Genomic DNA, 55,425 nt, shown 5'->3' with positions numbered 1-55,425 from the left:
GACGATCTTGCCGTCGGGGCGATGGATGCGGACCTGCTGGAAGGCGTCGCCCAGGCTGCCGGGGGCGGACTCGCGCAACCTGCGGTCCACCGCCCGCTCCGCGAAACGGCTGACCGCCTTCTGGACCGCGGGGATCAGCAGGAGCAGACCCGCCGCGTCCGAGATCAGGCCGGGAATCATCAGGAGCAGGCCACCCAGCATCATCAGGCCGTTGCCGCCGCCGCGCGACGGAGTGCCGCCCCGTCGCAGTGCCTCGTTGAGGTTCTGGAAGGCGCGCCGCCCGGCCCGCTTGATCACCACCGCGCCGAGCACGAACCCGGCGAGCAGCATCAGGAACACGGTGAAGCCGCCGGCCGCGCCCGCGACCACCGTGAGCAGCCAGATCTCCAGCACGAGCCACGCGGCGACACCCAGCGGCAGGTACCTGCGCAGTCGCGAGCGCCGGGGCCGGGTGGGGTACCGAGGGGTCGAGGTCGGAGCGCCTGTCGTCATGCTCCCAGTGTGCCCGGACGCGGCTCAGCACGGGATAAGCGGGCGATGAGCCCGGCCTGTGCGCTCCGCCACTAGCGGCCGGTCCGCCTCCCGGCCCGGCCGGTGACCTTCGCGACCCGCTCGCGCACTCCCCAGGACGTGACCCGCCACAGGGCCTCCACCAGGATGTCGCGGCTCATCTTGGAGTCGCCGAGTTCCCGCTCGACGAAGGTGATGGGCACCTCGACGACGTGGTAGCCGGCCTTGACCGCGCGGCGGGCGAGGTCGACCTGGAAGCAGTAGCCCTGGGAGGCGACCTCCTTGAGACCGAGGCCCTCCAGGGTCTCCCGGCGGAAGGCCCGGTAGCCACCGGTGATGTCGCGCAGCGGCAGGTCCAGGGCGAGGCGCGAGTAGAGACTGCCGCCGCGGGAGATGAACTCGCGGGACTTCGGCCAGTTCACCACGCGTCCGCCCGGCACCCAGCGGGAGCCGAGCACCAGGTCCGCGTTCTTCAGGGCGGTCAGCAGGCGCGGCAGCTCCTCCGGCTGGTGGGAGCCGTCGGCGTCCATCTCGACCAGCACGCCGTAGTCCCGTTCCAGGCCCCAGCGGAAACCCGCGAGGTAGGCGGCGCCCAGGCCCTCCTTGCCCTTGCGGTGCAGCACATGGACCTGCCCGTCCTCGGCGGCCAGCTCGTCGGCGAGCTTGCCCGTGCCGTCCGGGCTGTTGTCGTCGGCCACGAGGACGTGCGCCTCGGGGACCGCCCTGCGCACCCGGCCCACGATCGTCTTGATGTTCTCCGCCTCGTTGTAGGTCGGGATGATCACCAAGGCGGTGCCCAGCGGGCCGAGCCGCCTCTCCTGGGCGTGTGCCGCGAGGGTGCGGTCGCCGTCGTTCACTGCTGCCCCTTTGCCCCTTCATGTCCGTACGCAGGGACCACCATAGTGGTGACGGCCTGCGGGGACGTGACGGCATGTTCGTATCGTGGTGTCGATTCAACAAGAGCGGAGTAAGGACGCTCTTTCGGGATCTTCCCGTCCTGCGGATGGGGGCCCGGCGCCCTTCGGGCCGACCTGGGACCCGCTGGCTGCGGATCGACCGACAGGCCGTTGTCTACTGAGCGCCCGGGCCCCACCCTGGTCGCACCTGTCCCCCAAGCTCTCGGCTGCCCTCGAGCAGGGAGGGACCCCCATCCGTCCGGCACTCCCCCGTCGGCGCGGGCGCTGAGCCTGGCTCCCAGTGACGGTGACCCGGTGCGGCACACCGTCCCTGACCCAGCGGCGCTGCGACGGGTTCGTGGAAGCTCCCCGGTCGGGCATCCGGTGGTGGACCCGGCCGAACCTACCGGCCCTCGGGCGCCGCCTGTCAAACGCCACCTGAACTGCCCAGACATCCGTCATCACCCCGGCCGGTGCGGAGGATGCGCAGGTCGCGCGACGGAGCGGTGGGCGGTGATCGCCGCCGCGCCACCCCGCGAGATCACTCGCCCGGCCCTACGAAGACCGTCCGTCCGCCCACCACGGTGCGCAGGCAGACGGGCAGGTCGCGGCCCGGCGTCAGGTCGGGCAGTCCGGGGGTGCCGGAGCGCGGGTCGGTCGACCAGCGCGCCACCCGGTCGTCGGGGGCCTGGACGACCAGCTCGCCGGTGCGCCACACGGCGTAGTCCGCGGGCGCGCCGGGCACCAGGACACCCGCGTCGTCCCTCCCGGTCGCCCGCCAGCCGCCGCGGGTGTGCGCGGTGAACGCGGCGCGTACGGAGACGCGGTGCTCGGGGGTGCGGTGGAAGGCCGCAGCGCGGACCGTGCCCCACGGGTCCAGGGGTGTGACCGGGCTGTCCGAGCCGAAGGCCAGGGGCACGCCGGCGCGAAGCAGGGCCGCGAACGGGTTCAGTGTGCGGGCCCGGTCGGCGCCCAGGCGCTGGGCGTACATGCCGTCCTCGCCGCCCCACAGCGCGTCGAAGGCGGGCTGCACGGAAGCGGTCAGGCCCAGTTCGGCGAAGGCCTCGACGGTCTGGGGGGTGAGCATCTCGGCGTGCTCGACGCGGTGGCGGGCGGCGCGGACGCGGGCCGGGCCCACCTTGTCCGCGGCGGCGCGCACGCCCTCGACGACGGCGGTGACCGCGGCGTCGCCGATGGCGTGGAAGCCCGCCTGGAGACCTGTCTCGGTGCAGGCCACGACATGGGCGGCGACGGCGTCCGCGTCCAGGTAGGCGATGCCGGTGTGGCCGGCGTCGGCGTAGGGGTGGTGCAGGCAGGCGGTGTGCGAACCGATGGAACCGTCGACGAAGAGGTCGCCGGCCGCCCCGGCCGCGCCCAGCGCCCGCGCCCTGGTGATGCCCTCGTCGGACGGTTCGGCCCAGTAACCCACGACCCGCGGGCCGGGCTCCTCGGCGGCGAGCTTCAGCAGTCCGGCGAAGTCGTCCTCCGAGGAGATGTTCGGGCCGGCGCACTCGTGCACGGATCCGATGCCGAGGGAGGCGGCGTGGGCCAGGGCGGCGCGCTGCGCCTCGGTGCGCTGGGCGGCGGTGACGGCGGCGAAGGCCGCGGCGCGCACGGCGTGGTGCGAGTCGGAGGTGAGCGGACCGTCCACCGGGCCGAGGCCGGGGACGAGGTCGAGCAGCGCCGTCGTGGCGACGGCCGAGTGGACGTCGATACGGCTGAGGTAGAGGGGACGGCCGGCGGTGGCCTCGTCGAGCTCCGCCCGCGTCGGGGGACGGCCGCCGGGCCAGCGCGCGGCGTCCCAGCCGTGACCCAGCAGGACGCGGTCGTCGGGGCGGTCGGCGGCGAAGTCGCGTACGAGGGCGAGGGCCGCCTCCAGAGAGGGGGCGGCGGACAGGTCGAGGCCGGTCAGGGCGAGGCCCGTGGCGGTGGTGTGCACATGGGCGTCGGTGAACGCCGGGGTGACCAGGGCGCCGTCCAGGTCGACCACCTCGTCGACGCCGTCCGCGAAGGCGTCGGCGGCGCCCTCGGAGCCGACCCAGGCGACCTGTCCCGCCTCGACGACCATCGCCGTGGCGAACGGGTCCGCGGGGCTGTGGACCTCACCGCGGCGGAGGAGGACGGTCTTCTGGTCGGCGCTGCGCTCACTCATGGAGAACAGTCTCGCCCCTCGCCCGCCCCGCCCGGCACCCAGGTACGCGCAGACGACACGCCGCCGCACACCGCCGGTCGCACACGCCGCGGCGCCCCCACGGATACGCGGCGATCGCGCAGGAGGTTCGTCACACGCGGTTCCTCACACGCGGTTCCTCACACGCGTGGTGGTCGCGCTTCGTACGGTGTCGACAGCACGACCGTCGTCCGGGTCGACACGCCTGCCAGGGTGCGCACCCGGGCCAGCAGTTCCTCCAGTTCGTGCGGGGTGGCCACGCGCACCTTGAGGATGTAGTTCTCCTCGCCCGCGACACTGTGGCAGGCCTCGATCTCGGGGACGCCCGCGAGGCGGTCGGCAATGTCGTCGGGGGCGCTCGGGTCGAAGGGTTTGACCGAGATGAAGGCGGTCATGGGCAGGCCCACCGCCTCCGGGTCGACGACCGCGGCGTAGCCGCGGATGACGCCACGCTGCTCCAGCCGCCGCACCCGCTGGTGCACGGCCGAGGTGGACAGGCCCGTGGCCTTGCCCAGGTCGGTGTAGCTCATCCGCCCGTCCTTGACGAGCAGCTGCACGATCTGTCGGTCCAGCTCCTCCATGGCGCAAGAACCTACAGGGCGGGTGATCTCCGCGGATACCTCGGCAGCGCAGCTCATGCCCGGTTCGTGATGTGCCCGAGAGCGGTCCGTGAGCCAGGCGGGGGACGCCGGGAGGCACCACCCCGCCGCCGGACCGTGCAATTGCATGTGACGAACGCCACAGGACTGGAACCGGCTCCGTGATGTTCTCGTGATTACCCCGGAGAACGGACGGGAAGTGCTTGCTGTGGTCGAGGCCGCAGCGCCTTCACGGCCCAGCCTTAGGGGGAGAATCCCATGCAGAGTCTTAAGCGCCCTGGTCGCTCCGTGCCCAAGCGGCAGCAGCCGCTCGTCGAGCCCGAGCCGGAGGGCGTCGAACCCGACGCCCTCGACGACATGGACGGCGAGGAACTCGACGCCTACGACACCTTCGAGATGTACCGGGTGATCTGCCCGGAGTGCGCGCAGCCCATCGCCCTGCTCGCGGACGAGGAGGTCCTGCCGGAGCACGCGCTGTGCGCCTCGCCGTGGAACCCGTTCGGGCTCACGGTCTGTCCCGGTACGGGCCGCAGGGCGTCCGACGCCCGGCCCGCCGACGAGTCCTTCGAGCCCCAGGAGCAGGACACCGCCCTGCTGTTGACGCTCCCTCAGGGCCTCGACTGGCGGACGCAGCCCTTCTCGCACGTCGGCGGACCGGGCTCGCGCCCGATGCGCGTACCGGCGATGCGCCGCGACGCCGCCTGAGCGGCCTTCCGAGCGGCTTTCCGAGCGGCTTTCCGCGCAGCCTTCCGAGCGGCTTCGGTCAACCCCAGTAACTGCCCTGCACCATGGCGCGCAGGCTGCCGTGGTGCAGGATCAGTGTGTCCGGGTCCGCCGGAAGGACCGCCTCACCGAAGTGCACCTGCCGGTGGCCGACACGCAGCATCACGATCGCGTGCCGCAGGGCGGCGTACAGCGTGTGGAACTCCGTGTCCCGCGGGGTGTGGCCGGTGAGTTCCGCGTACCGCGCCTCCACCCGGTCGCGACGCAGGAAGTCCGGCAGTCCGCGCTGTCCGGTGGCGACCGTGAGGTCGTGGAAGAAGCGGTGCAGGTAGACGGTCCAGCCGAGGTCCACTTCGCGTGGGGCCAGGGCGGCCATCTCCCAGTCGAGCACCGCTGTGGGCTCGAAGCCGTCGTAGACGATGTTGCCGATGCGGGCGTCGCCCCAGCTGAGCACCGGCTCACCCGGCTCCGGCGGCCAGAGTTCCTCCAGCCGGTCGAATGCGGTCTCGATCAGCGGTGAACGCGCGGTGCCCTCCGTCACCCATGCGTAGTAGGCGCGTTGGGCCGCGACGTGGCGCCGCAGTGCGTCGCCGTCGCCCGGAAGGGCGAGGAACGCCGCCTCCCGGGGCGGCACTTGGTCGTGGAGCCGGGCGAGGACGGCGACCGTGGCCGCCTCCAGACGGTCGCGCCGCGCGTCGCTCGCCGCGTACAGCCAGTTGCTCTCGTACGTGTAGGGCAGGACGTCCGGCGGCACGCGTCCCTCGACGCGCTCCATGACGAAGAACGGCGCACCGAGCGGGCCCGGGTCCTCCTCCAGCCACAGCACACGCGGCACGGGCACGTCCGAGTGTTCGGCCACCAGACGCATGGTGCGGTACTGGCGCGCCATGTCGTACACCGGGGCGGTCGCGGGTCCCGGTCCATCGGGCGGCGTCCCGTCACGGCAACCCCCCCTGACGGCAGTCCGGCTGACGGTACGTCAGACAGCTGCTGGAGGCCAGACGGGGAACCGGACGTCCGTGAACTCACGCTCGATTCCGCTCGCCGGTGACCTGTCCGTCCGGCCCGGCGTTCCCCGGATATGACCCCCTCCCCCACGGCGGCCGGGCGGCGGCTCCGTGTCTTCGTGCCGCCGCCCGCGGTATCGGTTCCGCCGGCGCAGCCGCGGTTCCCGGACCCGCCGATCTACCGCGACCCGGTGCGCGCCTGGGCCGACCGGGGGCGCACCCTGCCGGGACGCCACGATCCGGAGTGGGTCCGGCCGGCGGCGCCCCCGGTGGGTCTGGTGCGGCTCAGCGGGCCTCGGGACCCGCGACGTGACGGGCGATGACCATCCGCTGGATCTGGTTGGTGCCCTCGACGATCTGCAGCACCTTGGCCTCGCGCATGTAGCGCTCGACCGGGAAGTCCGCGGTGTAGCCGTATCCGCCGAGTATCTGCACGGCGTCCGTGGTCACCTTCATTGCGGTGTCCGTGCAGTACAGCTTGGCCATGGCGGCCTGCCGCGCGAACGGCCGGCCCGCGTCGCGCAGCCGTGCCGCCGCCAGGTACAGGGCGCGCCCTGCCTCGATCTGGGTCGCCATGTCGGCGAGCATGAAGCGCAGCCCCTGGAAGTCGGCGATGGGCCGTCCGAACTGCTGCCGTCCGGTGGCGTAGGCGACCGCCTCGTCCAGCGCGGCCTGGGCCAGGCCGATCGCGCAGGCCGCGATGCCGAGCCGTCCGGAGTCGAGCGCGGACAGGGCGATGGCGAAGCCCTGCCCCTCCTCGCCCATGCGACGCTCGTCGCCGACGCGGACGCCGTCGAGGTGGATCTGCGCGGTCGGCGAGCCCTTCAGGCCCATCTTCCTCTCCGGCGCCGCGGCGCTCAGGCCCTCGGCGTCGCCCGGGACCAGGAACGCGGTGATCCCGCGCGGCCCCTCCTCGCCGGTGCGCGCCATGACCGTGTAGAAGTCGGCGACCCCGCCGTGGGTGATCCAGGCCTTGGTGCCCGTGATCATCCAGTGATCACCGTCCCGGACGGCCCTGGTGCGCAGCGAGGCGGCGTCCGAGCCGGACGAGGGCTCCGACAGGGCGTACCCGCCGAGGAGGCCGCCGCCGAGCATCGCGGGCAGGTACTCGACCTGCTGCTGCTTGGTGCCGTAGGTGGCGACCGCGTAGGAGGCGAGGGTGTGGACGCTGAGACCGAGGCCGACGGTGAGCCGGGCCGCGGCGAGCTCCTCGAGGACCTGCAGGTAGACCTCGTAGGGCTGGTCGCCGCCGCCGTGCTCGACGTCGTAGGGCAGGCCGAGCAGGCCGGACTGCGACAACAGGGTGAAGACCTCGCGCGGGAAGCGTCCGGCGTCCTCCTCCTCGGCCGCCTTCGGGGCGATCTCACGCTGGGCGATGTCTCGGACGAGCGAGATCAGGTCCCGGGCCTCGTCCGTGGGCAGTTGCCGGTCCACCGGCTGCGGGGCGCGGTCGGGCATGGCGACGCTCTCCTCCCTGTCGGGCACATGGGCGGACGTGCGCCTTGGGTGGGGGCGGCTCCGCCAGGTCTTCCTCCGGCCCAGCCGATGCTCGCACTCCCGGGTCACGGAAGCTGCTGACCAGCGGCTGTGCGCTGTGAGTATGCCCGATCGGAGGCATGGAGTCACCGGTTAACGACCGCTTACTTCAAGAAAGGGCAGCCCACCTCCGGATTGGTCCGAACCATTGACCCGAGCGGTCCAGAGCCTCAAGGCTCAGTGGCCCCGGCGGGCGGGTGCGGGAGCCGGGTAGGACGGGTCCAGTTCCTCGATGGCCCGCAGCGCACCACCCAGTGTCTTCACCAGCAGCTCGCGCATGGTCTCGCGGGACAGTTCCGGGCGGTCGATCCAGTCGAGGATGGCGCCCTCGACACCGCACACCCAAGTGAGCAGGCCGATGCGGGCGAGTGGTGCGATCGTGGCGCGGCCGTAGGCGCCCTCGGCAATGGTCGCCACGATGGCCTCGCGTACGCCGTCGCGGATGGCGTGCACCTCGGTGTCGAAGCCGACACCGCCACTGACGATGGTGCGATAGGCGGCGTGGTTGTGCTCCGCGTAACGGAGGAGGCCGTCAATGGTGCGCTGCACCCGGTCCACGGCCGCTAGTTCACGGCCGCCGCCCGCGAAGGTGACCAGGTCGGCGACCGAGTCCTCGACGATCGCCAGGTAGTAGCCGCGCTTGGACTGGAAGTAGTAGTAGATCAGCCCCTTGGCCACGTGGGCCTGCTGGGCGATGTCGTCCATCGAGAGCGCGTCGTAGGAAGTGTCGGCGAACAACTTCCGCCCGATGGCGATGAGTTCGGCGCGACGTGCCACGGAGCGCTCGGTGCCGCGCACCCGTGGGCGGACGGCGTCGCGCTGTTGCCTGGTATTCAATTTCGGCCCTGGTCTGCAACTGGCGGCGGGATCTCCGCAGTATGGCAGGTCGGGTACGCGTCAGGTCACAGCAGGCCGAGCCGGGTGACGAGCATCGCGACCACCACGACGAGAAGCCAGCCCAGGACGTGCTCGAGGGTCTTCGGGCCGTCGTCCCCGGGGCCGCCGGTGCGGGCGCGGGCGGCAGGGGCTGACTGTGCGGTCATGGTGTCTCGCAGTGGTCGGTCGTGCTCGGTGGACTTCCCCCGCCCTTGTGTCCACCTTGCCACCCATGGCGGCTTTCGCGGCAGAGAGGTTGGTCACAGGCAGGGCCCGGGCCGGCGGGGACCTCCCGGACGGCGGTCAGCCCACGCCCACCGCCTCCAGCGCCGTGCGCTGGCGCGCCGTGGGGTGCGCCGGGAAGTACAGGTAGCAGACCCCGCCGGTGCCGGAGACGACCTGACCGGAGGCGTTGTACCGCTTGGTCCGCAGCCAGATGTTCTCGAACTCCCGGCGCCGGTAGACGCGCCGCACCGCCGCGTCGCTCGGCGAGAAGGGGTCGTTGGCGATGACGTCGCCGGCGGCGGTGAAGCCGATGACCGTCATCAGGTGGCCCGCGGTGCCGTAACCGGCGCCGGTCAGTTCCGTCTTCAGGAACGACTGGGACGTCATGGCCGGGATCCCGGCCGCGATCAGCGTCTCCAGGTCGGTGAGTGAACCCAGCCGGGTGACGACCCCTTGCAGGTCCGTGAAGGTGGCCGCGTAGGCGGCGTTGAAGGGCCAGTTGCCGCAGCCCGTGTACTGGTAGTCGTACGTGTACCGGGCCGCGTGACAGACCTGGGGGTCGGCGTATGCCGGGTTCACCCAGGCCAGTTGCCCGGGGGTGAGCCGGCCGCCCCAGTACTCGATGATCATCTGCGAGGAGGTGGGGCTGCACCAGGCCTCCCCGCCGTTGTCGTACTCGGGGTACTGGCCCGCGTGGATCTCCTGCGAATAGCGCGGGACGGTCAGTTCCTTGGTGAGGCCGGGGGTGGAGGCCGGGACGGTGAAGCGGTCGGGCACGTCGGAGCCCATCGCGCCGATCCGCCACACGGTGGGCGTGAGCGTCGTACCGGGCCGCCGGTAGAGGGTGAGCCGCAGCCGGTACGCGGCGAGGCGCAGCCCGGAGGCCGGGTCGTCCACCGACCAGGTGTCCGTCCAGATGGTGCTCCTGCCGTCGCCCTGGTTGTCGACGGAGGTCCGCCTGATGTCCTGGTCCCCGGCCGCCCAGCGGCCCATCACGTACCAGGGGGTTTCGGAGCCGTCGGAGTAGGTGCCCCTCAGCTCCACCTGGAGCCAGGTGCCTGCCGGGGTGTGCGCGTTCCAGGACGCGATCGCCTCGGTGGCGGGAACGGAGAGCCGGTGCACCGGGGAGGTCCAGGTGGCGTACTCCCAGGTGGCGGTCGTGCCGGTGTGCGGGTCGGTGTAGTCGGTGCGGCCCGCGGGGGTGGCGATCTCGACGCCCGGGCGAGTGCCCGCGCACGCCCGGGTGCCGTCGGCGGTGCCGGCGCGCCAGTCGGTGTACGTGGTCCAGGCGCGGTTGTCGACCGGGCGGGCCGGGGCCTTCGTGACCCGGGAGGCGTGCGCGGTGTCGGCGTCGGGGCCGCCCGTGCCCTCGCCGGATCCGGTGGCCGGACCGGTCGCGGTGGCGGCCACCGCCGGGGCCGCGCCGCCCGCCATGGTGGCGACGACGGCGGCGGCCAGGACGGTTCTGCGGGACGGCTGTTCGGATCTGCTCATGGGTGGGAGACCCCCAGGTGTCCGAGTATCGGGGCGGGTCCGTGCACGGCTGTGCGCCCACTATGACCGTGGCGAACCGTTCCTTCCAGCACTTAGGCGCACGCCACGCCCAGCAATATTGGTCTCCACCACTGGCATGACCTGGGGCGGGTCGGCCCCGGTGCCCCGCGAGCGGGTGCGCCGGGGCCGACCGGGCTGCGCCGACATCGCCCCGGTGGGCAGCGGGATCAGACGAGGTCCATCGCCGCCACCTCGTCGGGCCGGCCGTAGCTGACCGGACCCTGGAAGCGCCGCCGGGCGGTGGCGAACCACCACACCGTCGCCACCACGAGGACGACGGCCAGCGCGATCGGCGCGTAGTTGAAGGAGTCCACGGTGATCGGCGACGCCTGCGGCAGCATGAACAGCACGCTGCTGAGCAGGATCCACGTCACGGCCACGACGCCGATGGGCCGGCCCCAGCGGCCCAGGTGCCAGGGCCCCGGCTGGAACGCCTCGCCGAGCCGCAGCCTGAGCAGGATCGGCACGGCATAGGCGAGGAACAGCCCGACGACGTTGACGCTGACGATGGCGGTGAACGCCGTGTGCGACCACCAGCCGGGCAGCACCAGCGCCAGCGAGCAGGCCACCGCCAGCCAGACCGCCTTGACGGGGGTCCGGGTGCGCGGCGAGACGGAGTGCCACCAGCGGGAACCGGGCATGGCACCGTCCCGGGAGAAGGCGAAGATCTGCCGGGTGTTGCTGGTCAGGTTGGCCAGGCCGCAGAAGAGCATGGCCCCGACGACGATCAGCAGCAGCGCCTTCGCGGTGCCGACGCCGAGCGCGTCGATGAGGATCTCGACCGGCGGCGCGGTGGCGCCCGCCACCTGGTCGTAGTCACGAATGCTGTAGACCAGGGCGAGCATCAGGACCAGTCCGGTGAGCGCGGACCACCCGATCGCGCGGGTGATCCCCCTGGGCGCGTTCACGGTCGCCCGGACCGTTTCCTCGGACATGTGGAAGCTGCCGTCGAAGCCCGTGAAGGTCCAACTGGTGACCAGAAGGCCGAGCATGCCGCCGTAAAGTCCGCTCGTGAAACCGGTGTTGTTCGCGAAATGCGTGACGAAGGAGGCCGGACGGTGGTGATCGGGCACGGCGGCCAGGGCCGTCACGATCACCACGAGGCCGATCAGCAGCCACCACACGGAGATCCGGTTGAGCACGGCGACCAAGTGCACGGTGTAGGTGTTGGCGAGCCCCTGCAGCACGATGATCAGCGCCGTGATCAGCACGGTCTGGTGCGCGGTCGGCCGGTACGAAGGCCACTGGAGGGCGAGCAGCGCCTGGATGAAGGTGGCGGCGGCGTAGCCGGTGGCGGCCGTGCCGCCCACCTGGCCGACGAAGTTCAGCCAGCCCGTGTACCAGGACCAGGCGCCCTTGTGCCGTTTGGCGAGTTTTCCGGCCGAGAAATACAACGCCCCGCTCGTCGGATAGGCGGAGGCCACTTCGGCCATCGCCGCGCCGACGAACAGCACCATGACGGACACGCCGATCCAGCCGAAGACGAGAATGCGGGGGCCGCCCGCATTCATTCCGAAGCCGAAGGACGAGAAAATCCCCGAGATGATGTTGATGATGGTGAAGGAGATCGCGAAATTGTCGAATGCCTGGAAGCGGCGGGTGAGTTTTCGCGGATAGCCCATGGCGTGCAGGGTGGCGTCGTCGTCGAGCGCGGCCGGGTCCGCCTTGCCGTGTGCTCCGCGGCGTGGGACCGGTATCGGTTCTGACACGGGTCGACCTTTCTCTCGGTGGGGGGCGGGCGAGGAGGGTCAGGAGGTGCCGGGCACGGGCAGGCCGCAGGCGCGCCGGGCCCGGGACAGTTGCTCCACGGGATCGCCGAAGACGGACCACGGCATCCGTGAGGCGTAGGGGCCCATCGCGGTGAGCACCGCCCGGGCCTCGAACTCGCGCCTTCCCATGACCAGCGCGTGGCCGAGGTAGGCGAGGTCGAGCACCGGGGTGAAGCGGTAACCGGCGACCGTCGGCAGCCAGTTCTGGTAGTTGGCCAGCGCGGTGGCGCGCCACTGGGGCTGCTCCCAGACGCGGTCGGCGAGCAGCTGGCCGGGGTTGTAGCTCTCCACCAGGGCGACCAGCGGCAGCAGCCGCAGGGCGGAGTCGGCGGGCGCGCGTTGGCTGAGGAAGGCGGCGACGTCCCAGGCCGCGTTGACCGAGCCGCCGTACCGGGTGAAGAAGAACGCCAGGAAGCGGTGGTGGGCCTCGCGGTGCCAGGGGTCCAGTGAGAGCACGTGGGCGAACAGCCGCCATGGGCCCGGCGGGGCGGTGAGCAGCCCCTGGGGGGCGGGGTCGCGCAGCTGGTGCAGCCGGGCCATGGCCAGCTTGGCGGCCCAGGGGGTGGGGTCGGCGGGGTCGAGGGCCGTGGCCCGCTCGCAGGCCGACAGGGCGATCCGCTCCAGCAGCTCGGCCCGCTCGTCGCGCGCGTCGGCCGCGCGCAGTGCCCTGAGCACGGCCACGCGGGCCCACATCAGCGCCGCCTCCGGTGTCGGTTCCTCGGCCACCCAGCGCTCCGTGAGGTCGGAGTCGGCGGCCTCCGAGGCCAGCACCAGGGAGCGGTGGGCCCGCAGCCCGAAGTCGCCGCGCGTCTCGGCGAGCGCGTCCCGGGCGCTCACCCAGCGGCCGGCCCGCACGTCGACGCACACGCTCGCCAGCACGCGGTCGTCGGCCGCCGGGTGCCACACGTACTGCCCCTCGAATAACCCGGCGGCCATCTTCCCCCTGCCATCCCCGTACGACGCCTCACAGTTGCGCACCAGGCACTTTACTCAGCACCGAGCACAAGCGGAACGCTGATTTCGATCTACCGCCCGTGGATGCGCGGCGAAAATGGTGTGGGGTTGACGGACACTCATCCGGTAGTTCAATACGACACCATTCCCGGCCCCGTCGGCGCCGCCGTGCCCGGCCGCCACTAGAATGTTCCCGCGAAATATGCCAGCCGCTCCGCAGCCCCGGGATGTGCCATTCACGCGCTCGCCGCCACCCTCCTCCGCCTGCCCCCTTCGTGCGGTCCCGTCCGCCTGATCGGCGTCGACGGGCACGCGGGCTCCGGGAAGTCCACGTTCGCCGGCCGGCTGGCCACGGCCCTGGGGGACGCGCCCGTCCTCCACCTCGACGACGTCGCCAGTCACGACCGGCTGTTCTCCTGGGACCGGCGGCTGCTGACCGAGGTGATCGAACCGCTCCGCCGCGGCGAGACGGCGCACTATGCGCCCTACGACTGGGAGGCACGGCGCTTCGGACCCGTCCGCGCCCTGCCTCCGGCACCCGCGGTCCTCGTCGAGGGCGTGGGCGCCGGCCGCCGGGCGCTGCGCCCGCATCTGGCCCGGCTGCTGTGGATGGAACTGCCGCGCCGGGAGTCCTGGACGCGCGGGCGGTCGCGGGACGGAGAGGAGCAGCGGGAGTTCTGGGCCGGATGGGTGAAGGCGGAGCACCGGCACTTCACCGAGGACCCCTCCCGGCCCTTCGCGGATCTCCTGGTACGGCAGTTGACTGAGGGGTATGAGGTGCTGCCGGGGCCGAATGAGACCATTGGACCGGACCACAGCGTCACGCAGGGTGACGACCCGTCGGCGATGTGCTGAACTCGCGAAGATCCCTGCCGGGACAACTTCCTCAAGTGCCCCAACTCGGCTTGACCCGGGGGCCGTACAGGTCTTACGTTCTCAATGTGTGGTCAAACGCGACCACCCACATACGCGAAGCCCCCGGTTGTTCCCCCGTGATCGGGGGCTTCGTTCTGCTCCGACCCCGTTTTCCGGCCGCCAAGTGGCGTGATCTGCTCACCCTCGGTCACCGCGCCCCGTGCGCCCCGTCTGCTCCCACCTCGCCAAACGGCCTGTGCGGCACCCTTCGGCGGGCGACGGCCCCGCAGGTACGATGCCCTCGGTGCGACCTTCGAACGGCTGCTTCGCGCACCTGCAACTCCGGTCCGCGGCACAGCGGTTCGACCAAAGGCAGCCGCCGGACGACGGTCCGGGGGCGAACCTACGGGGGCACGGTTTGTGGGGGACGTGATGGACTTCGGCACGCAGGGCCTCGAGGCCCCCGCCGACCTCGCGTGGCTGCGAGGCGTGGACGCCTACACGATGGGCGCCTATCCGCAGGCGGAGGAGGAGTTCCGGAACGCGGTGCGGATGGATCCCGGGATGGCCGACGGCTGGCTCGGGCTGCACGCGCTGCGCGTGGACACGACGACCGCGCTGCTGAGGATGTTCCGGCACCGGGACCGCTTCGGCGAACAGCGCGCCCGGCACCGCCGCACCCTCAACTCCTGGTACTGGCTGGGCTGGTGGGTGCAGCCGGTGCTGGAGAGCCCGAGGGACCTGCTCCTCGCTCACGCCTCCCACTGGCTGGACGGCCGCCACGTCCCGGAGCTGGACCGTGCACTGGCCGGCCTGCCGCCCGTGGACGCCGACCCGCAGGTGCGCTTCCTGCACGCCTGCCGCGCCTACCTCGTCAAGGACTGGGAGCAACTGGTCCGCAACACCGACCCGCTGCTCGACGACCCCATGCTCGGCATCGAGGCGGGCCTGTTCGGCGGCATGGCACGGGTCCGCCTGGAGATGTACGGGCAGGCCGAGCCGCTGCTGTCGGCCGCGCTGATGCGGTGCCGCAGCGAGCAGCCGCAGCGCAAGGAACTGCGCTACTGGCTGGCGCGCGCCCACGAGGGCACCGGCCGCAGCGCCGCGGCGCTCCCCCTGTACCGTGCGGTCCACCGGGTCGACCCCGCCTTCATGGACACCTCGGCCCGGCTCGCGGCGATCGCCGAGGGCGACGGCTACGACGACACGGCCGACCTCGCGGCGATCACCCTCACCGGCCTCGGGCAGGACGCGGTGGACGGCCCGGACACCCTGGACCCGCTCTTCGGCACGGAGGGCCGGGACCTGAAGCTCACCGAGCCCGATCTGCCGCCGACCGGCCCGCTCCCCTCGGTGCCGGACCCGGCGGTGCGCCATCGGACAGCCGTCCCCACGGGGCCGCTGCCCACCGGGCCCACCGACCCCGCGTTACTTGAGGAGGCGCTCGCCGAACTGGAGCGCATGGTGGGCCTGGAACCGGTGAAACGGCAGGTCAAGGCCCTGTCCGCACAGCTGAACATGGCCCGGCTACGAGCCGGGCAGGGGCTGCCCGTCCAGCCGCCCAAACGCCACTTCGTCTTCTCCGGTCCTCCGGGCACCGGCAAGACCACGGTCGCCCGCATTCTGGGCCGCGTCTTCTACGCGCTCGGGCTGCTCGGCGGCGACCACCTGGTGGAGGCCCAGCGGGCCGACCTGGTGGGCGAGTACCTGGGCCAGACGGCCGTGAAGGCCAACGAACTCATCGACTCCGCCATCGGCGGCGTCCTCTTCGTCGACGAGGCCCACGCCCTGTCCAACTCCGGATACGGCAAGGGCGACGCGTACGGCGACGAGGCGCTGCAGGTCCTGCTGAAGCGGGCGGAGGACAACCGCGACCACCTCGTGGTCATCCTGGCCGGCCACCCCGAGGGCATGGACCGCCTGCTCGCCGCCAACCCCGGCCTGTCGTCCCGCTTCACCACCCGCGTGGACTTCCCCTCCTACCGTCCACCGGAACTCACCGAGATCGGCAAGGTGCTCGCCGCGGAGAACGGTGACCTGTGGGACGAGGAGGCCCTGGACGAGTTGAGGTCGATCGCCGGGCACGTGGTGGACCAGGGGTGGATCGACGAGCTCGGCAACGGGCGGTTCCTGCGGACGCTGTACGAGAAGAGCTGCGCCTACCGGGATCTGCGGCTGTCCACCTATCCGGGGACCCTGACCCGCGAGGACCTGGCGACGCTGCGCCTGCCGGACCTGATGCAGGCGTACGGGGAGGTCCTGTCGGGGCGGGGACCGCAGGATCCGTCGGCCATGTGACGGATCCCGGGCCCTGCGCGGCCCGGCCGGGCAGGCCTGGGGCCCGATGCCCGGACAGACCCTAGGTGGCCAGCACCTCCTCCGGCTCCCCGCTCCCCCGCGGCTCGGTCAGCCTGATCTCCGTCGCCACCCGGTGCGCGGGGTCCCGCACCTCGCCGACCAGCAGTTCCAGCACGTCCTCGAGCGTCACCAGTCCGAGCACCCGGCCGCTCGCGTCGGCCACCTGCGCCAGGTGCGTGGCCGCCCGCCGCATGACGGTCAGCGCGTCGTCCAGCGGCAGCTCGGGCCGAAGGGTGGTCATCGGCCGCCATATCCGCTGCGGCACGGCCCGCTCGGATTCCTCCAGGTCGAGGACGTCCTTCACATGCAGGTAGCCCGTGAAGGAGCCGTTCTCCGCGGCCACCGGGAAGCGGGAGTACCCGGTGCGGGCGGTGAGGGCGACGATCTCGCCCGGGGTGACCGAAGGGCTCACGGTCACCAGTGCCTCCCGCTTCAGCAGCACGTCGGTCACCGGGCGCGAGCCCAGCTCCAGCGCGTCCTCCAGCCGCTCCTGCTCCTCGGGGTCGAGCAGCCCGGCCTGGCCGGAGTCCTCCACCAGCCGGTTGAGCTGCTCACTGGTGAAGGCGGCTTCCACTTCGTCCTTGGGCTCGACCCGGAAGAGCCGCAGGATGCCGTGGGCGCAGGCGCCGAGCGCGACGGTGACGGGCCGGCACAGGCGGGCGAAGGCGACCAGGCCGGGGCTCAGCCACAGCGCGGCCTTCTCCGGGGCGGCCATCGCGAGGTTCTTCGGCACCATCTCGCCGATGACGAGGTGGAAGAAGACCACGGCCGCGAGCGCGATGACGTAGCCGAGCGGGTGCACCATGCCGTCGGGCAGGTGGATCCACTCGAAGACCGGCTCCAGCAGATGCGCCACCGTCGGCTCGGCGACCGCGCCCAGGGTCAGCGAGCAGACGGTGATGCCGAACTGGGCGGCGGCCATCATCTGCGGCAGCCGCTCCAAGCCGTAGATCACCTGGCGGGCCCGCGCGGTCCCGAGCGGCTCGATCTGGCTGCGGCGCACGGACACGAGTGCGAATTCGGCACCGACGAAGAAGCCGTTGGCCAGCACCAGCAGCGCGGCGAAGAACAGTTGCAGCAGGCTCATCGGACGGCCTCCGCCACGGTCACGGCGGCGTCGGGGGCCGGGGCCGTGCGGAGCAGGCGGACCCGCTCGGCGCGGTAGTGCCCGACCTGGCGCACGGACAGCCGCCATCCCGGAAGCTCGACCCGGTCGCCGGGCACCGGGATGCGGCCGAGCAGGTCGGCGACCAGGCCGGCGACGGTCTCGTACGGGCCCTCGGGCGCGTCGAGGCCGATGCGCTTCAGCAGGTCGACACGGACACCGCCGTCGACGTCCCAGGCGGGCCTGCCGTCCTCCGGTGGGGCGGGGGCGAGCTCGGGCACGTCCTTGGCGTCGTGCTCGTCGCGGACCTCGCCGACCAGTTCCTCGACGATGTCCTCCAGTGTGACCACGCCGGCCGTGCCGCCGTACTCGTCGACGACGACCGCGATGGGCTGCTCACTGCGCAGCTGCGCGAGCAGCGGCTGCACGGGAAGCGTCTCGGGGACGAGCAGCGCCGGGCGGGCGATGCGGCCGACGGGAGTGCGCAGCCGGTCGTGGGCCGGGACCGCCAGCGCGTCCTTGAGGTGGACCAGGCCGACGACCTCGTCGATCTTCTCGTGGTAGACGGGGAAGCGGGACAGGCCGGTGGCACGGGTCAGGTTGACCACATCCTCGGCGGTGGCCGACGACTGCAGGGCGCTCACCTTCACGCGCGGTGTCATGACGTGCTGCGCGGTGAGCTCGCCCAGGGAGAGGGTCCGCACGAACAGGTCGGCCGTGTCCTGCTCCAGGGCACCGGCCCGCGCCGAGTGCCGGGCCAGCGACACCAGTTCGCCGGGGGTCCGGGCGGAGGCCAGCCCCTCGGCCGGTTCGACGCCCAGGGCCCGGACGAGCCGGTTGGCGACCGCGTTCAGCGCGGCGATGACCGGGCGGAACAGGCGCGAGAAGACGTGCTGCGGGCCGGCGACGAACCGCGCGACCTGCAGCGGCCTGGACACCGCCCAGTTCTTGGGCACGAGCTCGCCGATCACCATCTGGACGGCCGAGGCGAGCAGCATGCCGACGACCACGGCGACCCCGGACACGGCGCCCGAGGGGACACCGACCGCGGTGACCGGGCCGCGCAGCAGCCGGGCCAGGGCCGGCTCGGCGAGCATGCCCACGACGAGCGAGGTGATGGTGATCCCGAGCTGGGTGCCGGAGAGCTGGAAGGACAGCTCCTTGAGCGACTCGACGACCGTACCGGCTCGTCGGTCGCCGTCGGCGGCGGCCTTCTCGGCCTCCGGGCGCTCGACGGTGACGAGGCCGAACTCGGCCGCGACGAAGAAGCCGTTGGCGAGAATCAGCAGGAACGCCGCTCCCAGGAGCAGCAGGGGGATGGTCATGATGCCGCCGCCTCCGCATGGGCGCGTACCGCGTGGAGGCGGTCCGCGCTATGTCGGCAGGGGGCGGCGCAGGTACTACAGGACGATCCGTCCATCGCCGGAGGGAGTCACTCCTCGGGTAGCAGGAATCCCCGCGCGCCGGTCGGAGCACAGGGGCGGAGGCGCAGCGAAAACGCCTCCGCCACCAGATTAATCAAGACACCCGCCCGTGCGGCAGGGCGGACGTCACCGAGTCAGCCCTCGGACTCCCCCGTGGACCGCTCGGCGTCCTTGATGGAGCGGGCCTCGGCGAGCGCCCGGAGCGTCCGCGCGTCCTCGATCGCCCGCTGCCTGGCGATGCCCGGCTGGATGCCGAGCGCGGGCAGGCTGGTGCCGTCGCTGAGGTTGAGGAACACCCAGGGGTCGCCGGGGCGCAGGTTCACCTGGAGGATCTCCGCCCAGTCCAGGCGTCGCCTGCTGGCGATGTTGACGACGGTCACACCGGACTCGTCCGCGACGACCTTGGGGCGGGAGAGCAGCAGCAGTACGCCGAAGAGGACGGCCGCCGTGAAGACGAAGCTCAGGCGCTCTCCGGGGGTGAGCTGCTCCAGCAGCATCGCGACCGCGGTGATGACCACGAAGATCGCGACTCCGGCGGTCAGCAGGACCGCGCGGGTGCGGCCGGGCCGGAAGGTGACGGGAAGTGCCGGCAGATCGGACATCTCTTCGTGCCTCTTCGCCTCTGGTGCCTGTCGGTGTCCGTGCGCGCCCTCAGAGGCGGCAGGCGTGGATGGCCGTGGTCAGGATGGCCCGGGCACCGATCGCGTACAGGTCGTCCATGATCCGCTGTGCCTCCTTGGCCGGGACCATGGCGCGCACGGCGACCCAGCCCTCGTTGTGCAGCGGGGAGACGGTCGGGGACTCCAGGCCAGGGGTCAGCGCGACGGCCTTGTCCAGCTGCTCGACCCGGCAGTCGTAGTCCATCATCACGTACGTCCGGGCCACCAGAACGCCCTGGAGGCGGCGCAGGAACTGCTGCACCTTGGGCTCCTCGGCGTCGGCGCCGGTGCGCCGGACCACGATCGCCTCGGACGTCATGATCGGCTCGCCGATGACCTCCAGGCCCGCGTTGCGCAGCGAGGTGCCGGTCTCGACGACGTCGGCGATGACCTCGGCGACGCCGAGCTGGATGGCGGTCTCGACGGCGCCGTCGAGGTGGACGACGGAGGCGTCGATGCCGTTGTCGGCGAGGTGCTTGGCGACGATGCCCTCGTAGGAGGTGGCGACCGTCCTGCCGTTCAGGTCCTCGACGCCGCCTGCCGTGCCGGGCTTGGTGGCGTAGCGGAAGGTGGAGCGGGCGAAGCCGAGCGGCAGGATCTCCTCGGCGTTGGCGCCGGAGTCGATGAGCAGGTCGCGGCCCGTGATGCCGATGTCGAGGCGGCCGGAGGAGACGTAGATCGCGATGTCGCGGGGGCGGAGGTAGAAGAACTCGACCTCGTTCTCCGGGTCGACGATCCGCAGTTCCTTGGACTCGCGACGCTGCTGGTAGCCGGCCTCATGCAGCATGTCCGCCGCAGGGCCGGAGAGTGAACCCTTGTTGGGGACGGCGATGCGCAGCATGAGGTCGGCTTCCTTTGCTCGTTCGGTGCTCGTTCGGTACGGAAGTGCGTGCGGGACGGCTCAGAGGTGGGCGTAGACGTCGTCGAGGGAGATGCCGCGGGCGACCATCATCACCTGGACGTGGTACAGCAGCTGGGAGATCTCCTCGGCCGCCGCCTCCTTGCCCTCGTACTCGGCGGCCATCCAGACCTCGGCGGCTTCCTCGACGACCTTCTTGCCGATGGCATGGACGCCCTTGCCGACCAGTTCGGCGGTGCGGGAGGTGGCGGGGTCGCCGTGGGCGGCCTTGTGCTGGAGCTCGGTGAAGAGCCCCTCGAACGTCTTCTTGGACATGGTGGTCCCCACCCTACGCGCTCGGGGCGGTGCCTCAGTGCCAGGGTTCGGATACTGAGCGGAGCGTTGCCGCCGTCGCCACCGCGGCGGTCACGGCCTCGTGCCCCTTGTCCTCGTTGGAGCCCTCCAGACCGGCCCGGTCCAGGGCCTGCTCCTCGGTGTCGCACGTCAGCACGCCGAAGCCGACCGGAACGCCGGTCTCGACCGACACCTGCGTCAGGCCCTGGGTGACGCCCTGGCACACGAAGTCGAAGTGGGGCGTGCCGCCGCGGATGACGACGCCGAGGGCGACGACCGCGTCGTAGCCGCGGCCGGCCAGCGCCTTGGCGACCACCGGGAGCTCCCAGCTGCCGGGGACCCGCAGCAGGGTCGGCTCGTCGATTCCCAGGTCGTGCAGGGCGCGCAGAGCGCCGTCCACCAGACCGTCCATCACCTTCTCGTGCCACTGCGCCGCGATGACGGCGACCCTGAGGTCCCCGACGTTCCGGACGGACAGTTCCGGTGCACCCTTGCCGCTCACGTGTCTCCTCAGTGCTCTCTCTTACTGGTTGCCGCAGGTGGACACGGCGGTCGTGTCCAGCCAGGGCAGGTCGTGCCCCATCCGGTCCCGCTTGGTGCGCAGGTAGCGGAGGTTGTGCTCACCCGCCTGGACCGGCATCGGCTCCCGGCCGGTGACCTTGAGGCCGTGGCGCACGAGCGCATCGGTCTTGTCGGGGTTGTTGGTCATCAGGCGCACGCTGCGCACGCCGAGGTCCTGGAGGATCTGCGCGCCGGCGCCGTAGTCGCGGGCGTCGGCGGGCAGGCCCAGTTCGAGGTTGGCGTCGAGGGTGTCGCGGCCGCGCTCCTGGAGTTCGTAGGCGCGCAGCTTGGACATCAGGCCGATGCCGCGTCCCTCGTGGCCGCGCAGGTAGACCACCACTCCCCTGCCCTCGGTCTGGATGCGCTCCAGGGAGGCGTCCAGCTGGGGTCCGCAGTCGCAGCGGTGGGAGCCGAAGACGTCGCCGGTGAGGCACTCGGAGTGGACCCGGACCAGGACGTCCTCGCCGTCGCCGATCTCGCCGTGCACCAGGGCGACGTGCTCGACGCCGTCGACGGCGGAGCGGTAGCCGAAGGCGGTGAAGACGCCGTGGGCGGTGGGCAGGTGGACCTCGGCCTCGCGGCGGACGGTGGGCTCCGAGCCGCGCCGGTAGGCGATCAGGTCCTCGATGGAGATGATCGTCAGGCCGTGCTTGCGGGCGAAGGGGATCAGCTCGGGCAGGCGCAGCATCCGGCCGTCCTCGCCGGCGATCTCGACGATGGCGCCGGCCGGGCGCAGTCCGGCGAGCCGGGCCAGGTCGACGGCGGCCTCGGTGTGGCCGTTGCGGACCAGCACGCCGCCGGGTCGGGCGCGCAGCGGGAAGACGTGGCCGGGGCGGACGAGGTCCGAGGGCTCGGCCGTGCCGCTCGCGAGCAGTTGGAGCGTGGTGGCGCGGTCGCCGGCGGAGATGCCGGTGGTGACGCCGTGCGCGGCGGTGGCGTCGACGGAGACCGTGAACGCGGTCTTCATCGACTCGGTGTTCTCCTCGACCATCTGCGGCAGCCTCAGCCGGTCCAGTTCCTCGCCCTCCATGGGCGCGCAGATCAGGCCGCGGCACTCGCTCATCATGAAGGCGACGATCTCCTCGGTCGCCTTCTCCGCGGCGATGACGAGGTCGCCCTCGTTCTCGCGGTCCTCGTCGTCGACGACCACGACCGGACGGCCGGCCGCGATGTCGGCGATGGCCTGCTCGACCGGGTCGAGCGTGAAGTCCTCGATGTTGTCGGTGCTGTACAGGATCGGTGCCGCCGTCATGCCGGCGCTCCTTCCAGGACGGGCCGCGCGGCCTTGCGGGAGCGCAGCCACCAGTCGCGCATGCCCCACAGGACGAGTGCGCCGTAGATGACGTAGACGAATCCGGAGAAGGCGAAGCCGCCTGCGAAGTTGAGCGGGACGCCGACGACGTCGACGAGCAGCCAGGCGAACCAGAACTCGACCATGCCGCGGGCCTGGGCGTACATGGCGACGATGGTGCCGACGAAGATGTAGGCGTCGGGCCAGGGGTCCCAGGACAGGGACGGGTACGCCTTGAAGAGCACGGCCACCGCGACCGTGCCGACGGCGGCGGCGCCGAGCAGGGCCGCCCGCTCCCGCCAGGTGGCGAACCGTACGGCGATGTGACCGTCCTCCGCCCGCCCCTTGCCGCGGTTCCACTGCCACCAGCCGTAGACGGCGACGGCCATCACGACGATCTGCTTGCCCGCGCTGCCGGAGAGGTGGGCGGTGGCGAAGGCCGCGAAGAGGATCAGTCCGGAGAGGAACTGGGTGGGCCAGGTCCAGATGGACCGGCGCCAGCCGAACGCCAGGGCGATCAGCCCCACGACGTTGCCGGTCATGTCCGACCACTTGATGTGCTGGCCGAAGACGACGAAGGCCTCCGAGTCGAGCCAGTTCACCGGTCGGCCCCCCGACCGGCCGCCAGCAGCCGCTCGACGTACTTGGCGACGACGTCCACCTCGAGGTTGACCGGGTCACCGGGCTGCTTCAGGCCGAGGGTGGTGAGGGCGAGGGTGGTCGGGATGAGGCTGACGGTGAAGTGGTCGGTACCCGCCTCGACGACGGTCAGGCTGATGCCGTCGACGGTGATGGAGCCCTTCTCCACGACATAGCGGGTGAGCTCGGCGGGGAGCGAGATCTTCACGATCTCCCAGTGCTCGGAGGGCGTGCGGTCCAGGACCGTGCCGGTGCCGTCGACATGCCCCTGGACGATGTGCCCGCCGAGGCGTGCGCCCACTGCGGTGGGACGTTCGAGGTTGACGCGGGAGCCGACGGTGAGGACACCGAGGCTGGAGCGCTTCAGGGTCTCGGCCATGACGTCGGCGGTGAACTCGTCGCCCTCGTGCTCGACGACGGTGAGACAGACCCCGTTCACGGCGATGGAGTCGCCGTGCTGCGCGCCCTCGGTCACGACGGGGCCGCGGAGCCGGAAGCGGGCTGCGTCGCCGAGGCTCTCGACGGCGGTGACCTGACCCAGCTCTTCGACGATTCCGGTGAACACTTCCCGGGTCCTCCTGCCTCATTCGGGCACGGACTCCGGGGCTGTCGATGACGACAGAAGTACGAGCGAGAACACCGGGGGCGACGCCGGACGGGACCCGTCCGCACGGACGAGTCCAGACGGCGGCGCGCACGGATGCCCGCTCGCCGCGCACTGCCTCCCATCCGGACTTTAACCGTCGGTCCAGGAATTTCACCTGGTCAACCGGCCGCTGGAAGCGACCGGGTCGCGGACTGTAACCGCCGGTTCGGACTTTCACCGACCCCGGAGTGCGCTGCTACTGGTACAGGGCCAGTGTGCCACGCCCGGTTGACGTCCATACCGGCGGCCGGTGTGGAGTGGCTCACAGACCGCGCGACTGGACTTCTCGGCCGGTGGAGGTCCGGCGGCGGGCAAGGGCCGTCGTCACCGCCGCCGGACCGGTCTGCACAGGACTCAGTCACCACTCAGACAGTAAGAGGACTAGACCACAGTGGTCAACAGGTACGTACCAACTGCCCTGTTCACCTCTGACAGGCTGAACGCATGACGTACGACGAGGAGTTCGAACAGCACCGTCCCCGTCTGTTCGGGCTGGCCTACCGCATGCTCGGTTCCGCCGAGGAGGCCGAGGACACGGTCCAGGACGCCTATCTGCGCTACCGCGGCGCCGACCGCTCGGCCGTCGAGCACCCGGCCGCCTGGCTGGCCAAGGTCGTCACCAACCTCTGCCTCAACCGGCTGACCTCGGCCAGGGCCCGGCGCGAGAGCTACGTGGGCGCCTGGCTCCCCGAGCCGGTGGTCACCTCGGACGGCACGCTCGGCCCCCTGGAGTCGGCCGAGCAGCGGGACGCCGTGTCGATGGCCGTGCTGGTGCTGCTGGAGCGGCTCACGCCGACCGAGCGCGCGGTGTACGTGCTGCGTGAGGCCTTCGCGTACGGACATCGGGAGATCGCCGAGGTGCTGGACCTGAGCGAGGCCAACTGCCGTCAGCTGTACCGGCGGGCGGCGTCGCGGGTGGGTGATCCGCGCGCCCGGTTCCAGCCCGCTCCCGAGCGGCAGGAGGCGTTGGTCACCTCGTTCGTCGCGGCGGCCCGCGAGGGTGATCTGGCCGGGCTGGAGAGGCTGCTCGCGGCCGACGTGACCTGGTGGAGCGACGGCGGCGGCAAGGTCACCTCGGCCCGGCGGCCGGTCGGCGGACGCGAGAAGGTCGCGCGCCTCGTGGCGGGCGGCGGCGGGCGGTTCGCGGCGGGCCTGGACTTCACGGTGATCGAGGTCAACGGCGGCCGGGCGCTGGCCGCGTGGGCCGGCGACACACTGGCCGGGGTCGCCTGCTTCGAGCTGAGGGACGACCTGATCGCGCAGGTGCACGTCGTGGTGAACCCCGACAAGCTGGACTTCGTACGGGGTCAGGTGACGCGTCCGCGGAGCCACTGTCACATTGCACGGGGGCTGCCCGGTCTCAGCTGACAGGGGGCGCTCCATCCGGGAGCGCCGGGTCCGAAGGGACTGAACAGCATGACCACGATCCTGGTGACCGGCGGCACCGGAACGCTCGGCCGACTCGTCGTCGAGCGGCTGCGCGCGGACGGACACGAGGTACGGGTGCTCAGCCGGCGCGCCACGCAGTACGCCGTCGATCTGCGCGAGGGCGGACCCGGGCTGGACGCGGCCGTCGCCGGCGTGGACACGATCGTGCACTGCGCGAGCACGCCCCGGGGAGGCGACGAGGAGGCGGCCGCACACCTGCTCGCGGCGGCGCGGCGGGCGGGTGTGGGGCACCTGGTGTACATCTCGATCGTGGGCGTGGACCGGGTGCCGCTCGGCTACTACGCGAGCAAGCTCGCCGTGGAGAAGCTGATCGCGGAGTCGGGGCTGGGCTGGACCGTGCTGCGGACCACCCAGTTCCACGATCTGCTGGTGACGCTGCTGCGGTCACTGGCCAAGCCGCCGGTGCTGCTGCTGCCGGCCGGGGTGCGGGACCAGCCGATCGAGGCGGCGGAAGTCGCGGACCGGCTGGCCGAGTTGGCGGTGGGCGCACCGGCCGGGCGGGTGCCGGACATGGGTGGTCCCCAGGTGCGCACCTTCGAGTCCCTGGCCCGGGCATATCTGAAGGCCACGGGCCGCCGGCGTGCGCTGCTCGGCGTGCCCCTGGCGGGCAGGGCGTACCGGGGCCTGCGGGACGGCGGCCACCTCACCCCGCAGCTGGCCGTGGGGAAGCGGACGTTCGAGGAGTACCTGGCGGAACGGTTCGGCAACGGGCGACGGGGCTGAGGCGGCCGGTCGCGGCCGGTCCGCCGCCCGGCTATCGCTCCGGCGGCTTGAACAGTTCGTCCTGCGCGCGGTCTCGCGCGGTCAGCAGCGCCCCGCGCAGGACGGCGGCGCCTCCGAGCGTGCTCGGCCGCACTTCCGTGGGCAGGGGGGACATCCGCCCGATCCGCTCCGCCACGCGCGCGGCGAGCGCGTCCCCGCCGGCCTGCCCGATCTCGCCGGCCAGCACCACACAGCCGGGGTCGAGAACGGCCACGACCGACGCGACGCCGATGGCCAGCCGGTCGGCGAGGGCGTCGAGGAACCGCGCCGGCCCACCAGCATCGCCGTCACCACTGCCTCCGCCGCCCCCACCGCCGTCGGCAGCACCAGCACCAGCACCAGCACCAGCACCAGCACCAGCACCAGCACCAGCACCAGCACCAGCACCAGCAGCGTCCTCCGCGACCGCCCGGCGCACCAGTTCGGCGGCCACCGGCCCGGTGGACCCCGCCTCCCGTGACGCCGAATCCGTGGGCCCGGGCTCCGCGGACTCCGAGTCCGCGGACTCAGGCCCGCCCCCCACCAGCCCGTGCTCCTCCGCTAGCGCCACGACCGCCGCCGCCCCGGCCAGGGAGTGGAAGCCGCCGGCGCAGTCCGTCGCCGAGGGCAGCGCGCCCGTGCCCGGTACCGGCAGGAACCCGATCTCGCCGGTGCCTCCGGAGGCACCACGGCGGAGGGTGCCGTCCAGGACGACGGCCGCGCCCGTGCCGTGGCCGAGCCAGAGCAGGACGAACGTGTCCCGGTCCCGGGCGGCCCCGTCGCGCTGTTCCGCCAGGGCGGCGAGGTTGGTCTCGTTCTCCACGATGACCCGCGCATCCGGCAGCCTCTCCTGCAACGCGGCCACCAGCCGGCGGTGCCACTCGGGCAGCCCCGTCGAGTCGCGGAGCTCGCCCGTGACCGGGTCGATCAGGCCGGGCGCGCCGATGCCGACCGTGTGCAGCCTCCCCCGCGCCCTCCCGGGCTCCCGCCGGGACACCTCTTCCACCCCGGCCTCCTTCGCCACCCGCTCCACCAGCGCGACCGCCTGCTCCACCGCCGGCCCGGTGCCGGTGTCGTCGCCGATCGGCACGGCTGCCTCGGCCAGCACCCGCCCCAGCAGGTCGGACACGGTCACGGAGACGCCCTCGGTGCGTACGTCGAGGGCGGCCAGGTGGGCGCGGTCGGCGACGATCCCGTACAGCCGGGCGTTGGGGCCCCGCCGCTGCTCCCCGGACTCCCCGACCACCGTGATCAGGCCGGAGACCGTCAGGCGTTCGACGAGGTCCGCGACCGTGGGCCGGGACAGGCCGGTGAGCTGCTTCAGCTGCCCTGCCGTCAGCGGCCCTTCCTGCTGCAGCAGCCGCAGGGCGAGCCGGTCGTTGATGGCCCGGGCGGTGCTCGGGGATGCGGGCATGCCGGGAATCCTCCCAGATCTGCGGGGCCGCGCCGGGGCGGCCGGGTATCCCCTATCTATCAGGCAGGGTTCCTGATAGTTTACGGCGGCGCACCGGGGAGATACACAGCCGGGGAGGGACCCGAGAATGAGTGAAGTGGTCGGGAGGGTCTGCGAGCAGCGCGAGGGGAGGCGCGCCCGGTACGCCGTGGCGGCCGTCTTCGCCGTGCACGGCGCCGTCACCGGCTCGTTCGCGACCCGGGTGCCGTGGATCCAGGACCACGCCTCGATCGGGGCGGGGCAGTTGGGGCTGGCGCTGGCGTTCCCGGCGCTCGGCGCGTCGGTCGCCATGCCGCTCGCCGGCGGCATCAGCCACCGGTTCGGTGCCCGCGACGCCCTTCGGGGCCTGATGGCCCTGTGGACGCTGTCCCTCGTCCTGCCGTCCCTCGCGCCGAACCTCCTCACGCTCTGCCTGGCCCTGTTCGTCTACGGCGCCTCGGCGGGCATGGCGGACGTGGCGATGAACGCCCTCGGTGTGGAGGTGGAGAACCGCCTCGGCCGGTCGATCATGTCCGGCCTGCACGGCATGTGGAGCGCGGGAGCGCTGGTCGGCTCGGCGGCCGGCACCCTTGCGGCGCGTCTGGGCGCGGACGCCCGGCTGCACCACGTCCTTGCGGCCGCCGTCCTGACCGTGCTGGGCCTGGTCGCGTGCACCTGGGTGCTCGACCTGCAGCCCGCGCAGGACGAGGAGCCGCCGCCCCGGTTCGCGCTGCCGCCCAAGTCCACCCTGCTGATCGGCGCGATCGGTTTCTGCGCGGTGTTCGCGGAGGGCGCGAGCCTGGACTGGTCGGCGGTGTATCTGCGGCACCAGCTGGGCACCTCCGCCGCGCTCGCCGCCGCGTGCACGACGGGATTCACGCTCACCATGGCCGTTGCCCGGATCGCGGGCGACAAGGTCGTGGACCGGTTCGGCTCCGTGCGCACCGTGCGGGCGAGCGGCGTCCTCGCCGTCCTCGGCGGCCTGCTCATCGTCGGTGCCGGGCATCCGCTGGTGGCGATGGCGGGATTCGCCCTGATGGGCGTCGGTATCGCGGTCGTCGTACCGCTGTGCTTCGCGGCGGCGGGCCGCAGCGGACCGAACCCGAGCCAGGCCATAGCGGGCGTCGCGACGATCACGTACACCTCGGGGCTGGTCGCGCCGGGCGCGATCGGCGGTCTGGCCCAGGCGACCAGCCTCGTCGTGTCGTTCGGCCTGGTGACGGTGCTGGCGTGCGGGCTCGCGGGGTTCGCGGGGGTGCTGCGGGCGGGCGACCGACGGGTTGCCGTACGGGCCACCGCGCCGGTACCCGACCCCCGGCCGTGAGCACGCCGGGGTTGAGGCGACCTGCTTCGAACACTCCCTCCGATCAGGCCGATCAGGTACGTGAGTATCGTTCATGAATAAGACCGTGCGAGCGTAGAGCCGCCAGGTACCCGTGACAATGGTCCCGGACAGTCTTCACGTACAAGGAAAGAGAAACCCCACCATGGACCTCGGCGTCCGCTGGAAACTGCACGGCGACGGGCACACGCCCGCCCCCGGCGCGGTGGTCCGGCCCGACGAACGGCTCTCCTGGCCCCGCACGGTCGGCCTCGGCGCCCAGCACGTGGTCGCGATGTTCGGCGCATCCTTCGTGGCACCGGTTCTGATGGGCCTGAACCCCAATCTGGCGATCATGATGTCCGGCGTCGCGACGATGATCTTCCTGCTCGCCACGCGCGGCCGGGTGCCCAGCTACCTCGGCTGTTCGCTCTCCTTCGTGGGCGTGGCCGCGGTCATCCGGGCGCAGGGCGGCACGAGCGCGACCGTGACCGGCGCGGTCTTCGTCGTCGGCGTCGCGCTGTTCATGGCGGGAGTGGCGGTACAGCGATTCGGCGCGCGGATCATCCATGCCGTGATGCCGCCGATCGTCACCGGCGCGGTCGTGATGCTGATCGGTTTCAACCTCGCCCCGGTCACCGCTTCCACCTACTGGCCCCAGGACCAGTGGACCGCCCTGCTGGTGATGCTGTTCACCGGCCTGGCCATCGTCTGTCTGCGTGGTTTCTGGTCCCGCATCGCGATCTTTCTGGGGCTCGTGTTCGGCTACGGGCTCTCCTGGGCCTCCGACCGGATCTTCGGCATGATCCACTCGGTGGACGCGAGCGGCAGGCTCACCGACCACTGGCGGCTGGACCTCTCCGGCGTCGGCAAAGCCGGCTGGATCGGGCTGCCGACCTTCCACGGGCCGTCCTTCCAGGGGTCGGCGATCCTGGTCGCGCTCCCCGTGGTCATCGCGCTGGTCGCGGAGAACGCCGGGCACGTCAAGGCGGTGGGTGAGATGACCGGCGATCCCCTGGACGACAAGCTCGGCACGGCCATCTCGGCGGACGGGGTGGCGTCCATGCTGTCGACGGCCGTGGGCGGCCCGCCCAACACCACGTACTCGGAGAACATCGGCGTGATGGCCGCGACCCGCGTCTACTCGACCGCCGCGTACTGGGCCGCCGCCGGCTTCGCGCTGCTGTTCGGTGTCTGCCCGAAGTTCGGCGCGATCGTCGCCGCGATCCCGGGCGGGGTCCTCGGCGGCATCACCGTCATCCTGTACGGCATGATCGGGCTGCTGGGCGCGCAGATCTGGATCAACGCCAAGGTGGATCTGCGCAACCCGCTGAACCTGGTGCCGGCCGCGGCGGGCATCATCATCGGCGTCGGCAACGTCAGCATGAAGTTCAGCAACACCTTCTCCCTCAGCGGTATCGCGCTGGGCACGCTGGTCGTCATCACCGGCTACCACACACTGGGCGCGTTCGCGCCCGCCCACCTCAAGGGGCAGGAACCGCTGCTGGACGAGGGCACCTCCTCCTACGACGAGGCCGCCGAGGCCCCCGAGGCCGACGCCCAGCGCACCCAGCCGTAGCGTGCCCGCGGCTCACCCTCCCGCGTGACGTTCCCCCGTTCCGGGGAAGCGCCGGGCCGGTCGGCACCTGGGCCGGCCCGGGCCTGGGACTCTGCCCTCATGGCGCAATCGGTACAACTCACCCACCGCCCGGAGACCGTGGACACGGTCCTCGCCCGCATGCGCGTCCTGGGCGCCACCCTGCCGGAGCAGGACGGGATCGCGGTCTTCAACCGGGTCTACCTGGCTGTCACCGAGGAGGTCGACCGGCTCGTGGACGCGGGGCGGTTCACGGACCCACGGGCCGTGGCGACGCTGGACGTCCGGTTCGCCGAGCGGTACCTGTCCGCCGTGGACGCGGTCGCCGGGGGCCGGCGCCCGCCGGCCTGCTGGCGGCCGCTGTTCCAGTTCCGCCGGCACCCCGGCGTACGGCCGCTGCAGTTCGCGCTGGCCGGCATCAATGCGCACATCGGCCACGACCTCGCCCTCGCCGTGGTGGACACCTGCCGTGCACTGGAGTGCGAACCGACCGAGCTGGAGGACGAGTTCGACCGCGTGGGCGACCTCCTCGTGTCGCTGGAGGAGCGCATCCGCGAGGACCTGATGCCGGGTCCCGACCTGCTCCAGATCGCCGACCCGCTCACCCATCTGCTCGGCTCGTGGAGCCTGGAGCGGGCCCGGGACGCCACCTGGACGGCGGCGCGGGCGCTGTGGGCGCTGCGCCGACTGCCCGACGTGGCCGGGGAGTTCACCCAGCGGCTGGACGCGGCCGTCGGCTTCGCCGGACGCATGCTGCTCACTCCCCTGCCGGACTGATCCGGACAGCCGGGGCGATCTCCTGGGAACTCCCCATGCGTCGCTGTACGTTGATCGACGGACACCGACGATCACGAAGGAGCACATGCCATGGCGATCCGTCTGGGGCTCGGTCTTCCGCAGAACCGGCAGTACGACCTCGGCAGGGACGTGCCCGAGGTGGCGCGCACCGCCGAACGGATCGGGTACGACAGCCTCTGGGTGTACGAGCGGGCCCTGTTCCCGGAGCCCGCCACCCAGGGGCTGTACGGCATCGAGGGCCTCCCCTGGCCGGACTCGTACCGCCATGTCGCCGACCCGCTGATCACGCTCACCCTCGCCGCGGCGGCCACCGAGCGGGTCCGGCTCGGCAGCAGTGTGCTGGTCGCGCCGCTGCACCAGCCGTTCCAGCTCGCCAAGTCCCTCGCCTCGCTCGACGCGGCGAGCGGTGGCCGGGTGATCGCGGGCTTCGGCACCGGCTGGTCCCTCGACGAGTACGCGGCCGCGGGAATCCGGCCGATCAAGGAGCGCGGCCGGGTGCTGGACGAGGTCATCGACGTGTGCCGGGCGGTGTGGGGTCCCGACCCGGTGCGCTACGACGGCTCGATCACCAGGATCGACTCGGCCGTGGTCGGTCCCAAGCCCGCCCGGCCGATCCCGATCCTGCTGGCGGCGAGCAGCCGGAAGGCCCAGGAGCGCCTCGTCGACCACGCCGACGGCTGGCTGCCGGTCGGCATGGGCGTCGAGCAGATCGCGACCCAGTGGCAGGAACTGCAGGACCTCGCGGCCGAGCGCGGCCGCCAGCAGCCGATCCAGACGGTCCTCAGGGCGAACGCCGAGTACTCGGCCAAGGCCTACGACGGCGCCGACCGGCGGCCCTTCCACGGCAGCGCCGACCAGATCGCCGAGGATCTGCTCGCGCACGCCGAGATCGGCCTGGAGGAGATCCTGGTCGATCTGCAGAGCAGTGCGCGGGACGCCCGGGAACTCGGGGACATCGCCGCGGAGGTGTACGAGAAGGCGCGGGCGGCCGGGGTGTGACCGCCCGCGCGGACCGTCAGTCCTCGGGGAGTTCCACGGGGGCGATCTCGTCGTAGACGTCGCCCGGGCCGGGGTTGGCCGCGTCGGTGGTCCCACCGAAGTGGTGCATGACGCCCCATACCGCGTTCAGCGCGGTCTGCACGGCGCCCTCGGCCCAGCCCGCCGTCCAGGAGATGTCGTCGCCTGCGAGGAAGATGCCCCGCTTGTCCTCGGGCAGCCGGTCCTGCATGAAGTGCGTGAACAGGCGCCGCTGGTAGCGGTAGTGGCCGGGCAGGTTGGCCTTGAACGCGCCCATGAAGTAGGGCTCGTTCTCCCAGGAGACGGTCACCGGGTTGCCGATGATGTGCCTGCGGATGTCGACGTTCGGATAGATCTCCGACAGCGACTTCAGCATGACCTCCATCCGCTCGCCCGCGGACAGCGGCAGCCACTTCAGGCTGTCGTCGCACCAGGTGTACGACAGGCAGATCACGGCCGGCTTGTCCGGGCCGTCGTCCAGCAGGTAGGTGCCGCGGGTCATGCGGTCGGTGAGGGTCATCGACATGACGTCCCGGCCCGTCGGGTTTCCCTGGTCGTCGACGGCCTTGTCCAGCCAGAACGGCCGGTCGACGGGGACGAACAGCTTCGAGGACTCCATGTAGTGGGTGCGCTCGATCGCGGTCCAGTGGTCGATCGGGAACAGCGAGTCGTCGCAGGCGATCTTGGACAGCAGCATCCAGGACTGGGCGGTGAAGATGGCCGCCTGGTAGGTGCGGATGTCGCCGTCGGCGTCGGTCACGGTGATCTGGTTGCCCGCGGTGCGGTGCAGCCGGGTCACCGCCGGGCGCGGCTCGCCGTCCACGTGCAGGGACTTCAGCGAGGTGCCGTACGGCCAGTGGACGATCTTCTCCGGCTCGCGCTCCCACAGGCGCAGCGGCAGCTGCTGGGAGCCGCCGACGATGCCTCGGTGGTGGTCGTCGGCCTCGGTGTAGACGACGCGCAGGATCTCCAGGATGGAGTTCGGGAAGTCGGTGTCCCAGCCGCCGGTGCCGAAGCCGACCTGGCCGAAGATCTCGCGGTGCCGGAAGGACTTGAAGGCGTCGGAGTCGCAGAGGAAGCCGTAGAAGGTCTGGTTGTCGAGCTTCTCGACGAGCCTGGCCCAGATCTCACGGATGCGCGGCACGTCCCGCTCGCGCATGGCGCGGTTCATGTCGGAGAAGTCGGCGCCCTCTTCGAGACACTTGTTCCAGGCCTCGGCCACGTCCCGGTAGACCTGCGGAAGGTCGTCGATCGTCTCGGCGTAGTGCGACTCGCCCTTGAGGTCGACGACGGTCGAGGGCGTCGCCTCGGCGAGCGGGTTGGGGAAGGGACGCGTCTGAAGCCCGACCAGGTCGATGTAGTGCTGCAGCGCCGTGGAGGACGGCGGGAAGCGCATGGCGCCCATTTCGGCGGTCAGCGACTCGTCGCAGCCCTCGAAGCCGACGGTGCGCAGCCGGCCGCCGATCCGGTCGGCCTCGTAGACGACGGGCTTGAGGCCCATCTTCATCAGCTCGTAGGCGGCGACGATGCCGGACAGGCCGCCGCCGATGACGGCGACCTCCGTGCCGTGCTCGGTCGCGGGTATCTGGCCGAGCCCCGCCGGGTGGGCGAGGAAGTCGTCGTACGCGTACGGGAAGTCCGGGCCGAACATGGTGATCGGCGGCTGCTGCTCGTCTGCGTGCTCGACGGCGTTGGGCACCGTGGACGTCATGGGGTACGGACTCCTAGCGCGAAAGGTCTGAAGGGGGAGGGCTGGGGGGCGGTGACTCAGAGGAGGGACCCGTAGAGGCCGGGGCGGCGGTCCTTCAGATACGGGTTGGCCTCGCGGGAGGCGGCGAGGAAGGCCGGGTCGACATCGGCGAGGACCAGTTCCTCGGCGCGGCCCGCGCGGGCGCGGGCGATCCCGTCGGGTCCGGCCAGAGTGGACAGGCCGACGAACTCGAACTCGCCCTCCTGACCGACCCGGTTGACGTACGCGACGTACATCTGGTTCTCCCAGGCGCGCACCGGCACGAGGGACTCCGCGACGAACTGGAACGGGTGCATCTGCGCCGTCGGGACGACGAGGAGGTCGGTACCGGCGAGGGCGTGGGCGCGCACGTTCTCCGGGAACTCCACGTCGTAGCAGATCATGATGCCGACCGTCAGGCCGTTCAGCTCGGCCTGGACGACCGGCTGGTCGCCCGGCGTGAAGTGGTCGCGCTCGAAGCAGCCGAAGAGGTGGGTCTTGCGGTAGTTCGCCAGACGCGTGCCGTCGGCGGAGATCAGCTGGGCGGAGTTGAAGACGCTCTCGCCGTCCCGCTCCGGGTAGCCGTAGGCGATGGCCAGGCCGTGCCGGGCGGCGAGCCACGCGATCGCGTCGGCCGACTCGCCGTCGGCGGGCTCGGCGAGGCGGCCGATGTCGTCGCCGATCGCGTAACCGGTCAGGAACATCTCCGGGGCCAGGAGGAGCCCGGCGCCGGCAGCCGAGGCCCTGCCCGCGGCGGCGTCGAGGACCTTCAGGTTCTCGGCGACGGAGCCGGGGCGGCCAGAGCTCTGGAGCAGGGCGGTGCGCATGCGTGGTCCTCGAAGGTACGGAGGGGTTCGGGGGTCACTTAGAAGGTACGGTCGGCGCGCTCGCCCGGACAAGCGGGAGCCGTTGCGCGCCGGTGCGCGGTTCATTGCGTCCACGACTGCTCGCACGGCGATTCGTTGCGCGCCCTGGGACGCCTGCACAGGCCCATTGGGAAGGCCCTCCGGGGGGGGCGCAGGTCGCGGCCGGGTCCCGCCGCCGGTCGGGCGGAAGGCAGCACAGAAGCGCCAAGGGGATACAGAAGGTGCGGCGGGGCAGGGACGACCTCACGGTCCTCTCCGGGCACCCGCTCCTCTCCTCTACAGCTCCCGAAGCCGCTCCACGATCTCCCGCAGCAGCTCCGGGTCGGCCGCGGGGCCGTCGGCGAGCACACGCCGGGGCGCGTCGATGCGGACCAGCCCGGCCTCGGCCAGATCGCCGAGCAGCACGCGTACGACCGTCAGCGGCAGGTCGGCGTCCGCGGCAAGCTCGGCGACCGGCCGGGGGCCGCGGCGCACGAGGCCGAGCAGGGACGCGCGGGCGTGATCGACAGCCGACTGTCCTTCGTCCACGTGCAGGGCGGTGACCTGGGACATCAGGTCGATGCTGTGCCGGTCCGAGGGACGGGTGCGGCCCCGGGTCACCATGTAGGGGCGCACCATCGCCCCGGTCTCGTCCTCGTACCAGTGGTCGTCGGTCACAGCCGGATCAGGAAGCGGTGGGGCCCGCGGCCGAGCGCACGGCGGCGTCAATGTGGCGGCCGAGCCGGCGCACGAGCAGGGCCATTTCGTGGGCCAACTGCCCGACGTCGGTCTGCACCTCGCTGAGCACGGCCAGCCGGCTGCCGTTTCCGGCCGGGGTGATGAAGAGGTAGGCGTCGTCGAGCATCACCATGGTCTGCCGCACCTCTCCGGCCGCGAACCGCTCCCCCGCCGAGCGGGCCAGGCTGTGGAATCCGGAGCAGACGGCGGCGAGGTGCTCGATGTCGCGTCTGCGCATGCCCTCCGAGAAGCTCAGCGGGAGGCCGTCCGCGGTCAGCAGCACGGCCTGGCGGACGTGGTCGGTTCTGGCCACGAGGTCGTCGAGCAGCCAGCCGAGGTCGGCGCCGGGCTGCGGTGCGGCCTCGGAGGGCGGCTCGGGGGTCTGGTCAGGGCGCATCGTCGGCATCCGTCCCTTCCTCGATGTCGGTTCGCTGCGTGGGGCCGGTGTCCGCGGGGAGGCCCCTGCGGCCGCGGTCCAGCCCCCGCTGAAATGCGCCGAAGATGTCCCGCACCTCCTCGGCGCTGACCTGACGTTCCGCAGGCCCCTCGGCGGGCGGCCCCTCGGTGCGCAGCTGAGGGGCGAGAGAGGTCTGCCGACTGCGGGTGGGCAGGGCCGGAGTGGGGGGATCGGCGGGGATGGGTGCCGGTGACGGGTCCGGTTCCGTAGGTACTGGTGCCGGTGACGGGTCCGGTGCGGCTTCCGGCGTGGTCAGCGACGGATCCCTCCGCGCGGGCAGCGCCCGCACGGGTGCCACGGTCTTCCGGGAAGGCAGCGCCCGCAGCCGGACCCCGGTGTCCCGCGCCGACCGGCCGTGCAGGGCCTCCGCCGTCTCCACGGACGACCGCGGCGCCCCCTCGGGCGTGCCGGGCACGGACGTCCCCTGCCCCGCGTCGCCGGCCCCCGGCGCGGACGGGCCCGGCACCCCGCTCACCGGCGCCACCTCCGCCAGCACCGTTTCCGGCACCAGCACCACCGCCGTGGTACCGCCGTACGGCGACCGGGTCAGCGTGACCGCGATGCCGTGCCGGGCGGCGAGCCGTCCCACCACGTACAGGCCGAGGCGTTCGTGCCGGGTGGGGTCGAAGTCGTCGGGGCGGGTGAGGGTGCGGTGGGCCTCCTCCATCTGGTCGGAGTCCAGGCCGAGCCCGCGGTCGTCGATCTCCAGCACGAACCCGCCGCGCGCCCGCCCCGGGCGCAGGGTGACCCGGGTGTGCGGCGGCGAGAACACCGTCGCGTTCTCCAGGAGTTCGGCGATCAGGTGCACGACGTCGGCGACGGCGTCCGCGGCGATGCCCACCTGGGGCATGGGCGGGACCTCCACGCGCGCGTAGTCCTCGATCTCGCTGACCGCGGACGACACCACGTCGGCGATCGGCACCGGTCGCCGCCACCGGCGGCCGGGAGCGGCACCGGAGAGGATGATCAGGCTCTCGGCGTGGCGGCGCATGCGGGTGGTCAGGTGGTCGATCCGGAACAGTTCCTCGAGGACGTCCGGGTCGTCGGTCCGCCGCTCCAGGGTGTCGACGAGCTTCAACTGCCGGTGCACGAGTGCCTGGTTGCGTCGCGCGATGTTGAGCAGTACGGCGAACAGCCCGCGCCGCAGGCCGGCCTGCTTGACCGCGGCCTCCACCGCCGCCAGCCGGGCGGCGTTGAAGGACCGGCCGACCTGGCCGATCTCGTCGGGCCTGATCTCCTCCGCCGCGAGCGGCGGCGCCTCTGCCACGGCGTCCACCTCCTCGCCCGCGGCCAACCTGGCCATCACATCGGGCAGTTGGCGGGTCGTCAACACGTCGGCGGCGTCTCGCAGCGTCTCCAGTCGGCGCGAGATCCGCCGGGCGCCGCGCACCGCGAACCACAGCGACAGGGCCACGGCGGCGAGCCCGACCACGCCGACGACGGCGGCCCGGGTCAGCTCCCGGTAGGCGAAGGCGCGTCCCCGGGCGGCCGAGTTCTTGGCGGCCTGCGTGCACAGCTGCATGTAGCTCTTGACGGCCCGGTCGGTGGTGGTGCGCCACGAGCCGGCGGCCACGGCCCGGCCGGCGCCCGCCGCACCGGCCCGCAGCAGGGCGTCCTCGCCGTGGGTCAGGGCCTGGTGCACGTCCCCGCGCTGGAACTCCCGGAACAGGGCCCGTGAGTCGGACGGGAGGGCGGGCACGTACGTCTGCTCGAAGATCCGGCGGTCCTCGATCGTCGCGGTGAGCATCTCGTACTGCGGGCCGGTCAGGGTCCCGGCGGCCCGGGCCCCGGCGACCAGCGCGTCCTCGCGGGAGACGAACTCCCGCACCCGTACCAGCTCGACGACGACCTGGGCCTCCCGTGCGAGCTGCCCCGCCTGCAGCGCGGTCAGCGAGGACTGGACGTCGAACCCGGGTTCCACCAGGGCGCTGTACTCGGTCACGGCCCGGTCCCACGAGATGCGCCGGGCCAGCACGCGCTCGCGCAGACCCTCCAGCCGGTCGGTGGCGCTCACCGCGGCGTCGACCACCTGCCGCTGCCGGACGGTGAGCCGACTGCGGTCGCCGCCCTGGACGGCGTCGCGCATGGCGCTCACGGCCCGGTCGGTACGGCGCTGCTGCTGCAGCAGGTCGACGGCGGCCGCCGCGTGCGGGCCGCCGCCGAGGTACGCGGCCGCGAGCCGCCGTTCGATCTGGATCTGGCCGATCGCCGTGTCGACGGGCGTGCCGAAGTCCTCGTACACCCCCTGGAGCCTGATCAGTGCGCGCAGGTCCCCGGTGACCGAGACCATGGCGAAGCTCCAGAGGGTCATCAGGGCGATCACCGGGGCGAGCGCGAGGGCCACGATCCGCGCGCGGACCGTGGTGGGACGGCCGATGGGCCAGCGCATGGTCTCCCCAGGACGACGGAATCGGCCGGGCGGCCGGGCGGCGGTGCGACTGAAAACAGGCGTTACCGACGGGTAGCGAATGCGGGACAACCTACGGGATCACTCACCCGGACCGCAAGGTCACCTAAGGTGATAACCAGTCAGGCGGCGCCCACGGCGAGGGTGGTGACGACCGCCGCGTGGTCCGAGGGCCAGTCGTTCCCGGCGACATCGGGCCAGGGGCGCGGGATGCCGCTGACGTACGTCCCGGAGTCCAGCACCGTGAGTCCCCGGTGCAGGACGAAGTCGATGCGGTCCTGCGGCTCGGGCCGCCCGCTGCCGTCCTCGTGCACGGGGTGGATCGGCGACCAGGTGTGCCCCGGCTCGGCGACCGGGTCCGGGTGGGCCTCGCGGTAGGAGTCGGCGAAGCCCGCCTCCGCCGCCGCCTTCGTCACCGGCCAGTCGACGTCCGGCCAGTCCAGGTGGGAGGGGCAGTTGAAGTCGCCGACGAGGACGACCGGCACCGTCGGCAGAGCCGTGTCGCCGATCCACCGCAGCGTGTCCCGCATCTGGGCGAGCCGCAGTTCCTCGTGGGCGATCAGCTCGGCCGCCGGGAGCCCGTCGAATGCGGACTCGTAGGGGCCGTAGGGCGTGCAGTGCAGGTGGGCCGTCCACACGTCGACCGCACGGCCCGGGGCGATCTCGATCCGGGCTCCGGCGGCGCCGTAGAAGCCGACGTCCGGGTCGCCGAGACGGGCGGTGATGGGGTGGCGGCTGATGATGCCGAGGTTCTCGCCGGCCCGGTGGTGGTGCCAGCCGAGGGCCTCGGCGAGTTCCTGGGCCGCGGTGCCGGCGGTCTCCTGCAGGCCCACGACGTCCGCGCCGGTTTCCAGGATCGCCTTGAGCTGCTTGGCCCGGTGGTCGTCGACCTCTGCGCCGCCGAGCCAGAGGTTCCAGCTCATGACCCGCAGGTGGGGGGTGACCATGCTGTTCAGCTCCTCGGGGGTGACCCCGACCAGGCTCTCGCGCACGGTGCGGCCGGGTGCCGCGGCGATCGGGGCGAGCGACGGTACCGCGAGGACCGCGCACCCGGCCGCCTCGGCGGAACTGACGCCGGTCTGGGTGTCCTCGACGGCCACACACGCGGTGGGGTCGACACCGAGGGCGTGGCAGGCGGCGAGGTAGGGGTCGGGGGCGGGCTTGGTGCGGTCGGTGTCGTCGGCGGTGACGGAGACGGCGAAGCGGTGCCGGCCGAGGGCGTCGAGCACCGTGTCGGCGACCGTCCGGGGGGATGCGGTGACCAGCGCGGTGGGCACGCCGTCGGCGGCCAGGGCGTCGAGCAGGTCCAGGGCTCCCGGGCGCGGCACCGTCCCGGTGCGGACCCGGTCGGTGAACTCCCGGTGCAGGTCCCGGGTCAGGTCGGCGGCGGACCTGCCGGTGGTGGCGGCCAGCCAGCCGGCGGTGTGCTCGACCGGCCGGCCGAGCACGTCCGGCTGGTCGGCGTCGGCCAGCGGGCGTCCGGCCACGTGCTCGACCGCCTCCCACCACAGGCGCTCGGTGTCGACGAGCGTGCCGTCCATGTCGAACAGGACAGCCCAGGGTGGGCGGGCGGGAGCCTGGTGCGGGCGGGCGGGAGTGTGGGGGTGCGGGAGTCGTGGGTGGGGGGTCACGTGGGTGTCTTCCTTCACTTCTGGGTACGTTCGGCCACCAGCACCGGCCGGTCCGGCAGCGACACCCGGACGGCGGCTCCGGCGCCGAGCCCGGCGGCCTCGTGCGCGGGCAGGTCGGCCTTCGCCTCGGTGCCGTCGGCGAGCCGGACGGTGACCCGGACGACGGCGCCCAGGAAGGCGGTGGCGAGGACCCGGGCGTCGCCCTCCGCCTCCGCCCGCACCTGGACGGCCTCGGGCCGCACCAGCACGTCCACCTCGCCGGCGGCCGGAGCCTCGCCGTCGACGGGCAGCCGCCGCCCGAGCACCTCGACCGAGCCGTCCCGCGCCACTCCCGGAATCCGGCTCATCGTGCCGACGAACTCGGCGACGAAGGCGGTGGCGGGGCGCCCGTACAACTCGGCGGGAGCGGCGCACTGTTCGAGCTTTCCGGCGCGCATCACCGCGACCCGGTCGGCGATCGACAGCGCCTCCTCCTGGTCGTGCGTCACGAACAGGGTGGTGATGCCCAGTTCCTGCTGGAGCCGGCGGATCTCCTCGCGCAGCGTGAGCCGCACCTTGGCGTCGAGCGCCGACAGCGGCTCGTCGAGGAGGAGCACGCGCGGCCGCAGGGCGAGCGCGCGGGCCAGCGCGATGCGCTGCTGCTGTCCGCCGGAGAGCTGGTGCGGGTAGCGGTCCCCCTTGTCGGCGAGTCCGACCAGTTCCAGCAACTCTGCGGCGCGGGCGCGGCGTTCGGAGGTACGGACCTTGCGCATGCGCAGCCCGAAGGCGACGTTGTCGAGGGCGCTCAGGTGCGGGAAGAGGCTGTACGACTGGAAGACCATCCCGGCGTCGCGGCGGTGGGCCGGGACGCGGGTGACGTCCTCACCGTCCACCAGCACCTCGCCCGCGTCGGGGTGTTCGAACCCGGCGAGCATGCGCAGCGCGGTGGTCTTGCCACACCCGGACGGCCCGAGCAGCGCCAGGAACTCGCCCGGCGCCACGGTCAGGTCGAGCCCGTCGAGGGCGACGGTGGCACCGAACTCCCGGCGTAGCCCCCGGAATTCGACGGTCGCGGCCCGCTGCGTCGTGGCGGCCTTCTCAACTGTGGTGGCGGTCATGGTTCATCCCCGGGAGGAAGCGGTTCGGGCGCGTCCGCCGACACCGGCGAGCGCGAGGAGCAGTGCCCAGGTCACGAGCAGGCTGAGCACGGAGACGGCGACGGACAGCTGGGCCTGCTCGCCGCCGACGTTCACGATCCACACGGCGAAGGGAGTGAAGCCCAGCAGGTGCGAGACGGTGAACTCACCGAGCACCAGCGCCAGCGTGAGGAACGCGGAGTTGAGCAGCGCCCCGCGCAGATTGGGCAGCACCGCCCGCACCAGTGCCTGAGGCCAGCCGGCCCCGCAACTACGGGCTGCCTCGACCAGGGTCGGCACGTCGATCGCGCGCAGTCCGGCGTCCAGTGCCCGGTACACGAACGGCAGCGCCATCACGACGTAGGCGAGGACGAGCACCACCGGGAAGTCGGGGTTCTGGACGGCCACGAAGGTCCGGAACAGCGGCGTGCGCGAGAGGTGGTCGGGACCCCACTTCAGGACCGTGGAGATGCCGGCGACGAACGCGATCGGCGGCACGACCAGCGGCAGCGAGCACACCACCTCGACCACCGGCCGCAGCCGGGGCGCCCCCAGTCGCAGCGCGACCATGGCGGGCACCATCAGCAGCAGGACGACGGCGATGGTCGCGGCGGCCAGCTCCAGCGACAGCAGCAGGCTGGAGACGAAGCCGTCGGCGGTGACGATCTGCGTGTAGGCGTCGAAGGTGACGCCCTGACCCGGCACGTCCACCGTGAAGACCACGGACGCGGCCAGCGGAACCAGGAAGTACAGCGCGGCGAGGCCGAGGACGGCCCACCGCCACACGTTCAGGCGAGCCATCGCGCGCTCCGTCGTTGCAGGGGCAGGTACACGGCCATGACCAGCCCGGCGACCAGGACCATGTCGAGGCTGAGCGCGAGCGCCACGTTCTCCTGGCCGACCAGCACATTGCCGGAGATCGCGTCGGCGATCTGGAGCGTGATCAGCGGCACCGCACTGCCGACCATCGCGGCGGCGGTGGCGTACGCGGCGAAGGCGCTGCCGAAGAGCAGCACGAGCCCGCCGAGCAGGGACGGTGCGATGACGGGCAGGGCGACGTGCCGCCAGTACTGCACGGCGGTGGCGCCGTTGTTCCGCGCGGCCTCGCGCCACTGGGAGCGCAGGCCCTCCAGGGCGGGGATGATGGTGAGGACCATGAGCGGGATCAGGAAGTACAGGTAGACGATCACCAGGCCCCAGAAGCTGTACAGGTCCCAGCCCTTGCCCGTCAGGCCCAGGTGCCGGGTCAGGACGCCCGCGTTGCCGAGGGTGGCGACGAAGGCGAAGGCCAGCGGGACGCCGCCGAAGTTGGCGAGCACGCCGGAGGCGGTGAGCACGGCCTCGCGCAGCGCTCGGGAGCGGGAGGTCAGCACGGCCTGTGCGAGCGGCAGTCCGAGGAGGGCCCCGAGGACGGCGGAGACGGCGGACAGCTTGACGCTGCCGAGCAGGGCGGTCAGGTAGGCGCCGTGCAGTGAGGTGGTCAGGTTGGCCGTGGTGTAGGAGGTGGCGCCGGTGGTCTGGTCCTTGACCGTGAAGGCACCGTTCAGCATGGCCAGGGCGGGCAGCCCGAAGGCGATGGCGGTGAAGGCGAGCAGCGGGACGACGGCGAGCCAGGCCGGGGCGCGGCGCCGCCGCTTCGGCGAAGCGACGGGCGCCACGTCCACCCGCGTGAGGGCGGTGGTCATCCGGAGACGGCCTTCCCCCAGCCCTGCGCGAGGCCGGTCTTGGCCTTGCTCTGCTGGGCCTCGGTAGGGAAGGAGGGGGTGCCGTCGACCTTGGGCAGCTTGGCGGCGGCGGCCGCGTCGAGCGTGCCGGCCTTGTCCAGGGCGGCCATCAGGGCCGGACGGGCGTAGCCCTTGAGCCACAGGTTCTGGCCCTCGGCGCTGTAGAGGTACTCCTGCCACAGGCGGGCGGCCGCCGGGTGCGGGGCGTCCTTGTTGACGGCCTGGGAGTAGAACTGGGCGTACTTGCCGTCGGTCGGGATGGCTACCTTCCAGTCCACGCCCTTGGACTTGAACTCGTCGGCGTACCCGGCGTTCAGGTAGTCCCAGTCGATGCTGATGGGCGTCTCGCCCTTCTCGACGGTGGCCGGCGTGGACTCGACGGGGGTGTAGTTGCCGTTCTTCTTCAGCTTCGCGAAGAAGTCGAGGCCGGGCTGGATGTCGTCGAAGGAGCCACCGCTTGCGAGCGCGGCCGCGTACACGCCGCCGAAGGCCGAGCCGGACTTGGTGGGGTTGCCGTTGAGGGCGACCTGACCCTTGTACTCGGGCTTGAGCAGGTCCTTGAAGGTGGTGGGGCAGGTCTTGACGCGCTTGGCGTCGCAGCCGATGGACACATAGCCGCCGTAGTCGTTGTACCAGCGGGCCTGCGCGTCCTTCTGAGCGGCCGGGATGCCGTCGTAGCCGGTCACCTTGTACGGGGCGAGCAGCCCCTGCTGGGCGGCGCTGAGGGCGAAGGAGCTGCCGAGGTCGAGGACGTCCGGGCTGCGGTCCTGCCCCTTGCGGGAGGTGACGGCGTTGATCTCGTCCTGGCTCGAGCCGTCCGGGTTCTCCACCTCGATCTTGATGCCGTACTTCTTCTGGAAGCCGTCGATGAGGGCGCCGTAGTTGGCCCAGTCGCGGGGCAGCGCCATCGCGTGCAGCGTGCCCTCCTTCTTGGCCGCGGCGATCAGCTTGGACATCCCGCCGAAGTCGGCCGCCGAGGTGGCGGTGGCGGCGCTCTTGCCGTCGGCGGTGGCCGACGCGTTGTCGGAGGCGGCGCCGCAGGCGCTCAGGGCGAGCACGGCGACGACGGCGAGGGAGCCGCCCAGGACGGCGGTTCTCGGCAGGGGCACGGTCACGGTTTCTCCAGGGGTGCGCACGAGGGTTGAGGCAGTGCGGAGAACTTGTCTGAACAAGTTGACCTCAGTACGCCCGTCCCTGGTGTCCTGTCGGCAAACACGGGAGAAACCCTGACCACCATTCGCCTGCACAATCCCGGCTGACACGGATCACCACAGGATCTCGATTAGGCTGGTCACGCTGTGCACAGCCGCCGACTCAGAGGGGAAGCATGACGGCGCGACACGAGGAGATCGCCGACGCCCTGCGGCGGGCCATCGACCGCGAGGAGTACACAGTTGGCAGCCGGCTGCCCGCCGAGACGGAACTCGCCGCCCACTACGGCGTTTCGCGCGGCACGGTCCGCCAGGCGGTCGCTGCGCTGACCGCCGAGGGGCTGATCGGCTCGCGCCAGGGGGCCCGCCGCGTGGTGCTCGCCAGCCGCCGCAGCCAGAGCTTCGCCGAGCTGCGCAGCTTCGCCCAGTGGGCCCGCGCCATGGGCCGGGAGGCGACGGGCCGGGTGGTGTCGCAGGAGCACCGCCCGGCGACGAAGGAGGACGCCGTGCGCCTGCAACTGAGCGAGAACACACCGGTGTTGCACGTACTGCGGGTGCGCGGACTGGACGGCGAGCCGGTGTTGCTGGAGCGGACGGTGTACGCCGACTGGATCTCCCCGGCGGTCGAGGCGATCGAGCCGGACTGCCCGTCCGTGACCCAGCGGCTCTACGAGGACACCGGTCTGGTCTTCGCCTACGGCGAGCACGTCATCGACGCGGTGGCGGCGGGCGCGCAGGACGCGGAGCTGCTCGACATCCGCCGCACCAGCCCGCTGCTGCGGGTGCGACGGGTGACGACCACCCGGGAGGGACGCCCGGTGGAGTGGTCGGACGACCGGTACCGGCCGGACGCGGTGAGCTTCAGTGTGCACAACTCGATCGGGAACAACGCACTGGCACGCAAGACGGCCGGCTGACCGGGAGCGGGGCCGGCGCTCAGCCGGCGGCCACGCAGAACTCGTTGCCCTCGGGGTCGGCCATCACCACGTGGTGTCCGTCGTCCTCCGTCAGGATCCTCCCGCCCGCCTCCACCAGACGCCGGGCCTCCGCCCTGATGCGCGCCCACCGCTCCTCGGGACTGCCGTGCCCGGGCACCCGGATGTCGATGTGCAGGCGGTTCTTCGCGGTCTTCGGCTCGGGGACCTCGAGGATCGACAAGCGGGGGCCGGCGCCGTCCGGATCGCACAGCCACGCCCCGTCGTCCGCGGACTCGTCCTCCGGGAGGTCGAACTGTGCGAGCCACTCCTCGCGCGTGGCGAAGGGCGCGGGCGGCGGCTCGTCCACGTAGCCGAGTGCGGTCTTCCAGAACGCGGCGAGAAGCCGTGCGTCCGCAGCGTCGAGAGTGAGGTCGATGCCGGATGCCATGACCGTGACCGTACTCCGCGGCACTGACATCGATGCTGCATCAGCCGGCCCTGCGTGCCCAGGGGGTGTCGTTTGGACCACCGCGGACCCGCGGTGGTCCAAACGACACCCCTTACGTCGGCGAACCCGACGAGAACCGGCGCAGGAGCGGGGACAGGACCAGGACCGACTTGGTGCGCTCCACGAAGGGCTCTCCGGCGATCCGCTCCAGGACCCGCTCGAAGTGCCGCATGTCGGCGGCGAAGACCTGGGCGACCGCGTCCGCCTCACCGGTGACGGTGGAGGCGGCCACGACCTCCTGGTAGCGCTCCAGGCCCCGCTGGATGGTCTCCGGCGAGGTGTTGCGCCGGCAGTAGATCTCGACGAACCCCTCGGTCTCCCAGCCGAGCGCCGCCGGGTCCACCCGGACGGTGAAGCCGGTGATGGCTCCGGTGGCGCGCAGCCGGTCCACGCGCCGCTTCACGGCGGGCGCGGACAGGCCGACGAGCTGCCCGATGTCCGCGTAGGAGCGGCGGGCGTCCTCGGCGAGGGCGTGCACGATGCGTTCGTCGAGATCGTTCAGCACTGGGGGTGGATCACTTCTTCGGGTCCGGTCGGTTCTCTGCCGCCGCGGGACCGTCCGCTCGCGCGGAACCGTCGGTCGCCAGACGGGAACGGCGGTAGCCGTATACGAAGTAGACCACGAGCCCCACGGTCGTCCAGACTCCGAAGACCACCCAGGTGACCGCGACAGGCTGCCCGTCATCCACACGCAGAAGGCGAAGCCCAGCGCGGGCAGCACCGGCCACAGCGGCACCCGGAAGGTGCGGTGCGTGCCCGGGCTGGTGCGGCGCAGCACCACGACCGCCGCATTGACCAGCGCGAAGGCTCCGCACGTCACGTGCAGCGCAGCACCCTGGGTACCCGCCCGGCCGGCTTCGATCCTCGTGCGCCCCGCGGATGCCGACGGCCCCCGCCGTCCCGTCTCCGGGACAACAGGGGCCGTGCGCAAGGGAGTCGGGCTCAGCTCCAGCTGGCCCCGGCCGCCTGCACGGCCTCAGCTCCAGCTGGCGTGCAGCGGCTTGCCCTCCGCATAGCCGGCCGCGCTCTGGATGCCGACGATGGCCTTGTCGGCGAACTCCTCGAGGGACCCCGCGCCGGCGTAGGTGCAGGACGAGCGGACGCCCGCGATGATCGAGTCGATCAGGTCCTCGACGCCGGGGCGGGCCGGGTCGAGGAACATGCGGGAGGTGGAGATGCCCTCCTCGAACAGCGCCTTGCGGGCGCGGTCGTAGGCCGACTCCTCCGAGGTGCGGTTGCGCACCGCGCGCGCGGACGCCATGCCGAACGACTCCTTGTACAGCCGCCCGTCGGCGTCCTGCTGCAGGTCGCCCGGCGACTCGTACGTGCCCGCGAACCACGAACCGATCATCACGTTGGACGCACCGGCCGCGAGCGCCATCGCCACGTCGCGCGGGTGGCGCACACCGCCGTCGGCCCACACGTGCTTGCCGTGCTTCTTCGCCTCGGCCGCGCACTCCAGGACGGCGGAGAACTGCGGCCGGCCCACGCCGGTCATCATCCGCGTGGTGCACATGGCGCCCGGGCCCACACCGACCTTGACGATGTCCGCGCCCGCCTCGATCAGGTCCTTGACGCCCTCCGCCGAGACGATGTTGCCCGCGGCGATCGGCACCTTCGGGTCGAGGTCGCGCACCAGCTTGATCGCGCTGATCATCGACTCCTGGTGGCCGTGCGCGGTGTCGATGACGAGCGTGTCGACCCCGGCGTCCAGCAGCTGCTCCGCCTTGCCCGCGAAGTCACCGTTGATGCCGACGGCCGCGGCGATGCGCAGCCTGCCGCGCGCGTCGGTGGCCGGCGTGTACAGCGTGGCGCGCAGGGCGCCCTTGCGGGTGAGGATGCCGACGAGACGGCCGTCCTTGTCGACCGCGGGGGCGTAGCGGCGGTTGGCCGCGTCCAGGGTGTTGAAGGCCTCACCCGGGTCGATGTCCGCGTCGAGCAGCAGCAGGTCCTTGGACATGACCACTTCGAGCTGGGTGAAGCGGTCGACACCGCTGAGGTCCCGGTCGGTGACCACGCCGATGGGCCGCTGGTTCTCGTCGACGACCACACCGGCGTTGTGCGCGCGCTTGGGCAGCAGCGCCAGGGCGTCCGCGACGGTCTGGTGCGGGGCCAGCACGATGGGGGTGTCGAGGACGAGGTGGCGGCTCTTCACCCAGGAGATGACGTCCGTGACGACGTCGATCGGGATGTCCTGGGGGATGACCACCAGTCCGCCGCGGCGGGCCACTGTCTCGGCCATGCGGCGGCCGGCGATCGCGGTCATGTTGGCGACGACGAGCGGAATGGTGGTGCCCGTGCCGTCCGGGGAGCTGAGGTCCACGCCCTGACGCGAGCCGACCGCGGAGCGGCTCGGCACCATGAAGACGTCGTCGTACGTCAGGTCGTACGCGGGCTGGATGTCATTGAGGAAACGCACGTGCTGCACATCCCAGTCGATCAAAGGTGGCCCCCGGACAGGTCAGCCAGGGGGAAAGAGCACGTACTTCATTGTCCCATGACGGACGGCATGTGTGGCCAGGGCGGATCGTCCAGGCTGGTCAGGGACCTGTTAGGAGGAACCTCCAAGGGCCAGGGCGACGGCGAGGGCCGGGGTGCGGTCCACTGCCCCGGCGAAGACCTCCTGCGCGACCTCCCACTCCTGCGGCCGCGTCCGGGCGTACGTCCGCCAGCCTCGTACGACCACCAGCAGCCCCTGGTCCGCGGCGGCCCCGGGCCACACACCGGGGTCGGAGAGGCTGTCGGCGAGGGCGTCCCAGTTGCGGCCGAACCAGTCGGGCAGCCCGAGGGCACGGGCGCAGCGGTCCATCAGGGCCGCCTTGTCGGTCACGCCGTCCAGGTCCAGCGCAACCACGTGCCGGTCCGCCAGGTCGTCCGTCATCTCCGCACCGTCCTGAACGATTGGTAGTGGTCGTCGGTGTAGTAGATCTCGCCGCCCTGTCCGGTGACGATGCGCCGGGCGCCACGGCCCCGGGAACCCGGTGTGCGCACCGTGTACTCGTGGTAGTAGCCCCGCTGGTGCTGGGGCAGCAGGTGCTCGAAGTTCCCGAAGACGGCCCCGTCCTGGGCGTACGGGAAGGGGCCGCCCCGGTCGATGAGGTCCAGCGTGTGCCGCGCCTCGGCCGGAAGCCGGGACGCCGCGACGGTGGCCGTGCCGTCGCCCCGGGACGGGGCGTTCGTGGGTGGCGCGCCGGAGCCGCACCCGGCCAGCAGCACGACGAGCAGACAGACCAGCACCCGGGGGACGAGCCGCAGCAGCATGCCGCCGATGCTGCCACGGCCGTCCCTCGGCAGCCGCCGTCAGGGCCCGTCGGGGTCCGCCCGGTTGAGCGCCGGCTTCGGCGTGGGCCCCGCCGTCATCAGATAGTCGGCGGCCGAGGTGTCCGTGACCAGACTGGTGACCAGCCCGGAGCGCAGCACCGCGTCGATCGCCGCCGCCTTGCGCTGCCCGCCTGCTATCGCCACGACCTCGGGGATGCGGCGGAGCTGGTCGGCCTTGACCGTGATGCAGCGCTCCCCCAGGTCCCGGCCGACCCGGCGACCCTCGGTGTCGAACAGGTGTGCGGACATCTCCGCGGCCACACCGAGCGAGGCGTAGTGGGCGCGCTCCTCGTCGCTGAGCATGTCGTGCACCGTCGAGATGCCCGGCTCCCAGGAGCCGATGGACACACAGGCGACCGTGACCTTGTCGAAGTACTCGAAGGCCCGTGCGATCCCCGTCTGGTTGCGCAGCGCCGCCGCGGTGGCCGCGTCCGGCAGGAGCATCGGCGCGTAGATCGGGTGCGCGTCGCCGCTCGACACCTGGGCGGCACGGCGGACGGCCTCCACCGAGCCGCGTTCGGCGGTCCCGGCGTCGTACACGCCCGTCAGCTGCACCACCGTGCACGGCGGCAGCCGGTCCAGGGCCGCCGCCATGTGGATGGTGGACCGGCCCCAGGCCAGGCCGAGAACATCCCCCTCGTTGACGAGTTCGCCGAGCAGGTCGGCGGCGACTTCGCCGAGGTTCTCCGGGTCGGGCGTCTCCTCGGCCTCGGCCGGGGACTCGACCACGACGGCGTGCCTGAGGCCGTAGCGGGCGCGCAGCGCGTCGGAGCGCTCGGCGTCCAGCTCGGCCGGCACGCGGATCTCGATGCGTACGAGATCCCGTTCGAGGGCGGTCTCCAGGACCCTGGCCACCTTGAAGCGGCTGACGCCGAACTCCTCCGCGATCTGGATCTTGGACTTGCCCTCGAGGTAGAAGCGGCGGGCCATGGCCGCCGCCTGCACCAGCTCAGCGGGTCCCATCCGCATGGCTGACCGGCCCGCCGACATACCCGACACGGCGATCTCCTCACTGCTGTTCACACTCTGGATTCGCCGTTCATCCTTGCAGATCCGGCGCACTTGATCCGCCCTGATGGGCGGCCGTTCACGTAGCTGTGGCTCAGTGGTCGCACGCCCACGACGCCTTGGCCGTCGCCGCCTCCGCCTGGGTGCGCAATGCACGTACCGCCTCGGCCGGGTCCTTCGCCCCGTAGACCGCGGATCCGGCGACGAAGACGTCCGCGCCGGCGTCCGCGCACTGCTCGATGGTCGAGGCCGACACCCCGCCGTCGACCTGCACCCACAGCTGGAGACCGTGCTTGCTGATCAGCTCCCGGGTACGCCGGATCTTCGGCAGCATGATGTCCAGGAACGCCTGCCCGCCGAAGCCCGGCTCCACCGTCATGATCAGCAGCATGTCGAGCTCGGGGAGCAGGTCCTCGTAGGGCTCGATGGGGGTGGCCGGCTTGAGCGCCATGGCGGCGCGGGCGCCCTTGGCGCGGATCTCGCGGGCGAGCCGCACCGGCGCGGCGGCCGCCTCCACGTGGAAGGTGACCGACGAAGCACCCGCTTCGACGTACTGGGGCGCCCACCGATCGGCGTCCTCGATCATCAGGTGGCAGTCCAGCGGCGTGTCCGTCGCACGGGCCAGGGACTCTACGACCGGCACGCCGAGCGTGAGATTCGGGACGAAGTGGTTGTCCATGACGTCGACGTGGAGCCAGTCGGCCCCTTCGACCGCCTTCGCCTCCTCGGCGAGGCGCGCGAAGTCGGCGGACAGGATACTGGGGTTGATCTGCACGGCCATGACCCAAGCGTGCCATGCCCGGGCACCGTCGTTCGCGTCGGTCCCCGGCTGGAAGCCGCCGGTGCGGACCATGGCGGGGTAAGGACAACGCCGCGCCGACTACCGGAAGGGTGCCGTCAGTGGGCAAGCCCCGTTCGCACCGCCCGAGTACCCGCCGCTTGATCGCCTCCGCCAAGTCCGCCCATGCCCGGGCGGAGACCCGGTTCCCGGTGGTCACCCACCTGGCGGACCGGATGGTCTCGGTGAACATCTTCGACTCCGCCACTCGCCTGGCGGCGCAGAGCTTCCTGACCGTGGTTCCGCTGCTCTTCGTGGTGGCCGCGTACGCGCCGGCTCCGGTCCGGCACCAGCTCGTCACTTCCGTGCGCACGGTGTTCGGGCTGACGGGCGACGCGAACGCCCAGCTGGAGAAGGTGTTCGAACCCTCGACCGGCAATCTGCGGCAGGCCGTCGGTGTGGTCGGCGGCCTGATGGTGCTGCTCTCGGCCACCGCGGTCAGCAGGGCGCTGCAGCGGCTGTGCAAGCGCGCGTGGGAGATCCCGAGGGCGGGGACCAGGACCGCCCCCTGGCGGTGGCTGGCCTGGCTCGTCGTGTGGCTGACCGCGCTGGTCGTCCAGGGGCCCCTGCGCGACGGGTTCGGTGTCGGGGCCTGGCTGGGCGTCCCGATCACCCTGGTGGCCCTGGCGGGGCTGTGGTGGTGGACCCAGCACCTGCTCCTGGGCGGGCTGGTCGGCTGGAAACCCCTGCTGCCCGGTGCCGTGATCACGGCGGTCGCCGTCACCGCGCTGACGGTGACCGCGCGGTTGTACATGCCGCGGGCGCTGAACCGCACCCTCGCCGAGTACGGCTCCCTCGGTTCGGTGTTCGTGCTGCTGTCGTGGCTGATCGTGGTCTGCGTCACGATCGCCCTCAGCATCAGCGTGGGCGCCGTGGTGTCCCAGGAACCCTCCCTGGCCCGGTGTCTGGGCAGTCCGCCTCCCGTCCGGGACCGGGACGCCGTCCCGTGACAGGCCCGCCGCCCCGCCGGCGCGTGCCTCGCTCGCACGGACGCGCCCCCGACCCCCTCATCTGCTGCGGGACGAGGAACGGGTGCCGCGGGGCGACAAGGAACGGATGCCGCGGGGCGACAAGGAACGGGTGCCGCGGGGCGACGAGGAGCGGGTGCCGCTGGGACAGGAGCCGGTGCCGCCTTCATCCGCCCTTCAACCGCTCACCGTTCTGCGCCATGAGCTGCTGCACCTGGCGCTCCACCTCTTCGGGATCCACACCGAGGGCACGCCCGATCTGTGTCGACCACACCTCCGAGCGCACGTTGGTCTCGAAGTCCAGGTCCGCGCGGATGTTGTCCCGCCCGGCCTGACGGTTCTGACTGATCATGACGAAGGTCGACAGGAAGATCGCCTCCAGACTGACGATCATGGTGAGCAGCCCGAACGGGAACGGGTCGAACACCGCGCCCTGCCCGAAGACGCCCTCGTTGATCAGGATCCAGCTCGCGAACCAGACGACGTGCGCGTACACGAACGCCATCGAGCCGGCGAACGCGGTGATCCGGTCGGCGATACGGTCCTGGAGGCCCCGCCCGCGCGCGAAGATGAGCCGCTCGTGAGGCAGACGGATCACCGGGAACGGGAAGGGACCGTCCGGCATGTCACGGCGGGTGCCCATGCGGTCATCGTGCCCGCCGTCGTGACCGGCTCGACGCAGGTGGCACCTCGGCGTGTTGACGGCATGTCGCGACACGCACCGGGAGTTCCTGTGAGCAGCACGTGCGCGACGTGCGGATCAGCCCGTCCGGCGGATGAGTGCCAGGTACATCGCGTCGGTCCCGTGCAGGTGCGGCCACAGCTGTACGTCGGGACCCTCACCGAGGTCCGGCACACCCGGCAGCATGGGCCTGGCGTCGATCAGGTCGGCCTCGGGGAACTGCTTGAGCACATCGGCGACGACGGCGCGGGTCTCGGCGAGGTGCGGCGAGCAGGTGGCATAGCCGACGACACCGCCGACGCGCACGGACTCCAGGGCCGTGCGCAGCAGACCGCGCTGAAGCGGGGCGAAGCCCTCCAGGTCCTCCGGGCGGCGCCGCCACCGCGCCTCGGGCCGCCGGCGCAGCGCCCCGAGCCCCGTGCACGGCACGTCCACGAGCACGCGGTCGAAGGAGCCGGGCCGCCAGGCGGGCCGGGTCCCGTCCGCCGCGATGACCTGATACGGCCCGGGGTTGCCTTCGAGGGCCCGGGCGACCAGCCCGGCCCGGTGCGGCTGCTTCTCGGAGGCGAGCAGGACGGCCCCGCGCTCGGCGGCGAGCGCGGCGAGCAGCGCCGCCTTGCCGCCGGGTCCGGCGCACGCGTCGAGCCATTTCGTGTCCCGCCCCTCCAGGGGGGCATTGGCGAGGGCCAGCGCGACCAGCTGGCTGCCCTCGTCCTGTACGCCCGCTCTGCCCTCCCGCACGGCGTCCACGGCACCCGGCTCGCCGCCCTCCGCGAGCCGCACGGCGTACGGCGACCAGCGGCCCGGCACCGCGGCCTCCTCGCGCAGCAGCTCCTCGGCGGTGGCGCGGCCGGGCCGGGCGACCAGCGTCACCTCGGGCCGGTCGTTGTCGGCCCGAAGCAGGTCCTCGATTCCGGCGCGGCCGCCGCCGAGCGAGTCCCACAGGGCGGAGACGACCCAGCGGGGGTGCGAGTGCACCACGGCGAGGTGGTTCTCGGGGTCCTCGTCGTAGGGCGGGGCGACCTTTTCGAGCCATCCGTCGAGGTCGTCCCGCGCCACCTTGCGCAGCACCGCGTTGACGAACTTGGCCCGCCCGTCGCCGAGCACGACCCGGGCCAGTTCGACGGTGGCGGACACGGCGGCGTGCGACGGGATGCGCGTCCCGAGCAACTGGTGCACGCCGAGGCCGAGCACGTCCAGTACCGGCGGGTCGACCTCCCTGAGCGGTCGGTCGACACACTCCGCGACGATCGCGTCGTACGTCCCCTGCCGGCGCAGTGTGCCGTACACCAGCTCGGTGGCGAGGGCGGCGTCCCGCCCGTCGAAGTCGCCCTTCTCGCGGGCCTTGCGCAGCAGCGGCGGCAGGACGAGGTTGGCGTAGGCGTCCCGCTCGTCCACGGCGCGCAGCGCCTCGAAGGCGAGGATGCGGACGGGGTCCTTCTGGGGCCGGCGGTAGGGCTTGGCCGGCTTGCGGGGCCGACGGGAGGTGTCGCTCACGAAAAAGGTGCTCCGGATGTCCGAGTGCGCTGTGCACCCAGCCTACGTCCCGTCACCGGCGCCCTGCGCCGGGCGGTCCCCCCTCGACGGGCGGTCGCCGGGCCTCGCCGCGCGGTGGGGTGTCAGGCGCCGAGGGTCACGCGCCGAGGGTCTCGCCCCCGGCGATGCGCACGCCACGCGCCCAGTCCGCGGCACGCATCGGCTTCTTGCCCTGCGCCTGCACCCACAACAGCTCGACGGCGCAGGAGCCGCTACCGACGTGCACGCTGTTCTTGCCGACGGAGAGCGCGCCCGGGGCGAGGTCGGTCCGCTCGGGCACCGGGGCCACCTGGATCAGCTTGAGCCGCTCACCGCGGAAGGTGGTCCAGGCACCGGGGGCCGGGGTGCAGCCCCGCACCACCCGGTCGACGCGCAGGGCCGGGGTGGCCCAGTCGACCTGGGCGTCCTCGACGGTGATCTTCGGCGCGAGGGTGACGCCCTCGGCCGGCTGCGGTACGGCCTTGAGGGTGCCGTCCTCGATGCCGTCCATGGTGGCCGCGAGCAGCCCGGAGCCGGCGAAGGCGAGCCGGGTGAGCAGATCGCCGCTGGTGTCCGTGGGCCGGACCACCTCGGTGACGGTGCCGTAGACGGGCCCGGAGTCGAGGCCCTCCTCGATGAGGAAGGTGGACGCACCGGTGATCTCGTCCCCGGCCATGATGGCGTGCTGCACGGGCGCGGCACCACGCCAGGCGGGCAGCAGCGAGAAGTGCAGGTTGACCCAGCCGTGGGTGGGGATGTCGAGGGCGGCCCTGGGCAGCAGGGCGCCGTAGGCGACGACGGGGCAGCAGTCCGGGGCGATCTCCCTGAGCCGTTCCAGGAACTCCGGGTCCCGCGGCTTGACGGGCTTGAGCACCTCGATGCCGGCCTCCTCCGCCCGCTCGGCGACCGGGCTCGCGACCAGCCGGCGGCCGCGGCCCGCCGGAGCGTCGGGCCGCGTGACCACGGCGGCCACCTCGTGCCGTCCGGAGGCGATCAGAGCGTCCAGGGCGGGAACGGCGACCTCGGGGGTACCGGCGAAGACGAGCTTCATGGGCGGGTGCGGGCCTCTCGGTCGGGGGTGTTGACGCGCAGCGCTTCAGTCTATGACCACCCGCGGAAAGCCGCCGACGGCTGTCTCGCGGCCAACTGAGAGCGGGTGGTGCGTGGGTGGGCCACCGGCGTACGCATATGCCCTTACGCCCCCACACCGTGACCAGCGGACGGAAAACGCGTTGGTCAAGAAAGAGTTGACCACAGCGGGCCACACGCGCGGCCCGATTCCTTTCAACGCCGGTTCGAGAGGCTTGTTCATGGCCGACCACGCAACCCACGACGCCCAGGCCCGGGCCAGCCTGCACTTGCTGGTGCGGGACATCGAGCGGGTCCGCCGGCAGGTGGACGCGCTGCGCACGCTCACCGCCCAGCTGGGCAACGTCTACCGCCCGCGCCGCTCCGGCCCCTCCACGGGCTTCGTCGTCTACGGACGCGCCCCCGCCCCGACGGTCCGTCTCGCGCAGGAACTGCGGGACAGTGTCGAGACCCTGGTCACGGCGGCCGTGGACTTCGACCGCTCACTCGGCTTCTCGTGGGACGCCGTGGGTTCGGCCCTCGGGGTCACCAAGCAGGCGGTGCACCGTCGTTACGGCGCGCGGCGCGCCGCCGCCCAGGCGGCCGCCGAGGCCGAGCGGGCCCCGGAGCCCACGGGCACCCGCACGGTCAACGTGGGCACCGGCATCGCCGCGGTGCCCACGGTCCCCGCGGCCCGTTCCATGCCGACCCAGCCGACGGCCGGAAGCCCGTCCCTGCGTGACGAGGCCAGGCCGACGGCCTTCCCCGGCCCCCGCAACGGCTGATCCACCGCCGCCCCGCCCTCCCGGCCCACCCGGGGGGGGGCGGCGACACGCCGACCGCCCCCGCCCCCGCCCCCGGTGGAAGGGCCACGCCTCTCCCCCGCACCCGGCCTCCCG

52 protein-coding genes, 2 pseudogenes and 1 riboswitch (1 of these 55 running past the window's edge) are annotated in these 55,425 nt (G+C 72.2%); of the genes and pseudogenes, 12 read left to right on the top strand and 42 right to left on the bottom strand.

What is annotated here, in order from left to right:
* The 4 genes from fxsA to AB0A61_RS11740 all read right to left on the bottom strand — a co-directional run.
* Window positions 1-492: the 5' portion of an FxsA family membrane protein gene (gene fxsA, locus AB0A61_RS11755; protein WP_361289899.1), read on the bottom strand. It extends 69 nt beyond the left edge of the window; only the first 492 of its 561 coding nucleotides appear in the window; its start codon is at window positions 490-492; its stop codon lies off the left edge, out of view.
* Window positions 493-563: 71 nt separating this feature from the next.
* Entirely contained in the window at window positions 564-1,367 is an 804-nt protein-coding gene (locus AB0A61_RS11750) for a polyprenol monophosphomannose synthase (RefSeq protein WP_361289897.1), read from the bottom strand.
* A 580-nt stretch (window positions 1,368-1,947) separates the two neighbouring features.
* Window positions 1,948-3,558 carry an amidohydrolase gene (locus tag AB0A61_RS11745; protein ID WP_361289894.1) on the bottom strand — a complete coding sequence of 537 codons (1,611 nt, stop codon included), beginning with the start codon at window positions 3,556-3,558 and terminating at the stop codon, window positions 1,948-1,950.
* 158 nt (window positions 3,559-3,716) lie between these two features.
* A complete protein-coding gene (locus tag AB0A61_RS11740) occupies window positions 3,717-4,157 on the bottom strand; it encodes an Lrp/AsnC family transcriptional regulator (RefSeq protein WP_361289891.1) in 441 nt (146 codons plus the stop codon).
* 276 nt (window positions 4,158-4,433) lie between these two features.
* Here AB0A61_RS11740 and AB0A61_RS11735 point away from each other — a divergent pair, with 276 nt between their 5' ends.
* Window positions 4,434-4,880 (top strand): hypothetical protein, encoded by a 447-nt coding sequence (locus tag AB0A61_RS11735; protein ID WP_361289888.1) that lies wholly within the window; start codon window positions 4,434-4,436, stop codon window positions 4,878-4,880.
* Between the two features lie 58 nt (window positions 4,881-4,938).
* On the opposite strand, the pseudogene AB0A61_RS11730 reads toward AB0A61_RS11735, so the two are convergent.
* From AB0A61_RS11730 to AB0A61_RS11700, 7 genes and pseudogenes are all read right to left on the bottom strand, one after another.
* Window positions 4,939-5,799: pseudogene (locus tag AB0A61_RS11730) on the bottom strand (phosphotransferase family protein); the annotation flags it as partial.
* 391 nt (window positions 5,800-6,190) lie between these two features.
* Window positions 6,191-7,363 carry an acyl-CoA dehydrogenase family protein gene (locus AB0A61_RS11725; RefSeq protein WP_361289885.1) on the bottom strand — a complete coding sequence of 391 codons (1,173 nt, stop codon included), beginning with the start codon at window positions 7,361-7,363 and terminating at the stop codon, window positions 6,191-6,193.
* A 255-nt stretch (window positions 7,364-7,618) separates the two neighbouring features.
* On the bottom strand, window positions 7,619-8,278 hold the full coding sequence (locus AB0A61_RS11720; RefSeq protein ID WP_361289882.1) for a TetR/AcrR family transcriptional regulator: 660 nt from the start codon (window positions 8,276-8,278) through the stop codon (window positions 7,619-7,621).
* A 65-nt stretch (window positions 8,279-8,343) separates the two neighbouring features.
* A complete protein-coding gene (locus AB0A61_RS11715; protein WP_361289880.1) occupies window positions 8,344-8,484 on the bottom strand; it encodes an SCO1431 family membrane protein in 141 nt (46 codons plus the stop codon).
* A gap of 136 nt (window positions 8,485-8,620) precedes the next feature.
* Window positions 8,621-10,036: a peptidase C39 family protein gene (locus AB0A61_RS11710; RefSeq protein ID WP_361289877.1), complete on the bottom strand. Its 1,416-nt coding sequence runs from the start codon at window positions 10,034-10,036 to the stop codon at window positions 8,621-8,623.
* Window positions 10,037-10,263: 227 nt separating this feature from the next.
* Window positions 10,264-11,718, bottom strand: coding sequence for an amino acid permease (locus tag AB0A61_RS11705; protein ID WP_361290037.1), 1,455 nt, complete (start codon window positions 11,716-11,718; stop codon window positions 10,264-10,266).
* Between the two features lie 126 nt (window positions 11,719-11,844).
* On the bottom strand, window positions 11,845-12,801 hold the full coding sequence (locus AB0A61_RS11700; RefSeq protein ID WP_361289875.1) for a hypothetical protein: 957 nt from the start codon (window positions 12,799-12,801) through the stop codon (window positions 11,845-11,847).
* Between the two features lie 252 nt (window positions 12,802-13,053).
* Between AB0A61_RS11700 and AB0A61_RS11695 the strand changes: the two genes are divergently transcribed.
* Both AB0A61_RS11695 and AB0A61_RS11690 read left to right on the top strand, forming a co-directional pair.
* Window positions 13,054-13,674, top strand: a complete 621-nt coding sequence (locus AB0A61_RS11695) for a hypothetical protein (RefSeq protein WP_361290035.1) — start codon at window positions 13,054-13,056, stop codon at window positions 13,672-13,674.
* Window positions 13,675-14,106: 432 nt separating this feature from the next.
* Entirely contained in the window at window positions 14,107-15,972 is a 1,866-nt protein-coding gene (locus AB0A61_RS11690) for an AAA family ATPase (RefSeq protein ID WP_361289873.1), read from the top strand.
* A 61-nt stretch (window positions 15,973-16,033) separates the two neighbouring features.
* Here the strand turns inward: AB0A61_RS11690 and AB0A61_RS11685 are convergent, their stop codons facing one another.
* The 9 genes from AB0A61_RS11685 to AB0A61_RS11645 form a co-directional block, all read right to left on the bottom strand.
* Window positions 16,034-17,119, bottom strand: coding sequence for a hemolysin family protein (locus tag AB0A61_RS11685; protein WP_361289870.1), 1,086 nt, complete (start codon window positions 17,117-17,119; stop codon window positions 16,034-16,036).
* Entirely contained in the window at window positions 17,116-18,462 is a 1,347-nt protein-coding gene (locus AB0A61_RS11680; protein ID WP_361289867.1) for a hemolysin family protein, read from the bottom strand. The genes AB0A61_RS11685 and AB0A61_RS11680 overlap by 4 nt, the downstream gene beginning before the upstream one ends.
* A 233-nt stretch (window positions 18,463-18,695) precedes the next feature.
* Window positions 18,696-19,163, bottom strand: a complete 468-nt coding sequence (locus AB0A61_RS11675) for a PH domain-containing protein (protein WP_361289864.1) — start codon at window positions 19,161-19,163, stop codon at window positions 18,696-18,698.
* Window positions 19,164-19,212: 49 nt separating this feature from the next.
* On the bottom strand, window positions 19,213-20,061 hold the full coding sequence (hisG, locus tag AB0A61_RS11670) for an ATP phosphoribosyltransferase (protein WP_361289861.1): 849 nt from the start codon (window positions 20,059-20,061) through the stop codon (window positions 19,213-19,215).
* A 60-nt stretch (window positions 20,062-20,121) separates the two neighbouring features.
* Complete coding sequence (locus AB0A61_RS11665) at window positions 20,122-20,394, bottom strand: phosphoribosyl-ATP diphosphatase (protein WP_361289858.1); 273 nt, start codon at window positions 20,392-20,394, stop codon at window positions 20,122-20,124.
* A gap of 34 nt (window positions 20,395-20,428) precedes the next feature.
* Window positions 20,429-20,914 (bottom strand): 6,7-dimethyl-8-ribityllumazine synthase, encoded by a 486-nt coding sequence (ribH, locus tag AB0A61_RS11660; protein ID WP_361289855.1) that lies wholly within the window; start codon window positions 20,912-20,914, stop codon window positions 20,429-20,431.
* 21 nt (window positions 20,915-20,935) lie between these two features.
* Window positions 20,936-22,225 carry a bifunctional 3,4-dihydroxy-2-butanone-4-phosphate synthase/GTP cyclohydrolase II gene (locus AB0A61_RS11655; protein ID WP_361289852.1) on the bottom strand — a complete coding sequence of 430 codons (1,290 nt, stop codon included), beginning with the start codon at window positions 22,223-22,225 and terminating at the stop codon, window positions 20,936-20,938.
* Window positions 22,222-22,866 (bottom strand): nicotinamide riboside transporter PnuC, encoded by a 645-nt coding sequence (pnuC, locus tag AB0A61_RS11650; protein WP_361289849.1) that lies wholly within the window; start codon window positions 22,864-22,866, stop codon window positions 22,222-22,224. Before pnuC ends, AB0A61_RS11655 begins: the two co-directional genes overlap by 4 nt.
* Window positions 22,863-23,468 carry a riboflavin synthase gene (locus AB0A61_RS11645; protein ID WP_361289846.1) on the bottom strand — a complete coding sequence of 202 codons (606 nt, stop codon included), beginning with the start codon at window positions 23,466-23,468 and terminating at the stop codon, window positions 22,863-22,865. Before AB0A61_RS11645 ends, pnuC begins: the two co-directional genes overlap by 4 nt.
* A gap of 146 nt (window positions 23,469-23,614) precedes the next feature.
* A riboswitch (FMN riboswitch) is annotated at window positions 23,615-23,745 on the bottom strand.
* Window positions 23,746-23,993: 248 nt separating this feature from the next.
* Between AB0A61_RS11645 and AB0A61_RS11640 the strand changes: the two genes are divergently transcribed.
* Both AB0A61_RS11640 and AB0A61_RS11635 read left to right on the top strand, forming a co-directional pair.
* Entirely contained in the window at window positions 23,994-24,917 is a 924-nt protein-coding gene (locus AB0A61_RS11640; protein ID WP_361289843.1) for an RNA polymerase sigma-70 factor, read from the top strand.
* Between the two features lie 48 nt (window positions 24,918-24,965).
* Window positions 24,966-25,721, top strand: a complete 756-nt coding sequence (locus AB0A61_RS11635) for an SDR family oxidoreductase (RefSeq protein ID WP_361289840.1) — start codon at window positions 24,966-24,968, stop codon at window positions 25,719-25,721.
* A gap of 31 nt (window positions 25,722-25,752) precedes the next feature.
* Here AB0A61_RS11635 and AB0A61_RS11630 read toward each other — a convergent pair whose 3' ends face one another.
* Complete coding sequence (locus AB0A61_RS11630) at window positions 25,753-27,153, bottom strand: ROK family transcriptional regulator (protein ID WP_361289837.1); 1,401 nt, start codon at window positions 27,151-27,153, stop codon at window positions 25,753-25,755.
* Between the two features lie 127 nt (window positions 27,154-27,280).
* Here AB0A61_RS11630 and AB0A61_RS11625 point away from each other — a divergent pair, with 127 nt between their 5' ends.
* The 4 genes from AB0A61_RS11625 (at window position 27,281) to AB0A61_RS11610 (ending at window position 31,886) form a co-directional block, all read left to right on the top strand.
* Window positions 27,281-28,495: an MFS transporter gene (locus AB0A61_RS11625; protein ID WP_361289834.1), complete on the top strand. Its 1,215-nt coding sequence runs from the start codon at window positions 27,281-27,283 to the stop codon at window positions 28,493-28,495.
* Between the two features lie 163 nt (window positions 28,496-28,658).
* A complete protein-coding gene (locus AB0A61_RS11620) occupies window positions 28,659-30,071 on the top strand; it encodes a solute carrier family 23 protein (protein ID WP_361289831.1) in 1,413 nt (470 codons plus the stop codon).
* A 99-nt stretch (window positions 30,072-30,170) separates the two neighbouring features.
* On the top strand, window positions 30,171-30,866 hold the full coding sequence (locus AB0A61_RS11615; protein ID WP_361289828.1) for a DUF5995 family protein: 696 nt from the start codon (window positions 30,171-30,173) through the stop codon (window positions 30,864-30,866).
* Window positions 30,867-30,956: 90 nt separating this feature from the next.
* Complete coding sequence (locus AB0A61_RS11610; protein WP_361289825.1) at window positions 30,957-31,886, top strand: LLM class F420-dependent oxidoreductase; 930 nt, start codon at window positions 30,957-30,959, stop codon at window positions 31,884-31,886.
* A 16-nt stretch (window positions 31,887-31,902) separates the two neighbouring features.
* Here AB0A61_RS11610 and AB0A61_RS11605 read toward each other — a convergent pair whose 3' ends face one another.
* The 10 genes from AB0A61_RS11605 to AB0A61_RS11560 form a co-directional block, all read right to left on the bottom strand.
* Window positions 31,903-33,615, bottom strand: coding sequence for an NAD(P)/FAD-dependent oxidoreductase (locus AB0A61_RS11605; protein WP_361289822.1), 1,713 nt, complete (start codon window positions 33,613-33,615; stop codon window positions 31,903-31,905).
* 56 nt (window positions 33,616-33,671) lie between these two features.
* Window positions 33,672-34,460: a carbon-nitrogen hydrolase family protein gene (locus tag AB0A61_RS11600; RefSeq protein ID WP_361289819.1), complete on the bottom strand. Its 789-nt coding sequence runs from the start codon at window positions 34,458-34,460 to the stop codon at window positions 33,672-33,674.
* 315 nt (window positions 34,461-34,775) lie between these two features.
* Window positions 34,776-35,156 (bottom strand): DUF742 domain-containing protein, encoded by a 381-nt coding sequence (locus AB0A61_RS11595; protein WP_361289816.1) that lies wholly within the window; start codon window positions 35,154-35,156, stop codon window positions 34,776-34,778.
* 7 nt (window positions 35,157-35,163) lie between these two features.
* Window positions 35,164-35,613 carry a roadblock/LC7 domain-containing protein gene (locus AB0A61_RS11590; protein WP_361289813.1) on the bottom strand — a complete coding sequence of 150 codons (450 nt, stop codon included), beginning with the start codon at window positions 35,611-35,613 and terminating at the stop codon, window positions 35,164-35,166.
* On the bottom strand, window positions 35,603-38,062 hold the full coding sequence (locus AB0A61_RS11585) for a nitrate- and nitrite sensing domain-containing protein (protein ID WP_361289810.1): 2,460 nt from the start codon (window positions 38,060-38,062) through the stop codon (window positions 35,603-35,605). Before AB0A61_RS11585 ends, AB0A61_RS11590 begins: the two co-directional genes overlap by 11 nt.
* Window positions 38,063-38,202: 140 nt before the next feature.
* Window positions 38,203-39,630 (bottom strand): HAD-IA family hydrolase, encoded by a 1,428-nt coding sequence (locus tag AB0A61_RS11580; RefSeq protein WP_361290032.1) that lies wholly within the window; start codon window positions 39,628-39,630, stop codon window positions 38,203-38,205.
* Window positions 39,631-39,725: 95 nt separating this feature from the next.
* Window positions 39,726-40,808: an ABC transporter ATP-binding protein gene (locus AB0A61_RS11575; protein WP_361289807.1), complete on the bottom strand. Its 1,083-nt coding sequence runs from the start codon at window positions 40,806-40,808 to the stop codon at window positions 39,726-39,728.
* Window positions 40,809-40,811: 3 nt separating this feature from the next.
* Window positions 40,812-41,627, bottom strand: a complete 816-nt coding sequence (locus AB0A61_RS11570; protein WP_361289804.1) for an ABC transporter permease subunit — start codon at window positions 41,625-41,627, stop codon at window positions 40,812-40,814.
* Complete coding sequence (locus AB0A61_RS11565; RefSeq protein WP_361289801.1) at window positions 41,615-42,511, bottom strand: ABC transporter permease subunit; 897 nt, start codon at window positions 42,509-42,511, stop codon at window positions 41,615-41,617. Before AB0A61_RS11565 ends, AB0A61_RS11570 begins: the two co-directional genes overlap by 13 nt.
* Window positions 42,508-43,665: an extracellular solute-binding protein gene (locus AB0A61_RS11560; RefSeq protein ID WP_361289798.1), complete on the bottom strand. Its 1,158-nt coding sequence runs from the start codon at window positions 43,663-43,665 to the stop codon at window positions 42,508-42,510. The genes AB0A61_RS11565 and AB0A61_RS11560 overlap by 4 nt, the downstream gene beginning before the upstream one ends.
* Window positions 43,666-43,877: 212 nt before the next feature.
* Here AB0A61_RS11560 and AB0A61_RS11555 point away from each other — a divergent pair, with 212 nt between their 5' ends.
* A complete protein-coding gene (locus AB0A61_RS11555) occupies window positions 43,878-44,618 on the top strand; it encodes a GntR family transcriptional regulator (protein ID WP_361289795.1) in 741 nt (246 codons plus the stop codon).
* Window positions 44,619-44,637: 19 nt separating this feature from the next.
* Here the strand turns inward: AB0A61_RS11555 and AB0A61_RS11550 are convergent, their stop codons facing one another.
* The 8 genes and pseudogenes from AB0A61_RS11550 to rpe form a co-directional block, all read right to left on the bottom strand.
* The gene (locus tag AB0A61_RS11550) at window positions 44,638-45,066 is read right to left on the bottom strand and encodes a VOC family protein (protein WP_361289792.1); all 429 of its coding nucleotides are present in this window, start codon (window positions 45,064-45,066) and stop codon (window positions 44,638-44,640) included.
* A gap of 112 nt (window positions 45,067-45,178) precedes the next feature.
* Window positions 45,179-45,631: an Lrp/AsnC family transcriptional regulator gene (locus AB0A61_RS11545; protein ID WP_276111955.1), complete on the bottom strand. Its 453-nt coding sequence runs from the start codon at window positions 45,629-45,631 to the stop codon at window positions 45,179-45,181.
* A 10-nt stretch (window positions 45,632-45,641) separates the two neighbouring features.
* Window positions 45,642-45,934: pseudogene (locus tag AB0A61_RS11540) on the bottom strand (amino acid permease C-terminal domain-containing protein); the annotation flags it as partial.
* 168 nt (window positions 45,935-46,102) lie between these two features.
* Window positions 46,103-47,545 (bottom strand): GuaB1 family IMP dehydrogenase-related protein, encoded by a 1,443-nt coding sequence (locus AB0A61_RS11535; protein WP_361289789.1) that lies wholly within the window; start codon window positions 47,543-47,545, stop codon window positions 46,103-46,105.
* Between the two features lie 132 nt (window positions 47,546-47,677).
* A complete protein-coding gene (locus AB0A61_RS11530) occupies window positions 47,678-48,007 on the bottom strand; it encodes a barstar family protein (protein ID WP_361289786.1) in 330 nt (109 codons plus the stop codon).
* Complete coding sequence (locus AB0A61_RS11525) at window positions 48,004-48,387, bottom strand: ribonuclease domain-containing protein (RefSeq protein WP_361289783.1); 384 nt, start codon at window positions 48,385-48,387, stop codon at window positions 48,004-48,006. Before AB0A61_RS11525 ends, AB0A61_RS11530 begins: the two co-directional genes overlap by 4 nt.
* Window positions 48,388-48,426: 39 nt before the next feature.
* Window positions 48,427-49,470: a sugar-binding domain-containing protein gene (locus AB0A61_RS11520; RefSeq protein WP_361289781.1), complete on the bottom strand. Its 1,044-nt coding sequence runs from the start codon at window positions 49,468-49,470 to the stop codon at window positions 48,427-48,429.
* 79 nt (window positions 49,471-49,549) lie between these two features.
* Entirely contained in the window at window positions 49,550-50,236 is a 687-nt protein-coding gene (rpe, locus tag AB0A61_RS11515) for a ribulose-phosphate 3-epimerase (protein WP_361289778.1), read from the bottom strand.
* Between the two features lie 119 nt (window positions 50,237-50,355).
* On the opposite strand from rpe, the gene AB0A61_RS11510 reads away from it, so the two are divergent.
* A complete protein-coding gene (locus tag AB0A61_RS11510) occupies window positions 50,356-51,243 on the top strand; it encodes a YhjD/YihY/BrkB family envelope integrity protein (protein WP_361289775.1) in 888 nt (295 codons plus the stop codon).
* A 184-nt stretch (window positions 51,244-51,427) separates the two neighbouring features.
* On the opposite strand, the gene AB0A61_RS11505 is transcribed toward AB0A61_RS11510, so the two are convergent.
* The 3 genes from AB0A61_RS11505 to fmt all read right to left on the bottom strand — a co-directional run bounded on the left by AB0A61_RS11505 (window position 51,428) and on the right by fmt (window position 54,509).
* Complete coding sequence (locus AB0A61_RS11505; RefSeq protein ID WP_361289772.1) at window positions 51,428-51,904, bottom strand: DUF1003 domain-containing protein; 477 nt, start codon at window positions 51,902-51,904, stop codon at window positions 51,428-51,430.
* 117 nt (window positions 51,905-52,021) lie between these two features.
* Entirely contained in the window at window positions 52,022-53,440 is a 1,419-nt protein-coding gene (locus AB0A61_RS11500) for a transcription antitermination factor NusB (protein ID WP_361289769.1), read from the bottom strand.
* A gap of 136 nt (window positions 53,441-53,576) precedes the next feature.
* Window positions 53,577-54,509, bottom strand: coding sequence for a methionyl-tRNA formyltransferase (gene fmt / locus AB0A61_RS11495; RefSeq protein WP_361289767.1), 933 nt, complete (start codon window positions 54,507-54,509; stop codon window positions 53,577-53,579).
* A gap of 259 nt (window positions 54,510-54,768) precedes the next feature.
* Between fmt and AB0A61_RS11490 the strand changes: the two genes are divergently transcribed.
* On the top strand, window positions 54,769-55,311 hold the full coding sequence (locus tag AB0A61_RS11490) for a hypothetical protein (RefSeq protein WP_361289764.1): 543 nt from the start codon (window positions 54,769-54,771) through the stop codon (window positions 55,309-55,311).
* Window positions 55,312-55,425 lie beyond the last annotated feature (114 nt).

This window comes from Streptomyces sp. NPDC046197, assembly GCF_040646295.1.
GTDB lineage: Bacteria > Actinomycetota > Actinomycetes > Streptomycetales > Streptomycetaceae > Streptomyces.
Note: the sequence above shows the minus strand (reverse complement) of the source record. Positions and strands in the feature narration are given on the sequence as shown.

What these genes read in the sequence shown, in the direction of transcription:
- AB0A61_RS11565 (WP_361289801.1), bottom strand. Translation starts at nt 42,511, where the DNA reads ATGACCACCGCCCTCACGCGGGTGGACGTGGCGCCCGTCGCTTCGCCG.
- AB0A61_RS11530 (WP_361289786.1), bottom strand. Translation starts at nt 48,007, where the DNA reads ATGACGGACGACCTGGCGGACCGGCACGTGGTTGCGCTGGACCTGGAC.
- AB0A61_RS11575 (WP_361289807.1), bottom strand. Translation starts at nt 40,808, where the DNA reads ATGACCGCCACCACAGTTGAGAAGGCCGCCACGACGCAGCGGGCCGCG.
- AB0A61_RS11550 (WP_361289792.1), bottom strand. Translation starts at nt 45,066, where the DNA reads ATGGCATCCGGCATCGACCTCACTCTCGACGCTGCGGACGCACGGCTT.
- AB0A61_RS11710 (WP_361289877.1), bottom strand. Translation starts at nt 10,036, where the DNA reads ATGAGCAGATCCGAACAGCCGTCCCGCAGAACCGTCCTGGCCGCCGCC.
- AB0A61_RS11675 (WP_361289864.1), bottom strand. Translation starts at nt 19,163, where the DNA reads ATGTCCGATCTGCCGGCACTTCCCGTCACCTTCCGGCCCGGCCGCACC.
- hisG (WP_361289861.1), bottom strand. Translation starts at nt 20,061, where the DNA reads ATGCTGCGCATCGCCGTCCCCAACAAGGGTTCACTCTCCGGCCCTGCG.
- AB0A61_RS11690 (WP_361289873.1), top strand. Translation starts at nt 14,107, where the DNA reads ATGGACTTCGGCACGCAGGGCCTCGAGGCCCCCGCCGACCTCGCGTGG.
- AB0A61_RS11740 (WP_361289891.1), bottom strand. Translation starts at nt 4,157, where the DNA reads ATGGAGGAGCTGGACCGACAGATCGTGCAGCTGCTCGTCAAGGACGGG.
- AB0A61_RS11725 (WP_361289885.1), bottom strand. Translation starts at nt 7,363, where the DNA reads ATGCCCGACCGCGCCCCGCAGCCGGTGGACCGGCAACTGCCCACGGAC.
- AB0A61_RS11600 (WP_361289819.1), bottom strand. Translation starts at nt 34,460, where the DNA reads ATGCGCACCGCCCTGCTCCAGAGCTCTGGCCGCCCCGGCTCCGTCGCC.
- AB0A61_RS11655 (WP_361289852.1), bottom strand. Translation starts at nt 22,225, where the DNA reads ATGACGGCGGCACCGATCCTGTACAGCACCGACAACATCGAGGACTTC.
- AB0A61_RS11605 (WP_361289822.1), bottom strand. Translation starts at nt 33,615, where the DNA reads ATGACGTCCACGGTGCCCAACGCCGTCGAGCACGCAGACGAGCAGCAG.
- AB0A61_RS11635 (WP_361289840.1), top strand. Translation starts at nt 24,966, where the DNA reads ATGACCACGATCCTGGTGACCGGCGGCACCGGAACGCTCGGCCGACTC.
- AB0A61_RS11555 (WP_361289795.1), top strand. Translation starts at nt 43,878, where the DNA reads ATGACGGCGCGACACGAGGAGATCGCCGACGCCCTGCGGCGGGCCATC.
- AB0A61_RS11615 (WP_361289828.1), top strand. Translation starts at nt 30,171, where the DNA reads ATGGCGCAATCGGTACAACTCACCCACCGCCCGGAGACCGTGGACACG.
- AB0A61_RS11735 (WP_361289888.1), top strand. Translation starts at nt 4,434, where the DNA reads ATGCAGAGTCTTAAGCGCCCTGGTCGCTCCGTGCCCAAGCGGCAGCAG.
- AB0A61_RS11640 (WP_361289843.1), top strand. Translation starts at nt 23,994, where the DNA reads ATGACGTACGACGAGGAGTTCGAACAGCACCGTCCCCGTCTGTTCGGG.
- AB0A61_RS11715 (WP_361289880.1), bottom strand. Translation starts at nt 8,484, where the DNA reads ATGACCGCACAGTCAGCCCCTGCCGCCCGCGCCCGCACCGGCGGCCCC.
- AB0A61_RS11490 (WP_361289764.1), top strand. Translation starts at nt 54,769, where the DNA reads ATGGCCGACCACGCAACCCACGACGCCCAGGCCCGGGCCAGCCTGCAC.
- AB0A61_RS11630 (WP_361289837.1), bottom strand. Translation starts at nt 27,153, where the DNA reads ATGCCCGCATCCCCGAGCACCGCCCGGGCCATCAACGACCGGCTCGCC.
- rpe (WP_361289778.1), bottom strand. Translation starts at nt 50,236, where the DNA reads ATGGCCGTGCAGATCAACCCCAGTATCCTGTCCGCCGACTTCGCGCGC.
- fmt (WP_361289767.1), bottom strand. Translation starts at nt 54,509, where the DNA reads ATGAAGCTCGTCTTCGCCGGTACCCCCGAGGTCGCCGTTCCCGCCCTG.
- AB0A61_RS11665 (WP_361289858.1), bottom strand. Translation starts at nt 20,394, where the DNA reads ATGTCCAAGAAGACGTTCGAGGGGCTCTTCACCGAGCTCCAGCACAAG.
- AB0A61_RS11525 (WP_361289783.1), bottom strand. Translation starts at nt 48,387, where the DNA reads ATGCTGCTGCGGCTCGTCCCCCGGGTGCTGGTCTGTCTGCTCGTCGTG.
- AB0A61_RS11705 (WP_361290037.1), bottom strand. Translation starts at nt 11,718, where the DNA reads ATGGGCTATCCGCGAAAACTCACCCGCCGCTTCCAGGCATTCGACAAT.
- AB0A61_RS11625 (WP_361289834.1), top strand. Translation starts at nt 27,281, where the DNA reads ATGAGTGAAGTGGTCGGGAGGGTCTGCGAGCAGCGCGAGGGGAGGCGC.
- AB0A61_RS11685 (WP_361289870.1), bottom strand. Translation starts at nt 17,119, where the DNA reads ATGAGCCTGCTGCAACTGTTCTTCGCCGCGCTGCTGGTGCTGGCCAAC.
- AB0A61_RS11505 (WP_361289772.1), bottom strand. Translation starts at nt 51,904, where the DNA reads ATGGGCACCCGCCGTGACATGCCGGACGGTCCCTTCCCGTTCCCGGTG.
- AB0A61_RS11590 (WP_361289813.1), bottom strand. Translation starts at nt 35,613, where the DNA reads ATGCGCCCTGACCAGACCCCCGAGCCGCCCTCCGAGGCCGCACCGCAG.
- AB0A61_RS11585 (WP_361289810.1), bottom strand. Translation starts at nt 38,062, where the DNA reads ATGCGCTGGCCCATCGGCCGTCCCACCACGGTCCGCGCGCGGATCGTG.
- AB0A61_RS11570 (WP_361289804.1), bottom strand. Translation starts at nt 41,627, where the DNA reads ATGGCTCGCCTGAACGTGTGGCGGTGGGCCGTCCTCGGCCTCGCCGCG.
- AB0A61_RS11745 (WP_361289894.1), bottom strand. Translation starts at nt 3,558, where the DNA reads ATGAGTGAGCGCAGCGCCGACCAGAAGACCGTCCTCCTCCGCCGCGGT.
- AB0A61_RS11610 (WP_361289825.1), top strand. Translation starts at nt 30,957, where the DNA reads ATGGCGATCCGTCTGGGGCTCGGTCTTCCGCAGAACCGGCAGTACGAC.
- AB0A61_RS11700 (WP_361289875.1), bottom strand. Translation starts at nt 12,801, where the DNA reads ATGGCCGCCGGGTTATTCGAGGGGCAGTACGTGTGGCACCCGGCGGCC.
- AB0A61_RS11620 (WP_361289831.1), top strand. Translation starts at nt 28,659, where the DNA reads ATGGACCTCGGCGTCCGCTGGAAACTGCACGGCGACGGGCACACGCCC.
- AB0A61_RS11680 (WP_361289867.1), bottom strand. Translation starts at nt 18,462, where the DNA reads ATGACCATCCCCCTGCTGCTCCTGGGAGCGGCGTTCCTGCTGATTCTC.